Source organism: Bradyrhizobium manausense, assembly GCF_018129685.1.
GTDB classification, from domain to species: Bacteria; Pseudomonadota; Alphaproteobacteria; order Rhizobiales; family Xanthobacteraceae; genus Bradyrhizobium; species Bradyrhizobium manausense_D.
In genome coordinates, this window is record NZ_JAFCLG010000029.1 from 1 (window position 1) to 57,671 (window position 57,671).

General features: G+C 56.1%; 43 protein-coding genes and 4 pseudogenes (1 of these 47 running past the window's edge). 28 read left to right on the forward strand and 19 right to left on the reverse strand.

The features are described 5' to 3' along the window. Window positions 1-722: 722 nt before the first annotated feature. Both JQ621_RS32885 and JQ621_RS32890 read right to left on the reverse strand, forming a co-directional pair. On the reverse strand, window positions 723-1,205 hold the full coding sequence (locus tag JQ621_RS32885; RefSeq protein ID WP_212241235.1) for a hypothetical protein: 483 nt from the start codon (window positions 1,203-1,205) through the stop codon (window positions 723-725). 4,020 nt (window positions 1,206-5,225) lie between these two features. Next, a pseudogene (locus tag JQ621_RS32890) lies at window positions 5,226-6,192 on the reverse strand (IS481 family transposase). A 343-nt stretch (window positions 6,193-6,535) separates the two neighbouring features. Between JQ621_RS32890 and JQ621_RS32895 the strand changes: the two are divergent. The 13 genes and pseudogenes from JQ621_RS32895 to JQ621_RS36085 all read left to right on the forward strand — a co-directional run bounded on the left by JQ621_RS32895 (window position 6,536) and on the right by JQ621_RS36085 (window position 15,843). Then, window positions 6,536-7,678 (forward strand): hypothetical protein, encoded by a 1,143-nt coding sequence (locus JQ621_RS32895; protein WP_212241180.1) that lies wholly within the window; start codon window positions 6,536-6,538, stop codon window positions 7,676-7,678. A 260-nt stretch (window positions 7,679-7,938) separates the two neighbouring features. After that, window positions 7,939-8,127 (forward strand): annotated as a pseudogene (locus tag JQ621_RS36075) (transposase); the annotation flags it as partial. Between the two features lie 171 nt (window positions 8,128-8,298). Further along, window positions 8,299-8,446 (forward strand): annotated as a pseudogene (locus JQ621_RS36080) (transposase domain-containing protein); the annotation flags it as partial. Window positions 8,447-9,154: 708 nt separating this feature from the next. Then, a complete protein-coding gene (locus JQ621_RS32905; protein ID WP_212241182.1) occupies window positions 9,155-9,877 on the forward strand; it encodes a hypothetical protein in 723 nt (240 codons plus the stop codon). A 342-nt stretch (window positions 9,878-10,219) separates the two neighbouring features. Further along, window positions 10,220-10,621: an IS66-like element accessory protein TnpA gene (gene tnpA, locus JQ621_RS32910; RefSeq protein WP_249125721.1), complete on the forward strand. Its 402-nt coding sequence runs from the start codon at window positions 10,220-10,222 to the stop codon at window positions 10,619-10,621. Next, a complete protein-coding gene (gene tnpB / locus JQ621_RS32915) occupies window positions 10,618-10,965 on the forward strand; it encodes an IS66 family insertion sequence element accessory protein TnpB (protein ID WP_212241184.1) in 348 nt (115 codons plus the stop codon). The genes tnpA and tnpB overlap by 4 nt, the downstream gene beginning before the upstream one ends. Before the next feature lie 70 nt (window positions 10,966-11,035). Continuing rightward, complete coding sequence (locus JQ621_RS35665) at window positions 11,036-11,206, forward strand: hypothetical protein (protein ID WP_249125722.1); 171 nt, start codon at window positions 11,036-11,038, stop codon at window positions 11,204-11,206. Between the two features lie 8 nt (window positions 11,207-11,214). Next, entirely contained in the window at window positions 11,215-11,715 is a 501-nt protein-coding gene (locus tag JQ621_RS35670) for an IS66 family transposase zinc-finger binding domain-containing protein (protein ID WP_312015470.1), read from the forward strand. Between the two features lie 11 nt (window positions 11,716-11,726). Beyond that, window positions 11,727-12,437: pseudogene (locus JQ621_RS35675) on the forward strand (IS66 family transposase); the annotation flags it as partial. A 99-nt stretch (window positions 12,438-12,536) separates the two neighbouring features. Further along, window positions 12,537-12,671: a transposase domain-containing protein gene (locus tag JQ621_RS35680; protein ID WP_249125725.1), complete on the forward strand. Its 135-nt coding sequence runs from the start codon at window positions 12,537-12,539 to the stop codon at window positions 12,669-12,671. Next, complete coding sequence (locus JQ621_RS32925; protein WP_212241185.1) at window positions 12,668-12,907, forward strand: hypothetical protein; 240 nt, start codon at window positions 12,668-12,670, stop codon at window positions 12,905-12,907. Before JQ621_RS35680 ends, JQ621_RS32925 begins: the two co-directional genes overlap by 4 nt. An 816-nt stretch (window positions 12,908-13,723) precedes the next feature. Further along, complete coding sequence (locus JQ621_RS32930) at window positions 13,724-14,734, forward strand: M23 family metallopeptidase (RefSeq protein WP_212241186.1); 1,011 nt, start codon at window positions 13,724-13,726, stop codon at window positions 14,732-14,734. 485 nt (window positions 14,735-15,219) lie between these two features. After that, on the forward strand, window positions 15,220-15,843 hold the full coding sequence (locus tag JQ621_RS36085; protein ID WP_409334263.1) for a class I SAM-dependent methyltransferase: 624 nt from the start codon (window positions 15,220-15,222) through the stop codon (window positions 15,841-15,843). Here JQ621_RS36085 and JQ621_RS32940 read toward each other — a convergent pair. Further along, window positions 15,815-16,978 (reverse strand): glycosyltransferase, encoded by a 1,164-nt coding sequence (locus tag JQ621_RS32940; RefSeq protein ID WP_212241189.1) that lies wholly within the window; start codon window positions 16,976-16,978, stop codon window positions 15,815-15,817. The genes JQ621_RS36085 and JQ621_RS32940 overlap by 29 nt on opposite strands. A gap of 91 nt (window positions 16,979-17,069) precedes the next feature. On the opposite strand from JQ621_RS32940, the gene JQ621_RS32945 reads away from it, so the two are divergent. The 4 genes from JQ621_RS32945 to JQ621_RS32960 are packed head-to-tail and all read left to right on the forward strand — an operon-like array spanning window position 17,070 to window position 21,010. After that, window positions 17,070-17,684: an SIS domain-containing protein gene (locus JQ621_RS32945; protein ID WP_212241191.1), complete on the forward strand. Its 615-nt coding sequence runs from the start codon at window positions 17,070-17,072 to the stop codon at window positions 17,682-17,684. After that, a complete protein-coding gene (locus tag JQ621_RS32950) occupies window positions 17,681-18,664 on the forward strand; it encodes an NAD-dependent epimerase/dehydratase family protein (protein ID WP_212241192.1) in 984 nt (327 codons plus the stop codon). The genes JQ621_RS32945 and JQ621_RS32950 overlap by 4 nt, the downstream gene beginning before the upstream one ends. Before the next feature lies 1 nt (window position 18,665). Beyond that, a complete protein-coding gene (locus tag JQ621_RS32955) occupies window positions 18,666-19,967 on the forward strand; it encodes an HAD-IIIA family hydrolase (RefSeq protein WP_212241193.1) in 1,302 nt (433 codons plus the stop codon). A 53-nt stretch (window positions 19,968-20,020) separates the two neighbouring features. Further along, entirely contained in the window at window positions 20,021-21,010 is a 990-nt protein-coding gene (locus JQ621_RS32960; protein ID WP_212241194.1) for a GHMP family kinase ATP-binding protein, read from the forward strand. A gap of 96 nt (window positions 21,011-21,106) precedes the next feature. Here JQ621_RS32960 and JQ621_RS32965 read toward each other — a convergent pair whose 3' ends face one another. Genes JQ621_RS32965 through JQ621_RS32975 form a run of 3 tightly spaced genes read right to left on the reverse strand, consistent with a single transcriptional unit; the run spans window position 21,107 to window position 25,880 of the window. Next, window positions 21,107-23,497 (reverse strand): glycosyltransferase, encoded by a 2,391-nt coding sequence (locus JQ621_RS32965; RefSeq protein WP_312015471.1) that lies wholly within the window; start codon window positions 23,495-23,497, stop codon window positions 21,107-21,109. Continuing rightward, window positions 23,386-24,420 carry a glycosyltransferase family 2 protein gene (locus JQ621_RS32970; RefSeq protein ID WP_249125723.1) on the reverse strand — a complete coding sequence of 345 codons (1,035 nt, stop codon included), beginning with the start codon at window positions 24,418-24,420 and terminating at the stop codon, window positions 23,386-23,388. The genes JQ621_RS32965 and JQ621_RS32970 overlap by 112 nt, the downstream gene beginning before the upstream one ends. Continuing rightward, a complete protein-coding gene (locus JQ621_RS32975) occupies window positions 24,417-25,880 on the reverse strand; it encodes an oligosaccharide flippase family protein (RefSeq protein ID WP_212241196.1) in 1,464 nt (487 codons plus the stop codon). Before JQ621_RS32975 ends, JQ621_RS32970 begins: the two co-directional genes overlap by 4 nt. 296 nt (window positions 25,881-26,176) lie before the next feature. Here JQ621_RS32975 and JQ621_RS32980 point away from each other — a divergent pair, with 296 nt between their 5' ends. Then, on the forward strand, window positions 26,177-27,379 hold the full coding sequence (locus JQ621_RS32980; protein ID WP_212241197.1) for a glycoside hydrolase family 16 protein: 1,203 nt from the start codon (window positions 26,177-26,179) through the stop codon (window positions 27,377-27,379). A 1-nt stretch (window position 27,380) separates the two neighbouring features. Here JQ621_RS32980 and JQ621_RS32985 read toward each other — a convergent pair whose 3' ends face one another. Beyond that, window positions 27,381-28,634: an O-antigen ligase family protein gene (locus JQ621_RS32985; protein ID WP_212241198.1), complete on the reverse strand. Its 1,254-nt coding sequence runs from the start codon at window positions 28,632-28,634 to the stop codon at window positions 27,381-27,383. An 8-nt stretch (window positions 28,635-28,642) separates the two neighbouring features. Further along, window positions 28,643-29,617 carry a polysaccharide pyruvyl transferase family protein gene (locus JQ621_RS32990; RefSeq protein WP_212241199.1) on the reverse strand — a complete coding sequence of 325 codons (975 nt, stop codon included), beginning with the start codon at window positions 29,615-29,617 and terminating at the stop codon, window positions 28,643-28,645. Between the two features lie 62 nt (window positions 29,618-29,679). On the opposite strand from JQ621_RS32990, the gene JQ621_RS32995 reads away from it, so the two are divergent. After that, a complete protein-coding gene (locus JQ621_RS32995; protein WP_212241200.1) occupies window positions 29,680-30,573 on the forward strand; it encodes an FkbM family methyltransferase in 894 nt (297 codons plus the stop codon). A gap of 103 nt (window positions 30,574-30,676) precedes the next feature. Here JQ621_RS32995 and JQ621_RS33000 read toward each other — a convergent pair whose 3' ends face one another. The 3 genes from JQ621_RS33000 to JQ621_RS33010 all read right to left on the reverse strand — a co-directional run bounded on the left by JQ621_RS33000 (window position 30,677) and on the right by JQ621_RS33010 (window position 35,564). Next, window positions 30,677-32,956, reverse strand: coding sequence for a family 16 glycosylhydrolase (locus JQ621_RS33000; protein ID WP_212241201.1), 2,280 nt, complete (start codon window positions 32,954-32,956; stop codon window positions 30,677-30,679). A 413-nt stretch (window positions 32,957-33,369) separates the two neighbouring features. Further along, on the reverse strand, window positions 33,370-34,428 hold the full coding sequence (locus JQ621_RS33005; protein ID WP_212241203.1) for an acyltransferase family protein: 1,059 nt from the start codon (window positions 34,426-34,428) through the stop codon (window positions 33,370-33,372). A 143-nt stretch (window positions 34,429-34,571) separates the two neighbouring features. Continuing rightward, window positions 34,572-35,564, reverse strand: coding sequence for an NAD-dependent epimerase/dehydratase family protein (locus JQ621_RS33010; RefSeq protein ID WP_212241205.1), 993 nt, complete (start codon window positions 35,562-35,564; stop codon window positions 34,572-34,574). Between the two features lie 279 nt (window positions 35,565-35,843). On the opposite strand from JQ621_RS33010, the gene JQ621_RS33015 reads away from it, so the two are divergent. The 4 genes from JQ621_RS33015 (at window position 35,844) to JQ621_RS33030 (ending at window position 41,022) form a co-directional block, all read left to right on the forward strand. After that, window positions 35,844-36,965: an acyltransferase family protein gene (locus tag JQ621_RS33015; protein ID WP_212241207.1), complete on the forward strand. Its 1,122-nt coding sequence runs from the start codon at window positions 35,844-35,846 to the stop codon at window positions 36,963-36,965. A 204-nt stretch (window positions 36,966-37,169) separates the two neighbouring features. Further along, the gene (locus JQ621_RS35830; RefSeq protein ID WP_212241209.1) at window positions 37,170-37,730 is read left to right on the forward strand and encodes a calcium-binding protein; all 561 of its coding nucleotides are present in this window, start codon (window positions 37,170-37,172) and stop codon (window positions 37,728-37,730) included. Between the two features lie 198 nt (window positions 37,731-37,928). Further along, a complete protein-coding gene (locus JQ621_RS33025; protein ID WP_212241211.1) occupies window positions 37,929-39,677 on the forward strand; it encodes a type I secretion system permease/ATPase in 1,749 nt (582 codons plus the stop codon). Window positions 39,678-39,723: 46 nt separating this feature from the next. Further along, entirely contained in the window at window positions 39,724-41,022 is a 1,299-nt protein-coding gene (locus JQ621_RS33030; protein WP_212241213.1) for an HlyD family type I secretion periplasmic adaptor subunit, read from the forward strand. Here JQ621_RS33030 and JQ621_RS33035 read toward each other — a convergent pair. Continuing rightward, window positions 41,009-42,898, reverse strand: a complete 1,890-nt coding sequence (locus JQ621_RS33035) for an acyltransferase family protein (RefSeq protein WP_212241215.1) — start codon at window positions 42,896-42,898, stop codon at window positions 41,009-41,011. The two genes, JQ621_RS33030 and JQ621_RS33035, sit on opposite strands and share 14 nt — an antisense overlap. A gap of 678 nt (window positions 42,899-43,576) precedes the next feature. Here JQ621_RS33035 and JQ621_RS33040 point away from each other — a divergent pair. Next, entirely contained in the window at window positions 43,577-44,608 is a 1,032-nt protein-coding gene (locus JQ621_RS33040; RefSeq protein WP_212241217.1) for an ABC transporter substrate-binding protein, read from the forward strand. A 294-nt stretch (window positions 44,609-44,902) separates the two neighbouring features. Here the strand turns inward: JQ621_RS33040 and JQ621_RS33045 are convergent, their stop codons facing one another. The 6 genes from JQ621_RS33045 to JQ621_RS33070 form a co-directional block, all read right to left on the reverse strand. Next, a complete protein-coding gene (locus JQ621_RS33045; RefSeq protein WP_212241219.1) occupies window positions 44,903-45,583 on the reverse strand; it encodes a hypothetical protein in 681 nt (226 codons plus the stop codon). A 71-nt stretch (window positions 45,584-45,654) separates the two neighbouring features. Beyond that, the gene (locus tag JQ621_RS33050; protein ID WP_212241221.1) at window positions 45,655-48,015 is read right to left on the reverse strand and encodes a Wzz/FepE/Etk N-terminal domain-containing protein; all 2,361 of its coding nucleotides are present in this window, start codon (window positions 48,013-48,015) and stop codon (window positions 45,655-45,657) included. 70 nt (window positions 48,016-48,085) lie between these two features. Continuing rightward, entirely contained in the window at window positions 48,086-48,739 is a 654-nt protein-coding gene (locus tag JQ621_RS33055) for a hypothetical protein (protein ID WP_212241223.1), read from the reverse strand. A gap of 136 nt (window positions 48,740-48,875) precedes the next feature. Next, complete coding sequence (locus tag JQ621_RS33060; protein WP_212241224.1) at window positions 48,876-50,285, reverse strand: O-antigen ligase family protein; 1,410 nt, start codon at window positions 50,283-50,285, stop codon at window positions 48,876-48,878. Beyond that, a complete protein-coding gene (locus JQ621_RS33065; RefSeq protein WP_212241225.1) occupies window positions 50,282-51,385 on the reverse strand; it encodes a polysaccharide biosynthesis/export family protein in 1,104 nt (367 codons plus the stop codon). Before JQ621_RS33065 ends, JQ621_RS33060 begins: the two co-directional genes overlap by 4 nt. A 260-nt stretch (window positions 51,386-51,645) precedes the next feature. Beyond that, window positions 51,646-53,307, reverse strand: a complete 1,662-nt coding sequence (locus JQ621_RS33070; RefSeq protein WP_212241226.1) for an undecaprenyl-phosphate glucose phosphotransferase — start codon at window positions 53,305-53,307, stop codon at window positions 51,646-51,648. A 702-nt stretch (window positions 53,308-54,009) separates the two neighbouring features. Between JQ621_RS33070 and JQ621_RS33075 the strand changes: the two genes are divergently transcribed. Both JQ621_RS33075 and JQ621_RS33080 read left to right on the forward strand, forming a co-directional pair. Further along, window positions 54,010-54,291, forward strand: coding sequence for a hypothetical protein (locus JQ621_RS33075; RefSeq protein WP_212241227.1), 282 nt, complete (start codon window positions 54,010-54,012; stop codon window positions 54,289-54,291). 141 nt (window positions 54,292-54,432) lie between these two features. After that, window positions 54,433-55,707 carry a hypothetical protein gene (locus JQ621_RS33080; protein ID WP_212241228.1) on the forward strand — a complete coding sequence of 425 codons (1,275 nt, stop codon included), beginning with the start codon at window positions 54,433-54,435 and terminating at the stop codon, window positions 55,705-55,707. On the opposite strand, the gene JQ621_RS33085 is transcribed toward JQ621_RS33080, so the two are convergent. Further along, window positions 55,704-56,315: a transglutaminase-like cysteine peptidase gene (locus JQ621_RS33085; protein WP_212241229.1), complete on the reverse strand. Its 612-nt coding sequence runs from the start codon at window positions 56,313-56,315 to the stop codon at window positions 55,704-55,706. The genes JQ621_RS33080 and JQ621_RS33085 overlap by 4 nt on opposite strands. A 188-nt stretch (window positions 56,316-56,503) precedes the next feature. Here JQ621_RS33085 and JQ621_RS33090 point away from each other — a divergent pair, with 188 nt between their 5' ends. Together JQ621_RS33090 and JQ621_RS33095 are read left to right on the forward strand one after the other, a co-directional pair. Beyond that, window positions 56,504-57,244 carry a metallophosphoesterase family protein gene (locus JQ621_RS33090; protein ID WP_212241230.1) on the forward strand — a complete coding sequence of 247 codons (741 nt, stop codon included), beginning with the start codon at window positions 56,504-56,506 and terminating at the stop codon, window positions 57,242-57,244. Window positions 57,245-57,246: 2 nt separating this feature from the next. Beyond that, window positions 57,247-57,671 carry the 5' portion of a hypothetical protein gene (locus tag JQ621_RS33095; protein ID WP_212241231.1) on the forward strand. 151 nt of this gene lie beyond the right edge of the window, so 425 of the gene's 576 nt are visible here — the first part of the coding sequence; the start codon lies at window positions 57,247-57,249; the stop codon falls past the right edge of the window.

Sequence of the window (57,671 nt, forward strand, 5' to 3'; positions counted from 1 at the left end):
TTCCGCATCGCTGAGCCAGTAGACCTGCTTTGCCATTCAAGCCTCCCTTCCGTTGAGAAGCTTGAATCACAATCTAATTTCAGATGGAATCCCTATTGAGTACAGACCCTAGTGAAAATTTATCATACCAAGCCCCAGGACGGGACCATGGGAGACATACGCGGCTTGTGCTTCGGGCAGGGATTTCCGCCTGCAAGCCAGGCCCGGCGGCGCTCTCGCTCACTCTCATTAAGCAATCGGCGAAGTGCGAAGCGGATCATATCGCACTGCGAGATCGGCGCGATAGGATCATGTTTACCGGGGCTGGCTGCATTCCACTTAGAACTTTTCACCCGGAATTTTTGATAAGCGCGGGCTGCGACGAGCACCATCGCTGCGGCCTTCGTGCGTTTAGGTCGGTCAGCACGAATTAGCGTCACGCCCGGGCCGCGCTCGATAACGCCTCGGTGAACGAAACCATCTGCAGCATATGGCGAAGCATGCCAGAAACAGACGGAGCCTAAAGTCATTCCCGTCCTCAAAGAGGGGATTTCAAAATGATTGCACTCAAAGTAATTGCAGCTGCTCTCGGCATAGGATTTCTGTTTTCCACGTATTCGGGCGACCTCGGCGCGGACGTCGTCCTGGCTATCATTTCCTGCTTTTCATAGGGCCATGACGGAGAACCCGCTAGCTTCATCAGCCCGGAGTAACCGTGAGACCGCCGTTAGGCGGTCTTGCGTTCACTTCCCGATCTCTGGGCCAGAACATCGCCTGCTCTCTAACTTAAACGGATCCTGGATGGACGGCGCCGACTGCCTGATGCGGCGCACGCTCACCGGCGTGCCGTCGGAGACGAACAGCAGCTCGTATCGGCGGCCTTCACGGTCGGTAGCCGAACAGGTGACATCAGTGACCTTCCTCGCAGCGAAATTGCCGGTTTGGCGGCAGGTACCCGTTGATGGCTGCTCGGCCGGCACCGGCAGTCCGTCCACCTTGGGCCGATCCTTGGAATTGAGCAGCATGCGATCGATCGGCAGCTCGTAGGAATTGTCATCAGCCCGCCTGCCGTTCGCGCCGGAGAACGACACTACGTGGCTCTCATCGTCGGGATCGTCGACGGCAACCGCGAAATTCACCCGCCCCTTGTCGCCGTGGGCGTACGCCACCGTCTTGCAAGCGAAGCTGCGCCCGGCAACGTTCAGCGTCTTGCACTGCCCCGACATCAACGCCAGAAGGTCGATAAACGCATTCGGTCCGGCGCCCGATGAAGAGCTTAGAGACTCTTCCTCCTGAAAAGATTAAGCAAAGCTTGGTGCAAAAGAAAACAGGAAAACGAGCGCTACGGCAGTCGAATAGTTCGGCATTTGGTCACTTCTTACACGAGTTATGCACGAGCCAGACCACATCCGGATGCAAAGTGCAGCGGTCTCGGAAGCAAACCATGTTCGGGAATCACTCTGACCTTTACATAACAAGTGACGGTGGAGGACGCTATTCCATAGACCGCCTGACAGACCCGATCTTATACCCACCGCGATCCCCGAGACCACGACTTCAATTTTCGGTATGGGCCGCCAGCAATACTGCCTCCAAGTCTGGCGGCCCTTTTTGGACTGCGGAGCGATGCCGTTCGAAAGCCTCTCCGTCTACTTCATCATCCACATATGTGAGAGCACCGAAAAGAGGTGTTTGCCAAAGGACCTCCGGCGTTCGCCCTGCTCTGCGAACCGCAAGAGAGCGGGCGGAGAGCTGAGACGGGGGGCGAGCGCCGCGGCCTGCACTGCAGGTCAATCGAATGGCCGCCAAGCGTTAGCCCGAAACAACCCTTGACCGCGCTACCGCCGCGTTTCTCGCCGCGACCTCGTCAACGAACCGAAACAATGATGTGAGATACATCACATTCAGCGCGCAGCACGCTTGATAGAGCGAGAAAAACTTGCCAGGTGGATAAGATGGCGACGGAAGAAGCCTCATCAGACCAGCGGCAGCGCTCCGACCGCACTCTCGCGATCGGTTTCCTGTTGGTAGTCGCAGCCGCTATGATCGGTTGGGTTTACGGCATCATTCGCGGGGCGATCGCCGTTACAGTTTGGCTATTGGGCTAAAAAGCCTACAGCCCAGATGGCTGCCCTTGATGGCGGCGCAGATGATCATTCCCCAAAGCGCAAAGTTGATTTGCAAAGCCATCGCCATTGGTCCGTCCCCAGTAAGCCAGCAGTTGCATTCTCATTTGATGCAATCTGCCCAGCTCGATAATTCTTGATTTCAGAATTCTATTCCAGCCTAAATTGGCGCCACACGTTGTGCATCGCGACTGTCGCGGTGCACCACATGCTCTCAACCTGAAGCTTGACGGTCCGATCCGCCGTGCGGCCGCCGAGGGCGATAGGTTCTGGAACCTATACTCTGGTCTTTCGTGTAGCCCGACAGCCAGGCCTCGGCTGTCCGTGTTGGAAAGCTCGACGTTGTCGCGACAATGCCCAGAGCAGCTCGAAATTTGAGCTTATGATGGTGTCAATATCCAGCCGCCAGCTCCAATCGAGATCAAAATCGACGATCTCGGTCGCCTTGAACCGCCAGTATGGCATCCGGCAATCGGGCGATGTCCGACTCCGCCATCGTGCTGCCGGACGCCCCACAAGCACGCTAGATGCCGTAAAGAGCATTTCCCGTTGTTACGGAGCCCAAAGTGCTAGAAGCGCGCATTAACTATTCTTTAATCACGCTAGCCAAGCATCGGTTGTTAGTCCCATTTGAGTCGCTGAAGCGTTCTTTCGCGTGTTGCCGCAAATTGCACCGATTTCTACGAGGTGTCGCTTATGCCTCCCGCTTCACCCCTAAATCAGTTCCGCTGGTTATCCCCAGAACACCGCTCCTGGCAGCCCGGCAGCTTTGCCGCTGGTCAGCTAGTCATTGTTCAAGAAACAGCGGGCCCCCGGCTCGGTGGCAAGCGAGGCAAGGTTCTTGGAATCGGCGCGACTCGCAGCAGAATAAGGGTTCAATTGGATTGCTCCAAAGGCCCGATAACCCTGCACGCAAGATTTTTGGAGCGGGCTCCCGTCGTCGCAGAAATCTCCGCCGCCAGGCGGAGTTGATGAATCCCGAGAAGACCATCATAGCGGTCGTCCGATCTGGGCTAGCACCAACCTGCCTATGAAGAACACATTCCAAGAATCAGACGCGCGGGTTCTTGAAGCTGCTTACATTAAAACTCAACGAGGCCGACTTGCTCGAGCAACGGCGGAACACATCTGTCAACGAGCCTCGTAATTCCGCGCCTACGTCGGGGTCGAGATAGTTGGCTATGCTGGTCATGAAGAGTGATCGGCCGAACTAGCCTTCCAAGAGAGGCACCCGCGAAGGCGCAGCAAAGCACACCTTGCCTTCGTCCGTGGTCAAGCTTGTCTCGTCCGTAAGAAAAGCCCTGCCGATGCGCACCACCTAAAGTTCGCGCAACCGCAAGCGTTGGGACGCAAGGTCAGCAATGGGTTACCGTCCCGGTATGCAGTTCGCACCACCGAACTCGTAATCGGCAAGGAAACGAGAGAGCATGGTGGGCGAACTTGCAGATTTCTCGGTTGCCGATAGTCAGTCGCCCTGACAACGTTCTCGAAGCTGCCATGACGGCTACTCGGGTGACATCCGAGCAGGGCCGCAAGCAGCGCAACGCCCATTCTTCGAGCGAGATACAGATGCTCGACCAAATCGGGAGCGCGAATCAGCCGTATTTTTGTTCTTTTGGAGCGGCCCGCGAAGCGTGATTGCCTCGTTCTGCTGCTGCCCGCAAAAGAAACGTCGGCACTTGTCGGGACGGCGGACGCAGGTACGGCTTGTATCTGAGATATGTCGAGCGACGACGTCGCGAAATGATCTCACGAAGCCCGTATCCGGCCCCAAATGAAATCACAGAAACCGCAACAAGGAAGATCAATCCCAGCAAGTTACTTACGCTCCGCGACAGAACGCTGCCTTTTGCAAATCCAATCCACCCGTGTCAATAGATCTCCGGAACGATCTGATTAAATTGGATTATTCCGCGTGCGAAGGTGGAGGTTTCGACTTGCAATAAGGTCGGCGACAGTCTGACAGGCTTAGCCCCGGCGGCTTGAGAACATCGGCATCGCCGCTCCAAACTGCTCACTATTGATAGGCCTTGCCGAAGCCGCCGGAGAAGCGCGTTACTAATTGGATTGCGAGGAGCGACAAGGGCTCGTGGGCTCGATCCAGAGCAGCCGGTTGGCAAATGATGCGCAGGCCCTGCTGTTCGCGGACCATAGCGACCAGATTCGAGGCAATTGAACCTTCAACGGCTGCGACGAGTTTCGCGCTACTGGATTTGACTGTCGAAGCATCGCTTTTGACACAACGATGTAGGGCCGCTCTCGACCTCGCCACCTAGAGCGCGCATGGAGCGACATTTATGGGCATGTAGAGCACGGCAATTATGCAGCGCGCAAACTCCAGCGACCGAATAAAGATAACGCTTGAACTTGGTACTCAGTTGCCGCGACATCACCATACTCTAGTCACACCGAAGTTAAGTTCGCCTGATGAAGTGCACGCAAGAGGCGTACAAGCTACAAACAGCGTCCTATCCGATCATTTGAAACGCAATGACAGAAGACGGACGACTAGAATGAATTCGATGACCTCGAAAGAAGCTTTTGGACCTGGCGAACCCGAACGCGGTCAAACAAAAAGCTCGCTGCGCTTCTTGGAAATCGTCTTCCTAGCACCGGGATTTCTAGCAACCGTAGGATCTGTACGCTCGCGATGGCCGCGATCGCGTTAGTTTGAATAGGAAAGCCGTACATTGCTGGTCGTGCTCTTCATACCTATTCTATGTATCGCCAGCTTTGGCTTGGGCTACGTTGCGCGCGATCGCATATCAAAGCAGCGACGTCGAGAATTTAGGAAGTGGGAGCCTTATATGCGTCCACGCAATTCTCTTCCGGCCTTTTTGATCAGGCAATCATCCGGCTCCGTCGCTCCGATTGATGGGCGCGCAGGTAGGGGCCAGCGCGGCTAGATATCCAACGACGTTAGATGGCTGAAGCGCCATTCTCTTAGATTTGCAAAACTATCGATTTTTCTTGGCTGCGGCCCAGCCCTTCTAAATTCAAAAGCTCCGAGTGATCATGGATTCGCGCGGACATCCGGCCTGCTTCGGAGTCAGGCACTCACGGGTGACTCTTCGTAATTCCAAAATCATTGTTTCCGGCCAATAAAGAAAGCACGGAGCGCTAGATGTGGAGCCTCAACAGGTTGTTCCTAGTTAGAGCGAGTCTGCTGATGGGTGGCATTGAGCCGATACTGCCATGCGGCCGGTGCCAATTGTAGCGGTGAAGCCATCTCGGCAACTCGGCAGCTCGTTCTTTTGAAGTGTTGTAGGCGCGGGCATAGGCCCATTCGCGCAGGCTGGTCTGGATAAAGCGCTCGGCCTTGCCGTTGGTCTTCGGCGTGTAGGGCTTGGTGCGGATATGCTTGAGGCCGAGGCGCTTGCAGGCTTTGCGGAAAGCAAAGGATTTGTAGCAGGATCCGTTGTCGGTCATGACCCGCTCGACCTTGATGCCGAGGCTTGAGTAGTAGGCGATCGCAGCCTTGAGGAAGGCCACGGCGCAGCTCTGTCGCTCGCTCTTCATCACTTTGCTGAAGGCAATGCGGGAGGCATCGTCGATGCAGACGTGGACGTATTCCCAGCCTGGCCCTTCGCCGCGAGCCCGCAGGCTGCTCTGGCCCGTTCGATCGCCGGTGATGCGATGGTATACGGTTGAACTTGCCGAGCTTTTTGATGTCGATGTGGATCAGCTCGCCGGGATGTTCACGCTCATAGCGCCGCACCGGCTCAGCCGGTTCCAGGTCGCGCAATCGGTTCAATCCCAACCGCCGCAGGATACGGCTGACGGTCGCCGGCGAGATGCCGACCTCGGCTGCGATTTGCTTGCCTGTGTGGCGCTGCCGGCGCAACGCCTCGACTTCGGCGCATGTGGCAGGCAGGGTTTGGCTCGGCGATGAAAGGGGTCTCGAGGAGCGATCACGCAACCCATCCACGCCTTCCTCGCGGAAACGCTTGACCCACTTGGCGACGGTCTTCGCCGAGATATTGAATTGCGGTGCGGCTGCAGCCTTCGTCAGGTCGCCTTCGATCACGCTCCGCACCATGGCCTCTCGACCTTTTGGCGTCAGAGGCGCATTCTTATGGGTGTCCATTCGGTCCTCCGGGGATTGGCTAAAGCTTCGACAACTTCAGCTTCCTCGTTCAGGACCGGATGGACAACCTCCTGAAAGCTCACAGCTAGAGCAGCACTTGCACGGTTCTCTTCGCGCGACGCCCGCGCGTCAGCGGATGACGCGCACGCTTCAAAGCAAAATCCACATCTTTTGCAATGCAACAAAGAGACAGCTGGCTAGCTTCCAGATCTGAGGTTGGCGCAAGGCAACGACCCGCACGCTTGTCTACGCGGTGGTATGGAGACGCTTCCGGCCAACACCCGTCTTTCCTCTTTTCAAACGTTAGGCTAGGACGAGATGTATATTGGAACAACTCCAAGCTATGAATTCCAAGGATCTAGTTCCCGAAGAGCATGTCGAAAACGGTTTGGCTTCGAGTGAAGTCCAATTCGCGCTTGTCATTTCTCGCATGCTCGACACTGTCGGCGATGATCCGGAATTAAGACGTCAAATGGTGTACGAGTTAGCTCGTTATAAGCTGTCTGAGCAGTTTACCCACGCAGATGCGAAAAACGCTGGAGAAATCAAAAAGTCACTAGAGAATGCAATTCGAGAGGTTGAACGGTTCGCGCAAGAGCAACCCCGCATCGAGCGAACCGCTTCGCGGCAACTCGTCTCCCCGCCGCCGATCGCCAACTACGATGATGCACCGCAAGCTGAAGTTGCGGACACTCTAATTCGTCAGACGCGTACTCGACCGCATCTGCGCATACAACAGACACTGCCGGTATTAGTGCGTACAACTGCGATTTTAGTTGCGGTGGGATTCATTGTTCTCCTTGTTACACAAAGAGAGCGTCTCGCTAGCGTTCGCCAACTGCTTACATCGCGACAAAATGAGCTCGCAATAAGGTCTCCGCCGCCAGAGCCGAAGGCACCTGAACCACCACCAGCTACTGTATCTACTGCAGCAAAGCCCACAGCCGCGAGGCGCCCGCTTCCCGAGGCTTATGGCGTCTATGCCGACATCGGTGATGGACCATTTATAGATTTGCAAGCACTCTCCATGAGGCCTCCGGACCCTCGCATAGCGATCTCAGCTGCATTCAAAAGGCCGGATCAAGCCCCTCTGCCAGACGGACACGCGAAATTTATTGTGTATCGCAGAGATGCTATCAGCTCTATTCCCGACAGACCGGAGGTTCGATTGGTCGCAAAGATCTCACGCGACTTCTCGGGAAATGCAGCTGGCAAAGCTCTGACTGACGTGGACGAAGCCTTGGTAATCCGCAACATCTCCTATCCATTTCGATCCTCACCCGTGCCAGGAAACCCCGAGATGTACGAGGTTCGCAGCGAAAATCCCGACCTTAACCTCTCGCCCGGGCACTATGTTTTGATCCTGAAGATGCAGGCTTATTATTTCCAAGTTAGCGGAGACAGTGTCGACCCACGTCAATGCCTCGAACGCGTAATTTCCACGAGCGGAACTTTTTACTCGCCTTGCATGACGCCACGACGCTAAGGCTAGATTCTAACCGCAACGTTGAAGGAAAGCGTGGCTTGTCGCTCCATTCGTCGGAAGAGAGCAGCAAGAAACCGGCAAAAATAGGATTCTCTTGTCGCGCGCCCGCGGGCGAATCAGTTGAGCCTTCCTAAGACGCAACAACCCCTTCCCATTTTCAGGAGCAGGAAGCGACGATTGCGTGGCGTGCCGAGGGCTGCGAGGCGATCGATCCGCAGTATCGCTCCGGTGAGGGCCGCCTTGCGCGCTGAAGACGGAGGATGAAGACAGAGGCGTATGACCATACGCCTATTTCGAAGGTCTCCCGATTGGAAGTTGTTTCGCCTGGCGCTCGACGCCGTTGGACATTGGACGAGAAGCGGCGGATCGTTGCTGAGAGTTATGACGGTTCCCGGCTGGCGACGGCGCGGCGCAACGGGTTGTCCACGAGCCAGTTGTTCACGTGGCGACGGTTGTCGCGCGAGGGCCAGCTGGGCGGGGATGCCGCGCCAGTACTTGTTCCTGTGGAGATCACTTCGACGCCAATTCCGGAATCGACCGTGGCTGCGCAGCCACGGCCATCGCCGGCTAGAGAGCGGGCGAAGGTAGGCCTAATCGAGACCGAGCTTGGCGGCTGGCGGGTCACCGCCAAAATGAACGGTGTCGATCCGTTGGTTTGCCTCACCGACATCCTCGTTCGTATAGCCGCCCACCCAGCCCACCGGCTTGACGAGTTTCTGCCGTGGAATTTGGACCTCACCGGCGGCGGTCTCTGCTCAAGCTGCATGACCAATACGCCGACAGGGTCCATCAGCTCACCCAATCAAATCCGCCTGCGGCCTACGCCGGACGCGTACGATCCGCAGCCAGGTTCGAAAGGCCTTCAATGCTCAATGCTCACTAACTTGGCGGGCATCAGGCTCGTAACCGCTGCTTCCACAATCGATGCCCCCCGCTCATGGCGGTTCTTGCCAACGACGAGGAGTGAAAACTTATCTGAGCCCGAAAACTTGGGGTCAGAAAAATAGCGAAATCCCGGTCCCACCAGAACGAGCTGTCCGCTCGACGGCTTTTACACGACCGAAACGTCAAAGATCTGCATTGTCGACCATCGCAGGCCTTGGATACAATCCGTCCCAGGCGCGATCGTCATCGACCAGGCGATGGTATCCCCGGCAAGCTTGTAAGGCGTTTGATTTCGCAGGCAAGGCGATGACGCTTGTGCCGGCAACCCAGACAAAAACACCAGCGCACAGATCACCATCAAAGACTTAGAAAATCTTGACATACTTCGGTTCCCTGCATACGCCTACTCGGCTTTTTACATCTGGGTGAAGGTAACTTGATCCGATTGATCAGCCCTTAAGTCTACTCATCTCTCTCGGAATTGTTTAGTAAATCTGAAGTAAGTCAGTCTTGGAAGGAGTTAGATTTTGCTTAAGCCTGCCAAGTGGGTTGTGCGGGAAATTCTCCGCTCCAAGATTGCCTAATACTGCCATGAGATGGCATCCTTGGCCGGGAACGGCAGACCATCTGCTTTTGATTGCTCTGACTGGAGATTGGCTCGAACTTTTTCGAAGACTTTCGTTTTATCGGCTCGACAATTGGGCTGTCATCGGTGCGGCTGGTATCATAGCGTTAGGCATTGTCGGCGCTGCTGTACTTATCTCTAATCGCATGCTTCGAAGGCATCGCATCAGCACTTTGCTTCGCGAAGAGGTGCGCCTCGAACAGGAGCTTCCGGCGTGGAGAGACGCCCACGACTTCTTAGCGCGCTTTAAACGTACCAACGAAGCGACAGAAGTTACAACGGCTGAAACCTTCATCGAGAACGGGTTTGGCGGCGCGGCAGCAAGCCAGCAAGTTGACCTTGCGGGGATACTACCGAGCTTAAATGGTGCAATACGGGCGCGTCTCGGGACGCTGCTGCGCGAGGCTTTTGAGGCTGCTCAAAAACGAGACCAAACGTCCCGACTGATCTCTCGAATTGAGCGTCTCGAAGCACCGGAAGAGTGGGCGCCCGGCGAGTATGCATTGGCTTTAGCCAACATCGAGACCGCACGTGCAGATCTTCCTAAACTAACGCGCGAACTGACTAGGGCTATGGATGCCATTGAACGTGAAACGAAGAGTCTTCGTCGCGACATCGCCTCGAAAGAGGAACGACTCGTCCTTATTCAAAGGCAGCTCGGTGAATTTTTATCGCACGGCCAACGCTGAAGGTGCATCGACGTAAGCTTCAACCGGGCGGCAGGTGGCTTCCGCGTCAGCGAGTAGGTAAACAGTCCATCGGACTGACTGTTTTCAAACGTTCAAACGGTTCATTGTGGACCTACAGAGCAAAAGAAATCGTCCCCCGGTTTCCCAGCTTGTTTTCGTGAGATTGAGCACGGCTGTTGCTCCGCCGGGAGTAGTTTGATGCGGCGGAGGGTTATAAACTTTGCCGCGGACGGCCCCGTCCGGCTTTCGCTGTCATGCGAGCCGTTTCGAAGTATCCCTCCGGGGGCGACCGCCTTGCCGAGTGAGGTGGCAAGGTGAAGACATAGGCGTATGACTAACCATATGCCTATGCCGAAGGTTTCCCGACTTCAAGTCGTCTCGACGGGCGCACGGCGCCATTGGACTTTGGAGGAGAAGCAGCGGATCGTTGCCGAGAGCTATAGCGGGCCACGATTGGTGTCGGTAACGGCACGTCGCAACGGATTGTCGACGAGCCAATTGTTCACGTGGCGCCGGCTGGCGCGCGACGGCCGGCTGACGGAGGATGCCGCGCCTGCGCTGGTATCCGTCGAGATCACCTCAGCTTCGGCATCGACGTGCGCGCAGCAGCCGTCTTCTCCGCCTGCGCAGCGCGCAATGATTGGAGTCATCGAGATCGAGCTTGGTGGTTGCCGCGTGCGAGTGGATCGTGACGTGGACACTGAGGCGTTGCAGCGGGTCCTTGAGCTTCTGCGACGACAATGATCCCAATTCCGAGCGGCGTCAGGGTCTGGATCGCCACTGGCCACACCGACATGCGCCGCGGCATGCAAAGCCTGGCGCTTGCGGTGCAGGAGAGTCTGAAGCGCGCTCCTCATGCCGGCGATCTCCACATCTTCCGGGGCCGCCGCGGCGATCTGGTCAAGATCCTCTGGCATGACGGGTTGGGCATGTCGCTCTATGCCAAGCGTCTGGATCGCGGCAAGTTCATCTGGCCGTCGGCGTCGGCCGGCGCGGTATCGATCTCAGCGGCGCAGATGGCCTATATGCTCGAGGGCATCGACTGGCGGAATCCGCAACTGAGTTGGCGGTCGCAGAGCGCAGGCTGAGTGAAGAAATCTGCGGTCGCTGCAATTTTGGGGAGTCACATCGCGTCCAATCTGTGATTCACTGCGTCGTATGGATACCGGCCGCGACGCTGTTCCGGATGATTTTGCCGCCCTGAAGGAGGCGCTGGCAGTCGAGCGCGCGAAGGGTTTGGAGATCGCCGCCGAGCTCGCGATCGCCCGCGCGAAAGCGTCGGAAGACGAGGCGCTGATGCACAGCAGAAGCTGCAGATCGCCAAGCTAAGGCATCAGATCTACGGACCACGGTCGGAGCGCTCGGCGCGGCTGGTCGAGCAGTTGGCGCTGACGTTCGAAGAGCTGGAAGCTGACGCCACCGAGGACGAGCTGGCGGCGGAACGGGCCGTGGGCAAGACGACCACGGTGCGTGGATTTACCCGCAAGCGCGCCGAGCGTCAGACCTTCCCCGAACACCTTCCCCGCGAGCGTGCGGTGATCGATGGGCCCGCGGCTTGTGAATGCTGCGGCAGCAACCGCCTGCGCAAGCTCGGCGAGGATGTGACACGCACGCTGGAAGTGGTGCCGCGCCAGTGGAAGGTGATCGAGACGGTCCGGGAGAAGTTCTCCTGCCGCGACTGCGAGAAGATCAGCCAGGCGCCGGCGCCGTTCCATGCCGTCGCCCGGGGGTGGGCCGGCCCAAGCCTCCTCTTGGCCGTGATCATGTTCGAGAAGTTCGGCCAGCATCAGCCCTTGAACCGCCAGCCGAGCGCTATGCTCTGGAAGGCGTGCCAATAGCCTTGTCGACCATGGCCGATGCCGTGGGATCGGTCCGTAGGGCGCTTCAGCCCCTGCTGAGCCTGGTGGAAGCCCATGTCATGGCGGCCGAGCGCCTTCACGCCGATGATACTACCGTGCCGGTGCTGGCCAAGGGCAAGACTGACACGGGACGATGCTGGATCTACGTCCCGGACGACCGGCCCTTTGGGGGCGCGGGGCCGCGGGCGGCGATGTTCTATTACTCGACCGCAAGGGCGAACATCCCCAGGCGCATCTGGCCCGGTATGCCGACATCCTGCAGGCCGACGCCTATGACGGGTACAACCAGCTCTAGCAAGCCAGGGCCAATCCGGGAAGCCGCCTGCTGGTCGCATGGACGGCGTCCGTTCTACGCCATGGCGGACATTGAAGAGAATGCCCGGCGCACGGCTGCCGGCAAGAAGGAAATCCCGCTCTCGCCGATCGCGATCGAGGTCGCGCGGCGGATCGATGGGCTGTTCGAGATCGAACGGTCCATCAACGGCAAGAGTGCCGAGGAGCGCCTTCAGGTGCGGCAGACGCTGAGCCGGCCCCTGGTCGAGGACCTCTAGGTCTATATGCGGGAGCAGCTTGCCAAGCTGTCTCGGGGGCACGACCTGGCTAAGGCGTTCAACTACATCCTGAAGCGTTGGACGAGCTTCACCCTGTTCCTCGAGGACGGGCGAGTTTGCCTCTCGAACAACGCCGCCGAAGGAGGCTTGCGAGGCATAGCACTTGGCCGGAAGTCCTGGCTGTTCTGTGGATCGGATCGCGGTGGACGGCGCGCTGCTTCCATGTACAGCCTGATCGTCACAGCTAAAATGAACGGCGTCGATCCGCAAGCGTGGCTGGCCGATGTCCTTGCTCGCATCGCTACTCATCCGGCTCATCGGCTCGACGAACTTCTGCCCTGGAATTGGACGCTAGCATCAGCGCTCACCGCTCGAGCCGCATGACCACCCCCGTCAACAGGGTCCATCACATCACCACCATCACCAAGGTCGCCAAAGACCTGGGCGAAGACGAAGATTGGCTGTGGGACATCGCCTCCGAGATGGAGATCGAGGATGGCGTCATCTGGGTCTATGGCGTCGGAGAAGACGGCGTTCAGGCGTTCACCGACTTCGGCATCGATTGCCTCATCGAGCTGATCAGGTTCTACAAAGAGAACCCTGGACTACTCAGGCGGTAACCCTGCGGCCTACGCCGAATGGATACGTTTCGAACACTGCCGTTGCAGTCAAAACGGGTAAAAAGGTTCTCGTAGGGAACAGTTAGGCATCAGTTAACCATAATTGGGTACAAGGAGATGCAGCAGGATATGTGCTTGCTCATTGCACCCGTTGGACTGCTTGCATGAAGCCGTCACCCGTTATATTTTTGTGTGTTCTCATATTGAGCGGATGCGCGTCCCGCCCACCGCCGCAATTTGGTCAACTTGTAGCTTGGGATGGCTTGGGGCAAGACCCGAATAGACATTTGAGGCCTTCCACGACGACCCGCACGCACTTAATTCGCTCTTCGGATTCTGTTGTAAAGGACCAAACCAATCAACTAAGCCAACTACGTCCATTCACTCAAGAGTGGTGGAAATTGCATGATGAAATTGAACGCACGCAGGACACCGAGTTGGCGCGCAAACTTGTAATCTGTCTACGCTGCGGCATCGAACCGGCCGATTTCACTGCCTCGATCAAGCACTAGCGATGTCAATGAAGTTCTCGCCTGCACCCTGCAGAACCGGTGAGGCGCGGTTGCGCAAATCCACCCAGGGCGCACGGTCGGCGCGGACGCAAGCCCAATGAGCGCGTCAGACCCACCCTAGCGCAGGCAACAAGCGTTTAGCCTCTTCCGCTTCTGGCTGCCTGTATCAGCTAGACAACAGAAGCCTTGAGGGACCCAAAGGTGAACGCTTCTGAGGTAGCACGCTATTCAGCGTATCCCAACTGCTTTGCTACGTCTCACAACGCAACTAGAATGTTTGCGCGGCACAAAGAGGATTCTGAATATGCGAAATTCCTATATGGCGAGGAGGAGGATCTCGGTCGCCCTGACTGCCCTTCTGTTTATCGTTTATACAATTCAATCAACGATCGCCGAAGAGCATTTTACGCTTACTTGGCCGCTGGAATGTAAGCTCCACGAGACGTGCTTCATTCAGAACTACGTTGACCACGATCCATCTGACCAAATCCTAGACTTTCATTGTGGCCGTCGGACTTATGACGGTCACGATGGTACCGATATCCGGTTACCCGATCTCGAAGCTGAAAAGAAAGGAGTGAGAGTTTTCGCCGTTGCCTCCGGAACGATCGTTCGTTCGCGGGATGACATGGATGACGTGTCTGTCAAGACAGCTGACAGGTCTGCGGTCGTTGGTCGAGAGTGCGGCAACGGCGTTATCATCGACCATGGCAATGGTTGGAGCAGTCAGTACTGTCACATGACCAAGAATAGCATCGCCTTGAAGCCAGGCGCCTCCGTCGTTTCAGGGCAAGCAATAGGGTTCGCTGGCCTATCGGGAGATACTGAGTTCGCTCACCTACACATAACAATACGACACAACGGAACCGTCGTTGATCCATTTTCAGAGGGGGCGGCGCAGAACCAATGCAACGCCGGCCGCTCGCTTTGGTCCTCGGAACTATCTTATGAACCGACGGAAATAATCAATGTTGGCTTCGCTGATCAAGCGATGACCATGGAGCAGATTGAGCTTGGAGAATTGAACCATTTCCTGCCCACATCCCACTCCGCGGCCATGGTCGCGTATGTGCGCGCGATTGGCCTTCAAACAGGTGACGAACAGTTTATCGAACTCAGCTCTCCTAACGGCACTATCTTGTCGGGGTACAACGCGCCGAAGCTGGCGAGAGATCAAGCGCAGTACTTCATGACGACTGGAAAGAAGCTTGATGGCTCCGAATGGCCCAGCGGTACATATGCTGCAACGTTCATTGTGCGTAGAAATGGCGGCGAAATTTTACGCAGGACGTTTGAAGCCAAGATAACAAATTAGCCTATTGTCTCAGGAAGCACGTGGCTTCCGATTCGATCGGGCGTCGTGTTGCGCAAATTCTGTCAACCTTTCGAACCCAATAGCCTATGATGGACGACGACCAAGTCTTGGAGGTTTTCGAATGTTGGACGCCCGAAGGTTAGCCTAGCTAATTTTTGACTCGTATATTTGGAGCGAAGCAAACGAGCTGCCCAGCGTCACGACGTCGCCGTGAACTGCTCGTGCCTGGTCATGTGAGACCTTCGAAGGCATCCGCTGCAGCACCACCGTCGGGAACCTTTCCACGCGATCTACTTACTTCTCTCGCCAATATGAATTAACGTAAACAAGCGGGCGAGTTGCGGTTTCGCCGCGAACCGGGCATACGAACAGCTACCGGGAAGCTCGGCGTCGAAAAACTAACTTCCGAATTCGAGGCAACCTTGAGCAGTATTCAGCACCGATTTCAGGCTTCACTTCGTCGCTACGTCAATCCACTCGGACATGTGGCCTTTTTGCAGGCCCTCCGCCCCTCGGCCCGCGTGCTCGATGTCGGATGCGGGAACGCCTCTCCCGCTCGAGCAAAACGCTATCGACCCGATATCCACTACACGGGCGTGGACGTTGCAGACCACAATCAAACTTCTGCGTCGCTGGCGCTTGCGGACCGTTACATCCTTTTGAAGCCAGAGGATTTCGCGTCGGGAATCGCGGCGCTGGAGTCTGGCAACTTCGATGCGGTGATAAGCCGACATAATCTGGAGCACTGCAGTGAGCCGGACAAGGTGCTTGAGGCCATGAGCGCTACGCTCGCCCCCGGAGGATTGCTGTATCTGGTGTTTCCCTGTGAAGCATCTGTTGACTTCCCAAGGCGCCAAGGCACTTTGAATTTCTGGGATGACCCAACGCATGTCCGTCCCCCGAATTGGGCTAACGTCCTCTCGTCCCTCAAACAGAACGGACTGAATGTCTTGCACTCTGCCGCACGGTATCGACCGCCCATCCTCGCAACGATAGGCGCAGTGACGGAGCCAGCATCTATCTTGACGGGGCGCATAGGCCCTTATGGAGGCACTTGGGCCCTTTACGGGTTCGAAAGCGTCATTTGGGCTCAAAAACCGGCGTACTGACGCGCTCGATGGTGTTGCGATCTGCCAGACTCTCGACCAGACGCCGACATTCCTCGTCCTCGATCACCAGCTCGGACTCAGGAATACGACGAAGCGATGCCTCGAGTTCAACATACCGCTCTTGAGTCAGGCCTTGAAGGGCCAGCCTGAGGGAATCCGGGTCAGCGCTATCCATCCTCAAGCCGACGCCGTGACGGGTTAGCCACTTGCCTGTTTCAACTGTCGAAAGCGCGATTGGAACTGCATCATAATAGATCGAGCGGTACAGCCGGTTTGGCAGCAGCCAGTCGGAATTGGCGCCCTCCTCGTAGAAATCCATCGCCCAGGCGAAGTGAACCGATCTGAACAGCTGGGCCAACTCGTCTTCATCGGCGAACCCCCCGACATAGTTGATACCGGGCAAATTTGAGAAGGCGGACTTGACGTCGGGAAAGACGCCACTGGCTGGCCGGCCAGCAACGATCACCTCGATCAAGCCCGGCGCATCTGCCGCGACTCGCGCAAGAAGGGCAAGGCTGCGTGCGCAGCGTATCACGCCGAACCAGCCAATTCGCCACGGCGGCCCAGGCGCATGAGAACCGCGCTTCGGGCGACCACCGGATGACGCAGGGAAAATCTTATTTTCAAGTATGATCGTGCGCGGCAAACTGCCGTATGTTCGGGCAAAATAGTTTTCTACAAATCCGGGCGAGCTTGAGACGAGCGCCTGACTCTGCCTGAGAAGGACCCCCTCGATTCGCCGAAGCAACCTTCCAAGCCATCCAGAACCTGTCATGAGGCGATGTATATCAAGGCATTCATAAGTGAGCGGAACGTTCCTGCGACACAGTTTTCTCGCAAGAGCCGCCAACAGGAGCATCTCCAGATTTCGCGCCATGATGGCGTCAGCGTCGAGCAGATACTTTCTGTGCTTCAGCAGAGCGATTGCGCCTTTCAGCACAGCACTAGAACGCTGCGCAAACCGAGTGTTGAAAGTTTGTCCGAGACCGAGAACAACATCCGCTATATTTGGATCGAACTCTGCCTTCCGATGGAACCCGATCATTACTACTTCCGCACCGGCCCGCTTCAAAACTTCAACACGCCGCGCAGTATCCGCATGGTTTAAGTCATGGACGAAATAGACGATCTTCATGAGAAATCATTGTCAGTTGCTGCGCGGCTCAGATACTGTATAGCTGATTATCGCGCGTTAAGCTTGGGTTTATAACTTTGGAGCGCCAGGAATGACAAGGTACGCCCGGGATTATTTTGCCAAACTCAAGGCGACGATCGATCTGATGGACTTCGCCGAGATCGATAATTGCGTTGGCGTCATCGAGCGGGCTTGGCGTGAGGGGCGGCAAATTCTCACCCTTGGCAACGGCGGAAGCGCGATGACCGCCATTCACTACATCACTGATTGGAGCAAGATGATCTCCAACCAAAACGACAAGCCTTTTTATGGACGAACCTTGTTGGACAATATCGGCATGTTGACCGCCTACGCCAACGACGTGTCCTATGCTGACATCTTTTCCGAACAATTGAAGCATACCGCAACCAAGGGAGATGTTGTCATTGCCATCTCCGGAAGCGGCAATTCCGAAAATGTCGTTCGCGCCGTCAGGCTGGCGAACGCGATGGGATGTGAGACTATCGGCTTGTGCGGATTCAACGGTGGCCAGCTTCGCCAATTGGCGAAGCACACTATCTGGGTCGACATCGATGACATGCAGATATGCGAGGATCTCCATGCGATCTTCGGTCACATCGTCATGCAACGGTTGTGTGGAGGCATTACCGATACCATGCCCGGCTGCAGACGGTCACTGAGCGGCGCGTCAACGGAAGCGAAATGACAACCGACGCTGTCGATCTCCGGGCCTCTTTTCATGTGGTCACAGGAGGGGCCGGCTTCATCGGGACCAATCTCGCACGGGCCTTGAGCGGAGCCGGAGCCGAAGTCCTGATTCTGGACGACCTCAGTCTCGGTCAACGCGGATATCTCCCGCCGGGTAAGGCCATTCGGTTTGCTCAGGTCGATGTTGCAGACCGCGAGGCACTTTCCGCAGCGCTTTCGCAGGCGTCCGGCTATCCGTCAGTGGAAGTTTGGCATTTCTGCGCGAATTCAGATATCCAGGCCGGCGCTCACGATCCAAAGCTCGACCTGCGTTCTACATTCCAGACCACTTTCGCGCTTCTTGAAGAGATGCGCGTCCGCGGCTGGACGACGATCAACTTCGCTTCGACGTCCGCCGTATACGGCGACCAGGGCGATACCCCGCTAAACGAGACCGCGACGCTACTGCCCATTTCGAACTACGGCGCGATGAAGGTTGCTTCGGAAGCTGTCATCAGGGCTTCTTGTGAAAGCTTCCTCACGACGGCGCGGATTTTCCGGTTCCCGAACGTGGTCGGGATGCCCGCCACGCACGGCGTCATTTTCGATTTCGTCCGACGATTGATCGCAGACCCGATTTGTCTATCGGTGCTCGGCAATGGCGAGCAACAGAAGCCTTATCTCCATGTCGGCGAACTGATCGAAGCGATGCTCTTCATAAGGTGCCGCACCGCGGCCGGCCACCACATCTTCAACATCGGGCCGCTTGATGCTGGTACCCGAGTGAACCAAATCGCGCAATTGGTCTGTCAGGCCATCGCTCCCAGAGCCGCCATCGCCTACGGGGTCGACCCCCGTGGTTGGATTGGAGATGTTCCTCGCTTCCGATACGACGTTTCGCGCTTGCTGCGGCTAGGCTGGAAACCGTCCAAGACGTCCAGCCAAGCGGTCGAAAAGGCCATTTCGGAGATCGTCGATCATGAGCTGCGCGGGAGATGATATGCAGGCGGTGATTTTGGCAGGCGGCAAGGGCACCCGCTTGCAATCGAGGCTTGGTGGTCTACCCAAACCTCTGGTCGACGTTGATGGCACGCCGTTGCTCCAGCGGCAAATTGAGTGCTTGCGAACACAGCAAATCACCGATGTCGTCGTATTGGTGAGCTACCGGGCCGACGCCATTCGCGCATTCTGCGCCGCCCACGACAATTTCGGAATCAAGGTTACAATCATCGACGAAGGGGAACCTCTAGGAACAGCTGGTGCCGTGCTGGCGGTGCTCGACCAACTGCAAGAAAAGTTCCTCGTGATTTACGGAGATCTCCTGGTCGATGCCGATTTCGCTCCCATGATAGCGGCTCACAAACAGAACAAGGCGGATGGAACGCTCTTTCTCCATCCAAACGATCACCCGTTCGACTCGGACCTCGTCGAACTCGACTCCGGCGGGCGGGTCATACGATTTCTTCCTTATCCTCGGCCACCGGAAGAGTTTCATCGCAACCTCGTAAACGCTGCGGTCTACCTTCTCGAGCGCGATGCCCTTAGAGACTTCGTAGACATTCAGAAGCCGAGCGACTTCGGCAAGAACTTGTTTGCCGAAATGATCCGGGCCGGCAAGAGATTGCTCGGTTATGTTTCCTTCGAATATATCAAGGATATCGGGACTCCAGATCGTCTCGACAAGGCCGTAAGGGATCTTCGTTCCGGCCGCGTCGAACGCGGTAGGTTGTCTTCTCTGCAACAAGTTGTGTTCCTGGACCGAGACGGTACTTTGAATGAGGAAGTCGATCATCTTCACGATCACCGACTCTTGTCGCTGCTGCCGGGCGCCGGTGCAGCCATTCGTCGACTCAACGAAGCACAATATCGATGCATCGTGATTACCAATCAACCAGTGCTGGCAAGGGGAGAATGCTCTCTGCATGAAATGGACCTAATTCATGCCAAGCTGGAAAGCGATCTCGGCAGGGACCGTGCCTTTCTGGATCGTATCTTCATGTGTCCGCATCACCCTGATTCAGGATTTGCGGGCGAAATCCCGGAGCTGAAGCGCGCCTGCAATTGCAGAAAACCCGAACTCGGCCTGATCGAGGACGCCGAGAAAATCATGCGGATTGATCGCAAGAATTCATGGTTCGTTGGCGACAGCACGACGGACATCGAGACCGCTCGCAGGGCGGGATTGAGGTCAATCCTCCTTCGAACCGGCAAGGGCGGGATGGACGGCAAATTTGACGTCAGAGCCGACTTCACTGCGGAGGGATTGCCCCAGGCCGTTGACATCATCGTTTCAAATTTCTGAGCAAATACTGGGACTGAGTGGAAGCGGCTGTCAGCTGCGGTTTCGAGGTTATCATGATCATCAGTCGTACACCGCTACGCATGAGTTTCGTCGGCGGAGGAAGCGATATACCAGCGTTCTACAGAGAGTACGGCGGCGCCGTGCTCAGCACCGCAATCGACAAATACGTCTATGTGAACATTAATCGGAAATTCGACGGCGGGATCCGTTTAGCGTACTCGAAAACCGAAGAAGTCGACGACCGTGCAAAGATCGAGCATAGGCTGGTCCGAGCAACCTTCGAGCTGCTGGATATCGCAGGGGGCCTCGAGATCACCACTATCGCCGACATCCCGTCCCGAGGGACAGGATTGGGATCATCGAGCAGCTTCACCGTCGGCCTAATCAACGCGATATCCGCCTATATTGGACGTTACGTATCGCCGGCAGAATTGGGAGAGCAAAGTTGCAAGGTGGAGATCGAACTTTGCGGTGAGCCGATCGGCAAACAGGATCAGTATGCTGCCGCCTTCGGCGGATTTAACCTGATCCGCTTCAATCCTGACGAAAGCGTTCAGGTGTCTCCTGTAATTATGCGCCACGAGTTGCGGGCACAGCTTCAGCGCAACATCTTGCTATTCTACACCGGCATTACAAGGAGCGCCTCTAGCATTCTGCAGTCACAGTCCGATGCGATGAAGAGCGACAGGATCAAGCGGGAAACCCAGCAGCGCATGGTGCAGCTGACTTTCGAGTTGCAACGGGAATTGCAGGCGGGAAACCTCGAGAACTTCGGAGCTATCCTCGACGAGAACTGGCGCCTCAAGAAATCGCTGGCGACGGACATCAGCAATCAGAATATCGACGACTGGTATGAATGTGCACGGAAGGCTGGGGCGCGGGGCGGGAAGATATTGGGTGCCGGCTCCGGTGGATTTTTGCTATTTTACGCCGAGGAGGAACACCATCTGGCAATCGAAAAGGCGCTTCAGCTGCGGCGGGTGAACTTCTCGTTTGAGCCACTAGGGAGCCAAATCATATTCTACAATCCGACAAGCACCTAAGGTGCGATGAGGCTAAGATGAATCTCATCGCGCTTTAGTTTGTTGCTTGAGCGTGATCTCTTCGAGAAACAGCTACGCCCTCTTCCGGATCACGCCCTAGAAGACGGATACGGAGCGCGCACCGGCTTGAGGGGACTGCCAGGACGGCTCGCGGCCGCCGCCCGAGGTGAGCGCTTTAAGCATTGCTCCGTAACAAGCTTCTTCCGAAAAGTGCGCACGCGCGACACCAAGGGCCCTCTGCCCGAGCCATAGGCGAGTTTCCTCGCTCGATAGCAGCAGGTCAATCTCTCTGGCAAAGCCCGAGGCATCATCCGCGATCCTAATCGCATCGACAACGATCGCTTCGACACCTTGCGCAGTCACACTCGTAGCGACGATAGCCTTGCCCTGCCCCATCGCTTCGACGAGTTTTATCTTTAGGCCCGACCCCGCTCTCAAGGGCGAGACGACAACGCCCGCATCCTCGTAGAACTGAGCTATGTCCTCGACGATACCGTGAAGCCGGATACCCGCGGGCATCCGCGCCATCTCGTTGCAGACAGAGCCCACAACATCCAACTGCACGGTCGGCCTGCACTTCGCGATTTTGGGCCAGACCTCGTCTATGAACCATCGCAAGCCGTCAACGTTTGCTGCGGTCTTGCTTCCGACAAACAAAAGCCGATCGGAATTCCCCGACTTTGGACCCACAACTACACGCGTTGCCATTGGAGCCAGCAGAACGGGCTTACGAACTCCAGCTCGATGCAGCGTTTCGGCCTCGTTCGCCTGAATCGCGAGTATGTAATCACTCGCCTGCAGCATTCGCATTTCCGTTGCCAAATCGAGTTCGGGAATCGAATCCTCGACCTGGTTCTTGCCAAAGTGATCGTTTCTTGCCGAGAGTAGGTCGTGCATCACGACCAAAGCGGGGGCCTCAGGAACCAGCATATACGGACGCGCCGCCGTCAAGAATGCGTAGTCGAAAATGACGTGAGTGCAGACCTTACGTACTTCCTTTGCCAGAAACAGTTCGTCATGTCGAGTCAGCGGCGCGGCCACCGCGTACGGCAAGACAGCCGAGCGAGTCGGCAAGCCGAGCCGAGCGCCGACCTTTTGCAATATGGCTACCATAGCGCGCATTGCGACACGCGGGTCGTTCGCGATGATGAGATTTCCGATCCTCCGTGAACCGCGGATCGTGATGGAATCGAAAGCCGCCATCTCGGGCTTGAGCCAGAGAAAGGGCCATCGACCAAAAGTCGCTGGCGATGGCGAGAGATAATGCAGCCGGAATCCCTTCGACTTCAGGAAGTTGGCCATGCTCAGGATATACGCGGAGCTCCCGTTCGTCGCCCCCACAATCCGCTGCCGCGAGATGATGCAAACACCGGGAACAATGCGAGAGGAACCTCGTCCGAGCGTCGAGCGCTTCAGCCGACCGAGAAAACTTCTTAGAGGATGCTTGAGCAGTAACACCGGTGACGGATTCGAGAAGCATGCCCTGACGATGGCTCGCAAAGATCGTGCCTTGATCGACGCAATCAGTCGCTCGAGATTATACGCCCGGCGAATCGAGACCGCTCTTAGCTGCGATGCTGCAAGAGCCTCGCCGCCAATTTCAGGCCTTCGCGAGAAGTTCGATTCGGAATCCTCCATCGCGCGGCACTGTTCATACGACAGACGGTGTGAAATCGACGATGCGTGTTTTCGATAGAAGTATAGAAGTTGAGGATAGACGCGCAGCCTGGCACCTCTCACCAATAGCTCACGCAACAGAGCATAGTCCTCCCCATTCTTTAGTGCTTCGTCATATCTGAGGGAGTCCAGCAACTCACGCCGGACCAAAGGTTTGGAATAGCCGAGCGGCGGCAGCTCGCCGTAGAGAACGTTGGATCGGATGAATGTGGCAGCATCGACCCAAAACGGCGCCTTTGCCCATTGTCCGAACAGCAACGTCCGGCTAGAGCAGGACAGGTTGCTCTCAAAAATCAGCAGATCGTCGGCCACGATGTCTGCACCATCGGCCCGGGCCAAGCCGAGCAGTATCTGCATGCGGTCTGGGTGAATGATGTCATCACTGTCGACGACGGCGATCCATTCCCCCGAGCAGCACTCAAGCGCCCGATTTCGCGCCGCGGCAGGCCCCCGGTTCATCTCCGACTTGAGGAGCACGATGCGGGAATCCAACTCCGCAAAAGATTCAACGATTCGAATGCTTTCGTCAGATGAGGCGTCGTCCGCGACGATCAGCTCAAGATCCTCGATAGACTGCGCGAGCACCGATCGAATCGCGTCAGCGATGAAACGCGCGCCATTATAGTTGGCCATGACGATCGATATCGCAGGCGCGGTCGCGAGTTCCCCCTTCGTACCTCGCTGGCTCGATCTGACTGTCATTGGACGTTGCGAACTTGTAGCGGCCTGAAGGCCCGATCCAGCGCCGCAGAGCCGAAGCTGCGGAGAAAGCCGCAGGACCATCCGAGATGCATCACCATCGCAGCGCATCCGGAGAGGCCGGCGCACCATTGCCGTTCTCGTAGTCCAAGCAGAAGGCCGACGCCGAGACATGACGCGATCCAGCCCGCGGCTGGCAGCATCATCAACGGGAGAAAGACGCCGAAGGGAAGCAACGCGACGGCCGGCACAACTGCGAGCGGGAGAAGCTGGCGCACCTTGAGCGATTGACGATGCTTTAGCGCATTCTTTGCGCGTCCAGCCCCATATGAGAAATACTGGCGAAACAACCCTGCTACAGTCAGTCGAGGATAGTAGATCATCGAGGTCAGGCCGGTCAGCCAAATCCGGAATCCCGCCTGTCGCAAGCGCACATCGAATTCAGCGTCTTCGTTATGGCTGAAGTCGGTGTCGTACCCACCGATCGCGCGGAAACTCGCGATTCGGACAAGCGCATGGTGTCCATGATCGATCCACCGTCCCGCGGCCTCGTTCCTATGTGCAGATCCGCCGTTGCCCAGAATGGAGTTCTGCGCACTCGCTGCCGCCTTCTGAAAGCAAGTCCTTCCCTCGCTTCTCATTGACACGACGACCGCGTCGGCGCCGAGGTTTTCTGCCTCCGACAAGAGAGCCGAGCAATATCCCCCCGGATATTGGCCATGTGCATCGAGGCGCAACAGGTAGTCAAAACCCGAGCCAAACTGGTCAACTGCCAGGTTGAGCGAACTGCTCTGAAATCGGCGCGGATTGTGGATTAGATGCACGCCGCGCCCCTGATCGGACAACCGTTGTACAATTTCCACGGTCCGATCGGTGCTGCCTCCGTCGACAACAACGATCTGCGCCTGCAGTTCACCAAGGTCGGCGACTAGGTAATCGATCAAATCCTCGATGTGCCGTTCTTCGTTCAGGCAAGGTACCACCACCAATACCCTTGGATGAACTTGATTTGAGAATTCAGCTTGCGCCCTCAATTGCGAACACCTCCCAGGTCGACTCTAAAAACTAAGCTTAAGAACAGCAATATTCCGGAGCCGGCGACGGCCATAGCGATGAGCAGCTGGATAGCCGGCTGAACGACAGACGCGCCCGCTCCCTCAAACGAACACCAAGCAATACCAAACATCACAATCAGTGGCATCAGAACTCTCTTAAGATAAAGCGAAGCCAATGGGGTTTCACCATCTCGAGCGAGATACGCCGCATATGCTGTAAACATGCAATTCTTGAGCAGGAGCATCTCTGCGAGCAGAGTGGCGTTGATGCCTGCGAGTAAAAGCACCAGCGCCAGCCCAACGCTTCCGGAACCCAGAGCATACTGAAAAACGAGACGATTCTTGAAAGTCACTGACAGTAGCGAGGCATGAATGCTGCCATAGACCCGGGCAAGCCCAGACAACACCATAATGGCCGCAAGCGGTGCACTTCCGCTCCACTGGGCACCAAGGACCTGATTTATGATGACGAGATTTCCCGCGACGAAGATCATGATCGGCGCCCCGAACAGCACGGTCACGCTAAGCAAACATGCTTCGATCGCTCCGGAGCGATCCACCCTCTCGCCGGCCGAAGCAAATATCGGCTGGAACATAATCGAGGAGAACGACGTTTGAGCGGAAAATATGGTCGTCTCGAAGCGTTTGGCTAGATTGTAGAATGCTATCCCGACAGTCGGAAGAAACGCAGACGCCAGTAGCGGTTCAAAGTAGTTGTTGACCGCTCCAACCGTACGAACTCCGGAAGCGTAAGCAGCTTCGCCAAGAAGTGGAACTAGCAATGACTTCTTCAGGCGCGGCATTCGAACCGCATTCGATCGCACGCACAAAACGAGAAAGCCGACAACCGACTGGCAGACGTAGTACGACGCAATCGCCGCGAGGGGCATATTGAGCACGATGAGCACGAGCGAGAGAACTCCCGCTGCGCCCGCCCCTATGATGCCCCGGACGGCTACTCTTCTGACCTGAAGAAGCCTTGCGAGCCGCGCTTGAGGCTGCAGCGCGAGAATGTCGAAGAGGATTTTCGCTGCGATTGGAGCCAGGAAGGGAAACATGCTCTCCAAATCGGGAGCCCGCTTCACGAAGATTACTAGGCCAAGAGTGTAGACAAGCCCAGCAGCGATTGCGCTGAGTAGCAAGAGACCAGCTGCCGCGCCCTCGGTCTCCTCGTCGACTTGGCGTGCAACGAGAACCTCGTACAATCCTTGCGGGCAAAGCGCCTTCAACGCCTCGGCAGCCGTCACCGCGACCGTGATGACGCCCACCTGCCAGGGAGGAACGACACGCGCAAAGACCAGAAAGATTGCGAACGGAAGCACCACAGTGACCGTCGCGTTGGCTGCAGACCAAAGCGCCGCAAAGATCTTGGTCCGATCAACGCTCGATTTGCTCTTGTTCTGTGCTGTCACGTCTGTTGTATTCCAGTTGGCGATCACCAGGAGGAACTCACTATACTCGGCTCAGGATATGCAAAAAAGACGGCCATTCAACCAATTGTACCGAATTCGACAGAGACAACGTACTGCCGGCTAACGGGGAGACGCCAGGACACTACGATTGCAATGACACAACAATTGCAATGACTGTGCCGTCTCTTGGCCGCAATTAACCTTGATCTGAGCGATGGTCATGCGTCCATGAATCAACTGTACCGTCCCCCTGAGCGATGAGCGTTCGTCTGCGGTCGGCTCAAAGCGCCTCGTTCAACTTCTTCGCTTTTGGAGCATCGTGCATGAGACTGTCAGCTCGATTGGTCGCCGCGGCTGGCATTGCCTTCAACCTGCCGGCAGGCGCGCTCGCGCAAGATGTCCCGATGGTTCAATCGAGTTGCAAGCCCGCGACCGCCCGGATCGTTGATCAGCCCAAGCCGACGGGCGGAAGCGCTATACCCGTCACGCCGGATGGGACCCATGCCATGCATCTTACTCTCGACGAGGAATTCAAGCAGCTCGATCGCAAGGTCTGGACGACAGCCGTCAGGCCGGCGAATGCGGGCGAACAGCAGGTCTACCTGGATAGCGAAGTGGAACTTGGACCGAAGGGGGGCCTTCGGTTGAGAGCGCGCCGCGAGCAGGCGTTTGGCAAGAGGTTCGTCGCCGGCGCAATTTCGAGCGTCATGGGGTTTGCACAATTATACGGCCATTTCGAGATCAAGGCGAAGTTGCCCAAGGGCGCGGGCCTCTGGCCGGCGTTCTGGCTCCTCCCCCTCGATCAGACTTGGCCTCCCGAAATAGACGTCTTCGAATTTCTCGGAAGACAACCGAGGTCGTTGTACCAAAGCTTTCACTGGAGAACACCGGCAGGCAACGGTCAAAAGGTCTTCGACAGCGGCCCTCTTCACAACATCGACTTTTCCGACAGCTATCATGTGTTCGCCGTCGATTGGCGACCAGAGTTCATGGTGTTCTCGATCGATGGCAAAGAGAGTTGGCGGGCGACGGAGAAGATTCCCGACAAGGCGATGTATCTGATTGCGAACCTTGCCCTCGGCGGAGGCTGGGCCGGTTCACCGCCCGACGATCTGGGCTTTCCAGTTTATCTGGATATCGCGTACATTCGAGCGTTCCAATATGATGATCTAGCCGATCGAGAGCCGGCGATAATGGAGTTCGGCCCAACGGAGATCCAGATGCCAGGCCCAGAATCGGCGAACGCAAAATTCGTGGGAGTCTTGCGCACCGGCCGCCAAGACCTCGATCAAGCAACCGTACATCTTTGGGTGCAGGATGCTGCAGGAGAGCACATTTTCTATCATTCCTACACTCGCTTGTCTCATCTTGGCGGATCTGGAGCGTATGCCTATTGCATCAACATACCGACGGCGAACCTCGCCGCCGACACTTACGGCATCAAGCTCGCCGCATTTACGCAAAACAAGAAGATCTTTCTTGCTTTGGCCAACCGCTTGGTGGTCGCCGGTCAAGACAAAAAATAGATCAGGCGTGTCCCTGCAACACGGCTCTGCGCCCATAGTAGAACGCAACCAAATAGAGCGCATACCACGGGCTGAAAACCTGAAACAAATTGACGTCCTGGAACTGGACGACACAAAGCGAGATGATCAGGCCCAGATAATAACCCGCCGCATTGCTGGATCGCAGCCACGTCCATTTCGCGACGACCCAGATCATCGGAGGCATCACGATGAGAGCACTGCACGCCCCTATCCAACCAAGCTCGACGAGCATTTCAAAGAAAAGGTTGTGAAAGTGAAACCCCGAACGTGCGGTCAATCGAAATCTGTCCCACAAGAACTCTGCCGCGGAATGCCCGGGCACCCAGAATGCCTGATAACCCGTTCCAAATATGGGATGTTCGTCCGAAAACCGAGCGGCCCAATACCAAAGCTCGGTTCTGCCCGTCAGAGTGCTGTCTTTACCGACAAGCCGCAGCAAATCGTCGCCGGCGAACATCAGAAGCAACGGAATAACGGCCACCAGAACGATTCCAACAAGGCAAGCGCAGAGGATATACACGCGCTGCTGCCTAGCCGGAACCAGTTGGATGAAGAGATATCCGGCGATGATTGCACCGCCGATCATTGACGCCACCAACTGGCCCACCGATCGGGCCGCCACCGAGGTGACAAGCCCAACCGCGCAACTGGCTATCGAGACCAACCGAACGGGTGAGTTCGTTCCCCTTGAAAGAGCTATGAAGAGGGACGCCAAGAACATCTGTGCCCCGCAGGCGCCCAGCGTGTTCTTATTGGTGTAAATGCCGGCTAGCGAGACAACCCCTGTCAAGCCATCGACTTGCCGGTGACGAACGACCAAACTCAACAACACCGCTAGGCCAGTAACTAGCCCGGCTGTCCCGACGAAAGCCCGAGGCGTAGTGGCCTGTGCCGCAACTAGCACCAACCCGGTGGTCAGGCAGAGCTCGACGCTCATGCGGAGGGTCAGATCCGGCTCAGAGGACCAGACGACAGACGCGAGCGCGAGGAGCGGAACGAACCACGGGAGCCAACCGGCGATTGCGATGGCCTCTTTCAGGTTCGCGAAGCTCCTGAGGCAGTATACGAGCGAGCAGCCAAGTGCGCCGAAAATGATGACCGGCCCAATAGCTTCGTTGAACACCAAACCGGCAAAGGTAAGAAGTCCGCACCACCATCCCAGCGTAAGAAATGGCACCTTGGATGCGGCTCGGAATTCTCCGATTGCGTCTTCGCTGCTCGCTGCGTGTGCCAAGTGCTCTTCTACGACCCGTGATACCGTTTCAGATCCTCAAGTCTCCTTAACATACGGTCCTGATTGCGCGCCAGCAGCGCTCGATCGCTCAACCTCGCCGACTGCTGGGCGAGAGTTACGAGCGCTTCCGCGGTCAAATTAGGTGAGTAGTCGCTCCCGGCCAGCTTTCGCGCTCCCGGAACCGCTTTGACTGCTTTTTTAACCCACATCTTCAGGGTCGAATGTCTTGCTTGGGTCCGGCGGCCAAATTCCGCAAGACCGTCTTCCAGCGAAAATTTGACGGTGGTTCCGAACGGCTCTTGGCGCTTCCCGAATGTCACCACCGGTCCCTCGCTCGGCGGTGGAACTAAGGTAACCTCCAAGGGAACGTCGATGGATGACGTCCAGTCGACCCACTTCGCTACCGAAAAATTCTTTGACGTCGCAAAGCTGCGCCAAGGCACGTCGTAGCTATCGGCAATGATGGCTCCGTGGAGAGATTCAGCCAGAACCAGCTTCGATTGCGCGATTTTCTCGATAACCTTAAGGGGAGTATCTCGTGGATCGATCACGTCGAACCCGGTCAACTTTGCTACATCCTCCCATCCGCCATAATCTAGAGTTTGCCAATGAGGAACGATCGATATGCGACCTTGCGCTCTTCCCAATTGGGGCGGCCAAATGAGCGGAACAAGAATTGCGCCGTCGCTTATTGCCGCATCCTCGTCCAGACCAAGCGAATGTGCGGAGAGCGGACCTCGCACACACCAGTAGCGGACTTGGCGATCGGCCCAGGAATCTACAGGGCAATCGCCAACGCCGCTCGAGAAGACATTGAGCTTCTTGAAAGGGAACGACGGAATTCCGATAATCGTGCCAATCCCGACGAACGCCTCGTCAGACCGTCGGTCGTCAAGCACATCAGGAGCCAATTTGGTCCAAATTTCAGGGTTCAGATCGTCACCAAAATTGGGCAATCTGGATTGGTAGTATGCCAATTGCATCGATAATGCTCGGTTGCGCAGCCGCCTTGCTTTAAACAAGTGAACAGAATGGATCAACAAAAATGGCGAAAAATATGAACTTGGGCTACATTTACAATCGGCTGCTGACTGAGGTCTCGCTGGCGGTGGAGCCTCGCTTTCAGACATTGGTCAATGGACGCACACTTTCTATTGTCGGCCGGGAGAGAGCGGTCGCTCATCTTGCATCGGATTGGCGGCCCAAATGGAAAGCACAACTCCTGCAACGTATCCTGAAGTTGCGCGAAGGCGCCTTCGTGGATATTGGCGCCAATCTCGGTCAGACCCTTCTCGATTTCATGTCGAGCGCCAGTTCCCGCCGCTACGTGGGCTTTGAGCCGAATCTCAAATGTGTTGAGGTTCTCACGGGAATTGTCGCTAGGAACGGCCTGACCAACGCCGAAATCGTGCCGGCCGGTCTGTCGTCCTCGACGCGTCTTCAGAAGCTCTTCATTGGTGACGACTCAAGAACCGATGAGGCTGCAACGATGGTTCGCGACCTGCGACCAGGCAGGCGAACAACGGTTCAGTGGGTGCCTTGCTTCAAGTTCGACGATTTGACCGATCAGCTCAATTTGACGCAAATCGCAGCGATCAAGATCGATGTGGAGGGCTTCGAAGCCGAGGTGATCTCCGGAATGGCGGAGTCACTGAAACGGTTTCAGCCATGGATCATTTGCGAGGTTCTACTACGGGACAAGGAAGCCGATGCAAACTTCTACTCTGAGCGGTCAAGCAGGTTGATCAAACTGATCAACGAGACTAACTATCGGGTTTTCCGTATCCTTAAAACGGCTGATGCGATGAGCGCGATCCGGCTGGAGCACGTGACGGAGTTTCCGAACGAAATTTGGACGCCCGAGCGATCCGAGCAGTGCGACTATTTGTTCGCGCCTCGCGTCGCGTCCGAGTCCGAACTTGAAAAATTGTTCCGCTAGACCCAGCGCCGCTCGCCAACACTGGGAAAAGCACCGACCTAGAGAAGACATTCCGTACTTATGCAGACCTTTACCAAGGGGGCATCAGTACGGGAGTCGTTGCCTACACGAACATGTAGTCCGAATGCGCGAGCAGGTGGTACGTGCCATCGTGATTTGCCTGGACTGCAACGTTCAAGGTCCCTTCAACGTGGCCAGCGGCATCCACGACGTTATAGCTTTGCGTCTGGTGGGAGGCCGCGCTGACATATCCCTTGAAGGCCAGATCAGATCCAGCCGCAAAATTCTTGAACTTGAGCAGGTCGTGGCTGTTTGAGCCATCTGTGCCCTGGAAATAGAGAATGGTGTCGACCTGTCCACCCACACTGCCCTTGGGCATCCTGCCGCCGTCGAAGATAAACGTGTCCTGGCCGGATCCCGCCGAAACGTTTGAGATGCCAGATCCAAATGTGACGACGTCTGTGCCACTTCCGAGATGAATCTTGTTGTTCCCGGATCCGGAATCGATCGCCACGTTCCCGTTTCCAGTATCGATGGTTTTATCGCCGCTCCCGGCGGAATAGACCAGCCCGGTCGCAACGTTGTTAGGCGCGAGGTTTACCGCACCCTTCACGCCATCGCCGGACACAGTCGCGGCGACCGCGATATTCACCGTGGTGGCCGCCGACTGGCTGAATTGGTCGTACGCAATGTAGGTGAAGCTGTCGGTTCCGGCGAAACCATCCTTGGCGGTATACAGGAAAGAGCCATCAGCGTTCAGCTGGACGACACCGTGAGAGGCCGCGGAGCCCAATTTTGCCGAGAGAGCGACCCCATTCAGGTCCTTGTCGTTCGCCAACACCCCGTGCGCGGCATCTTCCGCCAGCTTGCTGCCGGTCGCCGAGTAGAGGTCAGCCATCGTTGAGGGCGCCTTGTGACCAGCGCTCCCGGTCTGGACGCTCGCATCAGTCGAATAGGTTGAAGCCGACACCGCCGCCGAAGTTGCGTATGTGCTGTCCGCCGAAGCGTAAGCCTTGACGTAGTCGATCTTCATGCTCGCACTGGAATGGCCGTCTGCAGCCCCCGGCCAACTGCCGTTCGCGCCAACCGCGAGGTTGAGCAGCATGTACATGGGCTTGTTCATGTCGGCTGGAGTCGTGATCTTGCCGACAGCCACCCCGTCCACATAGTAGGTGACGAAGTCCTTCTCCCAATCCACGCCGTAGGTGTGGTATTCAGTAGTGGTGTTCGCCACATCGGCGACAACGGTATTGACGACGTTCGGACCACCAACCTTTGAGTGGGTGGACAGATATAGCGTCGACGCCTGCTGTCCGAGTTGTTCAAAAACATCCAACTCCGGCGGCCAGCTGCCGTCAGCGGGCAACAACCAAAACGCTGGCCAGAAGCCCGCGCCGGACGGGAGCTCCACCTTGGCCTCGAAGTAGCCGTAGAGTTGCGCGAAGGAATGCGCCGTCGTGATGACTCCGGAAGTGTAGGTCAGCCCGGAGCCGGCCGGCACGGATCCTGCTGCCGCAGGCGCAGCCGTAATGGACAGAACTCCCCCGCTGTCCTTGAACGGATTAACGCCTACGGAAGCATCTGAATAATACTCCGCCTCGTGGTTTGCAGAGATCGTTCGGGCGCTCACGTACTTCGTTTGCCAGACGGTGCCATTGCCGTCGGCCGATGCACTGAACGTATTGAACTCATCATCGAAGGTGAGTTTCATCTTCGACAAATCAATCGGAAATTCGAAATTCTTGGCGCTCAGTTGCGTCTCATTGACGTTACGCAAAATGACTGAGTCAGTAGCGCCGAGCTTGATCACCACGTCATTGCCGACCTGACTCATGTCGGCTTTGAGTGATTTGAAATCAAACGCTTGGAATCCCGAGATTCTGACCTGATCCTTGGTCGTGTCGAAATTGTAGATGACTTCGCTGCCGTACCCCTTCGACATGACGAATGTGTCAGGTCCTGCTCCTCCGACTAGCACGTCATTTCCCCCCATCCCGTCCAAGGTGATGGCGCCAGGACCATTGGCAACCATAAGGTTCTGCAAACCGTTTCCATAACCGGTTGCATTTGTGCCGGTTATCGTAAGGTTCTCTACGTTCTCGGGCAGAGTGTAGGAGGCCGAATTAACTGTTGCAACGACCGTATCGATACCCCCGCCTGGAAGTTCTACGACCTTGTCGGATGACGAATATACGTAATATGTGTCATCCCCATTTCCCCCCACGAGCGTATCGTGGCCGTTACCACGGATGATGTTACCACCTGACTTTCCCACGATGACCTGGGTCTGGGCGGTTGCCATGAAATGATTGGCACTCGGAACGTCCGAGCTCAACAGAGCCAACTGATCCTGAAAATCATGAAACGCCGACGCCTTAGCCATTTTTCTCCACCTGCACGAACTTTTTTCTGGCCTCATTCGTACAGGCGTCGAATTAAGTTCAAGTTTCGGAGAAGCCGCAGTTTGGTCCACGATGTTAATCACCTCGAAACTGCCTCCCGTATTCCAACGGACAAAAGGGCGGCAATTTGCGGATCGTACCGTTTGTCAACCAAACCAATTAGCCTGAAGGCAACCAAATCGGCGCGTTTGCCGCGCACCGAAGTTCGGAGCTCGATGGCATAGACAGCTTGCGGGCCTACGAGGCTGGAGAGGCGGCGTACCCATGACATCGGGCAAAGGACACGACTGTCGCTTCGTCTGCGCCGAACAAGAGCGGCCACCCCGGCTCGACGAGCATCAGCAGTCGGCTCCGCAGTGCGGCGTCAAGACACCGCCGCTCAGCGCGGATCGGCTCAATTTCGAGCGCCTGACTTGATCCGATTGGACTCCAGGAGGCGCCTCGCTCTGGTCGAAAGAGGCCGCTCAATGAAGCGATAAATCGCAATACCCGCGATTATAGAGAGGCCGTAGGCCAAGATAATCAAGATCGCTGAAGCCAGCGACGACGCCAATAAACCCGAAGAGGCGGCCAGCTTACTTACGCCTTGCGTAACAAACGGGTGGCTCAAGTAGAGCGAATAGCTGGCTGCTCCGATCAGTTGCAAGCTATCGCCTGTTGCACTAACGCCGGCGCGTTCCAACACCAGCGCAGCGACCATCAATCCAGTGGCCGGTATAGCCGTCAGCGGCCAGACTGAGTTGTTTAGATGGGCGGCGAGTATTAAAGCGATGAAACCGCAGGGCAAAGCAACCATGGCGAGACGGGTGGCGCGCTGCGAGTTTGGTAACCTCGGATAGATCAGCCCCAAGATCATTCCAGGAATGAATTCGAGAATGATGGGACGAGTAATGAACCGGAGAGGGGCCGAGAGGTATTCTCGAAATACGACGCCGAAGGTGACCATCGCGACGATCAGGCTCGCAACAGCAACCAATCGAGGCACCGGTTCGCGAACGAACAATCCCAGCGCGAACAGCACGTAAAAGAACATCTCGTAGTTCAGTGTCCAGCCCAGGAAGAGCACCGGACGCATCGTGCCATCGCCCCTAGTGTAAGGGATGAAGAGCAGCGATTTCACAAAACCAGAAAGAGATGCCGTGGTATGAGCGAGCACGGATGGAAGGATCAACGCCAAAACGAACGTACACAAGGTAAGGAGCCAATAGAGCGGGACGATTCTCGCGATGCGATGCGCGAAAAAGGCAACCGGCCCAGAGTGCTTGAGGCCGGTCGTATACACCATGATGAAACCGCTAATGATGAAAAAGAGATCCACACCCGAGCCGAAGGCCTCGCGAACGTCACCCACGAATGGCCAAACCTGCCGAATTGAAGGAATAAGAAGCTCACAGTGGACATACACAACCATGAGCGCCGCAAGGGCACGGAGCGCTTGAACGTTTGCAAGCATGCAAGCACTTTCCAATGCTGAGCAGTGATAAGACCTAGTTAGTCAATTGTGACAACACGACGCTCCAACGGGAAGCCGCATGGAGGGCGGACCTGGAATGACTAGAGTCCGCCCTCCTCCGCCAGTTCTTAGCAAGCAGAGCGCTAGGTGAAATCGGACGCTCCAGCAGAACTCGATTCGGCTTTCCAATCAGCTAGGGAGGCAGGGAGGTCGAACTTGTAGGAATATCCCCATTCGCGCAATCTTTTTGCGACGATGTTCGTCGAGTTCATAAGCTTCATCACACGCTCGCGATTGATATCCGTTCGCCACCCCAGCTTGCCTATGAGCTCAAATGCCCAGGCGGCGATCATCATGAGCGAAATGGGCACGACGATGCTGGGCCGCGTATAACCTGCCGTGCTGCAGAAAGCTTCGCAGATATCTTTACTCGTGGTTCGTTGGGGCTGAGCGAAGTTGTAAATGGCGACACCTCGTCGCAAGTCCGACACGTAAAGCAGGGACCCGACGAGATCCTTTACATAACCGCAAGCCTTTACGGTATCGCTGCGACCTGGATAGAAAAAACGCCGACCTGCCAACAGCTTGGCGAGGCGCGTAAAATTGCCTCGCTCGGTGAAACCGTAGATCACTGCTGGCCTTGCAACGATTAGCTGGCGCGACTCCGCATCTTCTTGCTGCCACAGTACGTGTATTCTTTCAGCTTGAAACTTAGAGCGGCCGTAGGCACTGACCGGCTCTAGAGCAGAATCTTCGTCCTTCGGCTCTTCGCTCGGCCCGTACACTGCGATCGAGCTTGTAAAGAAAATCCGGCGAGTTCCCCTTATTGCAGCAAATTCGCAGACGTTGACCGCCCCAAGTACATTGGTCCAGTAGTATTCCCAATCCTCATGGCCCGGGGTTGTATGGACCGCCGCCAGGTTGAATATGTCGAGGTCACCGGGCGGCACGAGATTCGGGGGGACGGAAGAACGAACGTCGTGCGTGATGTAAACGACGCCCGGAACTCGAAACCGCGGCTCTGCAATGTCGATACTATACAACGCCTGGTGGGTTCCTTGCTCGCTAAGGTGCCGCAGCAAGTGCGAACCGATAAATCCTGCACCACCAAAAACTGCCGCATCTGCCGTGCTCATTAAGCCACCATCAATTGCCGCATTCACCAGTATAAACAACGCTGGCCGCAGCGATGTTCGACAAAGCAGGGCAACTCCTAGCCCGTAGAAGGTGAGCGATCAACTCGGTCGCGACAAATCGTGGCGATTAAGCCTACTCAGGCCACGCGTAGCTCGGTACAACTTCGTACTGAATAGCTGTCGGGACAAGGAGCAGGCTGCAGGCAACCTCCTCGCGCTGGCAATTGGCGGCAACTTCGCTTTATATGATGGTAAATTCTCGGACAGAATCTAAACTCAATGACGCATATCAAGGAATTCGATGCTCTAAGAGGCGTTTTGTCGTTGTGGGTGATGCTCGGACATTGGGCAACAGCCGTAGGCCTCAGCTTTAGCCCGGTCCGTCCGGATTTGTACAATGTACTTGCCGTCGACGTGTTTTTCATTCTGAGCGGCTTTGTTATCTGTTCGCTTTGTTTGCGGACGAACGAGAATTATTCCGCCTATCTTTTGCGACGCGCCTTCCGCATTTTTCCGGCGTATCTCGTCGTGCTTGTTGGGTCGTGGGCATCGCTCGACAAATGCCTGGATATCCTGCGGCTCGCCCCTCCTACACCGACAAACCTGGAGCGAGTCCACTTCATTCAATCAGCCTTGGAACGCCCTCTTACCCACGTCGGAACACACCTGCTTCTTCTGCAGGGCGCCTTTCCTACAAGCTTCGACGCCACCCTCCCCTACACCATTGTTGGCCAGGCATGGAGCATCTCGGTCGAGTGGCAGTACTACATAATCGCACCAGCGCTGGTCGCATTGGTCTTCGGCAAATTTAGCTTGAAGCGGCTCGTGCTGTTGGGCCTGCTGGTCACTGCTTTTCGTTTCTACGGCCGCTTTGCCGGAGCAGCGTTTGTCGGCTCCCAGCTTCACCTGTTCGCGCTTGGCTTTCTGAGCCTCGCAGTCTGGACCAAGGCCAGTTCGAAGGAACACGTGTCCTTAGCGCAACTGCGTGCGGGCAGTTCATTGGCAGGCCTGTTTTTCAGCATATCATTCCCGCATGCACTACCGATCCTTGTTTGGATTGCAGCCCTTCATATCGCAATCGTTGGCGCCCGAAACGAAGTGGGTACGATAGAATGGATCATCTGCAGCGCGATGCGCCGGCCGACCCTGCAGTTTCTGGGCCGCATTTCCTATTCGCTTTACATCAGCCACATGCTCGTCTTGATGTTCTGCATGTCGGTCGCTGAAACCTTCGCACGCCCCCCCCTAGCTTTTGCCGTATTGCTCCTGGTTCTGTTTGTTCCTCTTACCATTGCCGTTTCCGCAGTGTTTTTTAACCTGATTGAGCTGCCAGCCATGAACCTCGCTCGCCGTCTGACCCGAGGATCCAAGGCTCGCACCCGCCCGATTGGCGCGTCGTAAACATTTCGCGATCGGAATTCAGTCCATTTGCGGTTCTGAGAAATCCAATTCTAGCGTCACGTTCGGGACCGGAGCCGGGCGTTTTTCACGCAGGGGGATGGGCAATAAGGGGATTGACCAAGCATAAAAGCTCTAATAAAGTTTTACTCAAGGGGGGTATTCCCCTTGTGAGCGCGCCCAGTTCTCTATTAAAGGAAATTAGCCATGACCGTCGGTCCTCCGCAGACAATTGATACAAATGGAAATTATAATGCGAGCACGGCGACACAGCCGATCGTTCCGTCATCGGTTACGATCAACGGTGGGCCTGCGGCGCAGAGCTTGACCGGTACGCCGGGCAATGACACCATTCACGGTGGCGGCGGCAATGATGCTCTGCATGGCGCCGCTGGCAACGATACCCTGGATGGCGGAACCGGCGTCAATTCGCTGTACGGCGGTGCCGGAAGCGATCACTTCGTCATCAAGGCATCTGATTTGCTTGCGAACGCCAATGCCGGCATCACCGGAACCCAAGATGCGATTTACGACTTTTCGAACGCTGGCCATTGGTCGGCAACGGATAACGATTTCGTCGCCCTGAGCGGATTTGGCGCAGGCTCGACGATGACGTTCGCGCACTATGCGGGTAACGGTTCGGATCCCACCGCGCAGTACTATACCATTCACGACACGACCTCGGGGAATGATTATACGATCTACATTCATTCGCTTGATGGACAGCAGCTTTCAAAGGCCGCAGGCGATTTCCAGTTCTACGCCTAAGCAGCGCGGGCTCTGGATTTAACTACATTGTTTGGTCCCCGCGCTACGAATCGCGTAGCGCGGGGATTTTTTGTTATGATACTTAGAGTCGGTTTCGACCCTCTGCGGTTCTTTGAGATTTTGGGTGCCAACATTCGTGTATTTTGAGCCTAGAAAGAAGTGCTGGTCGTTTAATATCAGCTGACTTAGAGTTTAATTATGCAATCAAATAAGGGGTCGACGGAAATCTTGGAGGCGGTTAGGGCCTGTCGCGCGGCCTTTGTGGCGGTTGGACTCCTAAGCGCATGCATCAACGTTCTGTATCTGACCGGCTCATTTTTTATGTTGCAGGTCTATGACCGCGTCCTGACGAGTCAGAATGTTCCAACGCTGATCGGCCTCTGCGTCATTGCAGCATTTCTCTATGTCTTTCAGGGGGTACTCGACCTTTTGAGATCTCGCGTTCTGACGCGAATTGGGCGTTCAGTCGATGACGCCCTGGCCGGCCGCGTTTGCGAAGCGTTGATGCGATTGCCATTGTTTGCGCAGATCAAAACTGAATCGCTTCAGCCCCTTCGCGACCTGGACCACTTGCGGACTTTCTTGGCCGGCGCCGGGCCGTCCGCGCTGTGCGACGTCCCTTGGATGCCGATGTATTTGCTGATCTGCTTCGTCTTCCATTTTTGGATCGGCATAGCGGCATGCGTCGGCGGTATTATTCTTTTGGCGCTCACTATTGCTGCGCAGTACGCCTCCCGCAATCCTGCTAAACGCGTAGGCCAACTCTCCGTTTCACGCAGCCTAATTGCCGAGAGGGGTCTTCGCAATGCGGAGGCTCTGGAGGCTATGGGGATGGGCCGGAGCATTCGCGAAATCTGGGAGCAAGCTAATCTAAAGTTCATGGATGCCAATCAGCAAATCACCGACATCACTAGCGGGCTTGGCGCTTTGACCCGGGCATGGCGCGCCGCGTTGCAGTCGGGCATCCTTGCAATCGGCGCATATCTTGTAATCCATCAGGAAGCTAGCGCAGGCATTATCATTGCCAGTTCGATACTGACATCCCGCGCGCTTGCGCCGCTTGAGATGGTCATTGCGCAGTGGAAACAATTCAGCTCGGCTAGAATGGCCTGGACCAGACTAAATGGTCTTCTTACCCAGGTGCCGCCGCTGCCTGACAGATTGCCTCTTTCCCCTCCTAAGGCCAGGCTTTCGGTCGAGGGCCTCGTGCTCTCCCCGCCCGGCATCCCCAAGGTGGTTGTCAGCGACGTCGGCTTCGAACTTTCGGCGGGGCAAGGGCTCGGCATCATTGGCACCAGTGCCTCCGGCAAGTCATCGCTCGTCAGAGCTCTTGTTGGCGTCTGGACGCCTATCCGCGGCAAGGTACGCTTGGACGGCGCGGCGCTGGATCAGTGGTCTCCAATCGAGCGAGGAACGCACATAGGTTACCTGCCGCAAGACGTCGAATTGTTTGACGGCAGCGTTGCTCAGAATATCTCGCGATTTGAACAACACGCCGATCCAAAGATGATTCGGAATGCCGCGGCGGCGGCGGGCGTTCATGATATGATCTTGGGGCTACCCGAGGGGTACTCGACTCAGATCGGCGAGGGTGGTCAAGCCCTGTCGGCAGGACAGCGGCAGCGCCTCGCGTTGGCACGCGCGCTATTTCGCGACCCCTTCCTTGTCGTCCTCGACGAACCAAATTCCAATTTGGATGCCGACGGTGAAGCTGCCCTCACGCGCGCAGTTGAGGGCATTCGTGAGCGCGGTGGCATCGTGATTGTTGTCGCGCATCGCGCAAGTGCTCTAGCCGGTCTCGATAGCTTGCTTTTGATGGCAAACGGAAGGCTTCAGGCATTCGGCGAAAAGAACCAGGTTCTCGCACGTCTTTCGCGCCCGCCGTCCGAGCAAGTCACAGCACCTGCCGCGATACGACGAATTAATACGATCGGCCAGGTGAGCTAAAGCAAACCTATGCCGAGTCTGAAAACTCATTTTTCGTAAGCTGCTCATGTCAACAACTGATACATCGCTAAGACGTCACATCATAGCCACCTTAGTTTCCGTCAGCTTCCTGGTGCTCGGGGCCGGCGGATGGGCGGCAACTGCCAAGCTGTCCGGAGCGGTCATCGCTGAGGGCTCTCTCGTCGTCGATAGTAGCACGAAGAAAGTGCAGCATCCAACCGGCGGCATTGTCGCCCAGCTCAACGTGCAGGAAGGTGACAAAGTAAAAGCCGGCGATGTACTTCTGCGCCTGGACCCGACCCAAACGCAATCGAGCCTGGCGATTGTAGTCCAAAGCCTAAACGAGCTTCGTGCCAGGAAGGCGCGCCTGATAGCCGAGCGCGATGACCAACAATCGATCGCATTTCCGCAAGATCTTAAGAACGAAAGCGCGAAACACCCGGAGGTGGCACAACTCCTCGTGAGCGAACAACGCTTTTTTGAGCTTCGGGCGGCCGCCAGAGCCGGCCAAAAAGCTCAGCTGCGAGAAAAAATTAAGCAGCTTCAGCTGCAGGTGGAGGGGCAGACCCGGCAAGCGACAGCGAAGCAGAAGGAGACCGATCTTGTCACACGCGAGCTAATCGGTGTGCGAGACCTTTATAGTAAGGGCTTGATCCAATTGCCGCGTTTGACGCAGCTTGAAAGAGACGATGCCAGGCTGGAAGGTGAGTATGGTCAACTCATGTCGTCCGTGGCCGAGGCGCGAGGCAAAATGGTCGAGACCGAGCTTCAAATCATCCAAGTCGATCAAGACCTGCGAAGCGAGGATGCCAAGGACCTCCACGAAACGGAATCGAAAATAGCAGAACAGACCGAGAAGCGAATTGCCGCCGAGGATCTGCTTAATCGCATCGACATTCGAGCCCCAGCGGATGGCATTGTCTACCAGCTTACCGCCCACACGGTCGGCGGAACGGTGGACAAGGGGGAGCCGATCATGATGATCGTTCCCGTCAATGACAGGTTGACAGTCGAAGCACGAATTCCCCCCAAGAGCATCGATCAGGTGCACGTTGGACAACGCTCGAACTTGCGGTTCACAGCCTTCAATCAGCGCACAACACCTGAGATTTTTGGATCGGTGAGCCTTGTAGCCGCCGATGCTGCGACTGACCAGAAAAGCGGAGCGTCATACTATACAATCAGAATTGAAATTTCACCCGAGGAATTAGCCAAGCTTGGCGAGGTAAAGCTCGTTCCCGGAATGCCCGTCGAAGCTTTTGTGCAAACCGACGCACGGACGATGGCCTCCTATCTGGTCAAGCCGATCGCGGATCAGCTCACTAGAGCATTCAGGGAACACTAAACCGGCGGCCCTGCGCTTGCGGGAACTTTTTTGGAAAATAAGATTGAACCGCCATACTCGATCCGACCGTGGAGAGGTGTCCAAAATCTGAGAAGAGGTACTGACCTTCTTTTCGATATGGACAGACTTCTTGATCCGCACATAGAGACTGCAGAGGGTCAATGAACGTGGCCTTGCCTTTAACGACCTTCCGCAACTCATCATTGAATCCCGAAGGAACGACTATTCTCCAAGAGTCCGTCGTGTTTGCCGCAAATGCCTGTGCGCGATAGCCGATAACGCGAACGTCTGCGGGAAATTCCGGAGACTGCCCGATTACATAAACGCCGACCTTCATCTTGGAAAGCTCATCTAGCGTGCTCTCCAAAGCTCCTACACCGCCCCTAGCCCGCAGATCGATCCATCGCGCCGACAGGACCACTGCTACCACCCCAAGCTCCTTGATTAATTCAATCGCGTGCCGGTTAAAGTCGGCGCATTGCGGCTGCGCGTAGGAGTAATACGTCAAGACCGGAGGACACCCAGCAGAGGTGTACTGGAAGACGGAAACATCAAAAGAGTTTTCCTGTAATCGGATGCCAGGAACATACTGCGCTGCAAATGAATCGCCCCACAACAGCACCCGTCCAGCCGCACCATGCGTTAACTGACATCGCTCTGTCGACCATCGTCGGTAGTCTTCGTGAGGTTCAAAGAAACAGCTCCCCTCGTTCCAGCGATGCTGGCTCGAGCCTCTAGCCTCATACCTAGGAAACCGTCCTGGGAAACCCTGCTCGACCACCCCCGCAGCCCCTATGCCGAAGAAGACCAGTAGCAAGGCGAGTCCGGCGAACAAAGTCTGAGCATTTGAGCGCCAGAAATGAGGACGACGAAAGGGTTGCTCAACGTACTTCCAAGAGAGAGCTCCTAACAGAATGCTGGCAGTAACCAAAGTAACGCTCTGAGCTAATGTCAGAGGCTCAAGAGTCTCGGAGCGCACGAGAACAGCTAAGGGCCAATGTACGAGATAGACGGAATATGAAATCTTCCCAATCCAAACGACGGGCGCAGAGGACAAGGCGGTCGAGATCCAGGTTCGGGGCGCGGCGGTTCCGGAGAAGATGAGAAGTCCCGCGCCGAAGCACGGAAGGGCGGCGTTGAAACCGGGAAATGGCGTGGATTCGTCAAATGAAAAGACTGCATATGCGATGAAAAGCGCGCCCGTGAGCGCAGCAGCCTCCGCCGAGCGCCGGCCCAGTACGATGCGTTCCGAAAACAGCGCGAGCAGGGTCCCTATGAGCAATTCCCAGGCTCGCGTAGGCAAGAGGTAGAAATTGGCACTGGCGGCATATCGGGTGGCGTAGAGGCTCAATCCAAAGCTTAAGATCGCAGCCAAGCCAAAAGCGATGAGCCAACGCGATCTGATCCAGATGTAAGTGACGTAGACCGCGAGGGGGATGAATACGTAATACTGCTCCTCCACAGACAGAGACCAAGTATGGAGCAACGGACGGGTCGAGGAGTCGGCAGCGAAGTATGATGAACTCTTCCAGAAATAGACATTCGACAGGAACGCGGCGCTCGCCATCATGCTCCGCGAGAGATCAACCATCGCCTCGGGAAGAAGAACGAAGTAGGCAGCAACGAAAGTCGCTAAAATCGTGACAGCTAAGGCGGGAAAAATGCGCCTAATGCGCTTTACGTAAAATCTGAATATCGAGAACCGTCCCGCCTCGAGATCGTCCTTCAAACCCAGCGTGATCACGAAGCCAGAAATTACAAAAAAGATATCCACCCCGACGTAGCCACCGGAGAAGCCGGGAAAGCCTGAGTGGAAGAGCACGACAGGAACCACGGCAGCGGCTCGCAAGCCGTCGATGTCGGCGCGATACTTCATTCACCATGGCCTCGTGACAGGGTTCCCAATGCTTATGCTTGATTGCAAGTCGGCGCCCTAAAGGGGCTGTCTGTCGGTGCCATTGTGCGCCTTCCAGACACGGTCAAACAAAACCCTCTCGGCTCGGTCTGTCGGATTGCAATCTCGCCGTCTGCACTTCAGAATGCCCCGCCACACACACTGGCTGTGTCGATCGTTCCAATCCACCGAGTACCCCCGAAATAGGACGGCTTGGATGCATATGAAGCATCTTCCTTGGTTGCTCGTCTTGATAACGGCCCCTGCTCTTCTCTTCAACACTCAGGGACTTTGCCAAATCGTATCGCCACCAATCGTCGGCGGGACCGGGGGGCTTTCAGTCTCAACCGACAGAGGCCGTTTTGACGCCGCCGGCCCACCGCGCCAACACAAATCCCCAGATAACACGCCATGCATAAAGGTACACGGCCTTTCGCGACGGGAGATTGTCAATCCTACGATCTATGAACATGTGCTGATACTCGAGAATGCTTGCAGCCAACCGATAAAGCTCCGATTGTGCTACTATCCATCGACTGATTGTATCAGCACGACCGTCACTGCATATTCTCGCCGACAGCAAATTCTGGGCATAGCTCCAAATACGCCAGATTTCCGATATGCATATACGGAAGACTTTTGAGAGCGCGCGCCGGCCCCATGGCGAGAGTTGAAAGAATCCGTTTTGCGTGGCCTTATCGCTGGCTTTTTCTGCTGGCCGCTTTTTGTTGTGCGCCTCTGCCATCGTATGCGACCGATGTTGTTTTTCTTAAGCTAGTAGATCAAACTGTTCCCTCTATCGCCGGGCTCCTTCGCGCAGATCAGATGGGGGCATTCCGGGACGAAGCCATCGCATTGAATATTGTCGGCGACGGCTCGGAAAATGATCTGAGGAAAGACATCTCCAGAGTAGAAGTATACTTGTTGCCCGCCGACAAATTTCTGTCGATGCGAGCGAAGGGAATAAAGCTGACCAGTTTTGCGGTTAACGCGGCTGACAGTGCGGTTAGACTGTATTTTCGGAGAGGTTCCGGTGTTCACGCTCTATCCGATCTCACAGGTCGATCGATCGGCTGTCGGTGCACGACGAGCGAAACCATCGTGCTTGAATTACTGCTCGAAAAGAATGGCATTTCAAAATCAGGATTGACGGAGGTCCCGCATAGTGGACCTGATCAACTTCTTACCGGTGGTGTCGATGTGTTGATTGCAAGTGTCGGATTCGATGCCCCACCAGAGCAGGAGGCGAAACTCAATATGCAGGCCTCCGCTAGCGCCCTCTCCGCCGCTCAAATCGACTCGCTGGACCCCAGAAGCTTCGGTGTGCACGTGCCTGGGACCTTCTTCGCGACAAGTGAAGAAACACTGCGGAAAGACCCCTCCGTAATCGTTCGCTTCCTGCGGGCAGTGATAAAGGGTTGGGAGAACGTTTACGAAGATACAAATGCATCTGCGAAGCTTCTCTCCGAGAGAGCACCTCAACTGACCCGAGCCTCCTTGCAGAGTACCCTGGATCTACAGCGTGATTACATACTTCCGGGCGGGCAGCGCTTTGGGGAGACGTCGAGGTCCAAATTGGGGGAACTTTATTCATTCATGCTCCGTCGACGCCTTCTGCCGGCCGCGATCGACCTTCTCGGAGCCATTGATGAGCGACCATTGCTGGATGCCTATCGTCGACCAAGGGAGTGACATATGGTATTGAGGGTAGCGATTTCCGTTTTTGCAAGCGGAGTATTGGCACTATTCGCAAACGACGCGGTAGCCTCCTGTACCTGCAGCTGCAACGATGGCCGAGTGCAGGCAATCTGCACGAGTTCTTTTGATATTCGGCCAATTTGTCCAGCAGTGCCCTGCGCACCTCGCATAGGAGCCAGCCAGGTCACCCCGGTCGGCCCCCCTGGCACGAAAGGCTCTTGCCGGGATGAGCGCGTCTGCGACGCCTTCCAGCGCTGCGAGTGGAAATCGAGCTGCCGGTGACTTTTATCAGTTGACCTGCCAAGGCCTCCATTCCTGCAACTCGATGCCAGGCACACTGACTTCGATTCCCATCTCTCGAAGCCGCTTAGCCAACTGTCGCCTATACTTTTCGCGCGTTTGAGCAGTCGCCAACAGCAGATCGTCGCGAGCAGACCAGCCAGAGCCTACGAGAAGATCCGCCGCATCGTACACAAATCCTGAGCCGACAAGCACCGAAAACTCGGTTCGGACGTTTTCTCGTAAATCGTCGGGCAAGAACGCATAGACCGTCAATGCAACCTTGCAACGTTTCAGCGCTATCCAACCCTCATAGGGACCGAGCTCGTATGATCTTCGCAGCAGCGCTATGTTTTCCGGCTGCAGCCCCCGCTCGAAGTTTTGAAGCCAAAAAAGTACGAACCATAGGAATGAATCCGACGGAGCGCAGGAAAGCGACCTTCGTATGCCTTGCACAGCTCTGTTCCGCTCGAGGTCAAACTCGTCCGGCTCCGAACTATCAAGCGCTACCTGGACCTGCCGACCTCGAATGATCGCGGCGTTATGCAATCCTCTTGGATAGCACTGGCTAACGTCGCTCGTAAGTCTAAGAACCTTGCTACTGGATTCAATATCACTGTAGTCAATATTCTCTCGACGAATAATCTTCGACGCAAGATCATCAAGGCTTGCAACGTGAATTTGAGACAAGCCAAATCCAAGCACCCAAGCCCCGGCTAGGATTGCTATGAAAAGAACGGCACTCCTGACTATCCAGTTCGTCAATCGACGTAACCATACCGATCGTAGTAGCGAGCTTGGTAGTAGTTGCCTCGGAACGAATCATATCTGTTGAGCTGGCCGATATCCGCCTTATTCAACACCGCGCCCAGAATCTTACCTTCGAGCATCGGAGCGTCCTTGAGAGCATGCCCGATGGCTTCTCGATGCGTGCGCCCCCATTCGATTACGAGAAGATAACCGTCGATCAGTTTGACGGTCGTTCGCGCATCGATAATCGGCGACAATGGCGGCAAATCCACGATTACCCATTCATATCTTTCACGCAAAGCGGCCATCAGCTTGCTCATTCCCGACGACGATAGGATTTCAGAAGACTGAGCGACTCGGGAAGTAGAGACCATCGGCAAGAACGCCAAACCGGTCGCAGGATCTTCCAGCAGGACAGCGTCGAGCGGATTGCCCTCTAACACGACTTCCAGCAAGCCAACTTTGGCTGTGGAAGCCATCGTCCTGGTCAGCGATGGGTTGCGGAGGTCCGCATCTACAAGAACCACTCTAGCGCCGCTGAGCGCGACGACCTTTGCGAGCGACGCGGCAATCGTGGTTTTGCCTTCATTTGGCAAGGCCGAGATGACCCCGAGCACTCTTGTCTGCTCGTCCATAAAATGAACGTCTGCGGCGACCTTAATGGAACGGATCGATTCCGTGAAGCGAGAAAACGGCTCCTCCTCGACGAGTCTGATAACACCCGTTTGCTGATCTAGAACCGCATTCTCCTCATGCCTCTGGCCACTACTGCCTGGGGCATTTGCTTGCGACAAAGCCAACGCTGAACGGACTCGCGAAACAATAGGAGCCGATGCTCTATCCGGACCGCGAGCCGACTTCACTGAAGGGACCACGGCAACACAGCTAACGCCAATCAAGGCCTCAACTTGCTGTCCCGTACGGATCACCTGATCAAGCGCATCTCTCAACCACCCCGCGCCAAAACCTAAGAACGCGCCGCCAACGATAGCTCCAGCAATGATGAGCAATGTCTTGGGATCCGACGGCTTGAGTGCCGGAGACGCATCAGTAATCAACCTGGCGTCAGTCATGGGGAACGATTGTTGTTGGACCGAAAGCATATAAAGTTGTAAGAAGTTGTCCGATAGCGCGCGCGCACTTTGCGCGTTGCTTTCAAGATCTCTCAGGATGATTTGGGCTTGGCTAGTATCATTGGACTGGTCAATCGTGGCCTTAAGGCTGGCCTGCACCGAACTCTCGCGCGCCTTGGCGATTTCGAGATCGCTCTTATACGTCTCCCCGATACGCCGAAGTTCGTCCAAGATCGATCTTCGGATTTCTCGCATTTGGTTGCGCAAATTGACCACGGCAAGATGCTGAGCACCGTAGCGTTTCGACCAGTCTGCCTCGCGCGCAGAAAGATCGAGATATTGCTGACGAAGCCGCGTGATCACATCGTTTCGCAGCGAGTCTGCAACCGTCGCGATGTCATTGAAGAAATGACCGGTATCGCCGTCGTCTGACTTAAGAATTTCCGTCAGTCTGTCGTAGCGCGCCTGCGCTTCCGCCGTCTGAGCTCTTGCGATTGTCAGCGCGCTATTCGTCTCCGCAAGTTGCTGCTCGTTCAGCAATCGCCCGCCGGTATCCACAATGTTGTTCTTAGCTTTGTAATCAACCACCGCTCGATCGGCTGAAGACGCCTGCGCCCTCAGTTCCTTCAATCGATCTTGAAGCCAAGTCGCCGCTCGGCGTGATGCCTGATACTTTGCTTCAAGCGCGTCGACGAAATAAGCCTCCGCGATTCCGTTCGCGATTCGCGCGGAAAGGTCCGGATCTCTGGACTTGTAGGAAACGTCGATCACATAACTCAGGCCGCGGCGCTTGACGTTAAGATTTTTAAGAAGGTTCTCGAGAACGTTACGCGTAATGGACTGGCTAGACGCGCTCTCCGGGGCCGACAAGAGAGCGAAAACTGGTCCAATTATACGGCCGATCAATCCCGGCTCCGTGAACTCTGGATTGTGGATGAGATCGAGGTCTTTAATGACAGAAAGCGCCACTTTTTCCGACGTGATAATCTCAACTTGACTATCAACGGTTGCTGAATCGAGCGGCGTATCAACGCCCAAGGGAGAAGACTGTTGCTGCAGCAACTGAGTCTTGCGGCTATCGATGATCAGTGCTGCCGTACTGGTATATTTCTTCGAAGCGGTCAAAACATAAGCGGACGCAAGACCCACGCAAACAAGTAGCGTAAAAATGATGTAGGGCAGCTGCCGCCGTACCAAGCTCTTGATTGCGAGCAGAAGATCCTTGAACGATGCGAGGTCGTTAAACTGTTCGTGCGAATCGGTTTTCGATTTGAAGGTCTGCGGGCCAACCTGAAGCATCAGTCTCTTTCCTCTGACCGCAGTTCTGGTCGAGCAGAACGTTCGGTTTTGACGCGGCCGCGCACAGCCCCTAACGGCTAACGCTATTCGATACGGTGATTGTCGTGGTGCTTGAGTCGGTCACACCGGACGCGCCCGTAACACTGGACGTAAAGTAGTTCGTCCCGATCGTCTGTACTCCAGACGAAGAAAACGGCTGAAACGAGGAGCCTCCACCGAATGACGACGCCGTCGAAGGACCGGTTCCGTTGCCGACACCTCCACCCGAGACACCCCCGCCAGCACCGACGCCTCCGGTTGCTTTACCCGTGACCACGGCGAAATTGGTCTGCGCCAGTTGCGAGTTCGACAGCGACAACTGTATGCCGATGTCGGTCGCAAACGTAGGATCAGGAACGTTGCAGAGGTTTGCGGCCTGACCAAGCCCGCTGCCGATCGCCGTCTGTTGTCCCGGGTTCGCGTTCTTGAGCAACGCAATTACGGCCGGCAACGTCGCGGGATTTGATGCGACCATATCGCGAATCGTGACGATCAGGACACCGCCGCCTTGGGCGTTCTCAGGTCTTGCCAACAGCGCCGACGGATTCGCCAAAAAATCCGAGATCGTTTGTGCAGGCACCTGCTTATCGGGCTGAAGGCAGGATGCGAATGCATCCTGCGAGAAAAATCCACCAATCATCATCAACGAAACATAACCAAACCGGAACTTAACCTTGCTGGCCATCGCCTCGCCTCAACCTTTGTTGTTCATTTCCAAGTGTTTAAAATAAGATTATACCCAATCTCAGGGCTCCGATCTCTGACTGAATTTTACCGCAAGGGCAGATCGAAAGATAGCCACCTTCGCGCTGCAGCAAGGCTCAATTCGGCGTTTGTTTGGAGGTGCTTAATCTAGCCCCCCGCCGGGTCAACGGGGCCGCGAGCCCACATCCGAGCAGAACAAAAAAAACCAAGGCAAAGGCCGGGATTTGCAGCGGAAAATCGACCATCGTATGCAACGAGGCCGCGACGAGCATGCCGAGAGCCACCGCCGAGACGGTAACATCACCTTTTTGCCGCAGCACCTTTCCGACCAGCAGCGCGCCAATGACGATCCAGGCGACCACGATAACGGCGGCCATGGGAACCCCGACCTCAGCCGCTATTTCCAGCAACGTGTTGTGGGCGCGATCCCAGACACCCCAAACCGAGACGTTCGGGCTGCGATAGGCCGGGAACACCCAAGGAAACGACCCAAGGCCCTTACCAAGCCAGGGCGCGGATTGAATGATGTGCCAGGTCGATTGATAAGCGTACCAGCGCCCCTCATCAGACACCCCTTCGACGCCAATGCGCTCCGCAAGGCCGCCGCCGAGAAATTGCACGCCAATGGCGGCGCCAACAACAGAGCCGACCAGTACCGTCAGAATGCCTTTTCTTGAGCGCAGCACGGGGTGGAAATAGCTGGCTCCGACTACCCCCCATCCGATCAGCGATGCGACCGAACCAGCGCGCGAGCGCGTCATGAACATGGCCACCACACAAACCATGAGCGCGGCAAAATTGAAGAGCGTTTGTCGTGAGCGAAGCAGGACTTTTAGCGCAACCCGATCAAGATCAAGCCCCACCCGGCGCTTGATATGTTCGAGCATCAGGGCGAGCCACGCCGCTCCGCAACAGCCAAAATAGATAGCCGCGGTGTTGCGATTGTAAAACGTGGCCGTAAGCTCTCCGACATATTGCTCTTTGGTATAGGTAAGTATTTTGGTCGGATCGACGATATGGGCGATAATCCCATAAATCGCATAGGCTAATCCGCTCCAAGCAAATGCCCTTAAGACCGCTTTGCCGCGCCTTCCGCTGCCCCCGAGGAGCAATCCACACGCGGAGCCAAGGAACACCACAAGCGACGGACCAAGCGCAAGAACCGGTTGCATTTTGACAGTTGAGGGCGATCCCGGGATGTCCTCTCCAAGCAAGCGCGAGGTCTCTTTCCAAATTGGATCGTTGAGCACCCCTCCAAGGAAATTAGGAGGCGCCATTTGAACAGCAATCACGATCGACCAGCACAGCGCTAGTAGAGCCCAACCGAGCAACAGCCTGTTTTGGGACGGACCGATCGGTTGGCTGCAGGCCAGCAGCGCCGCCGCGCTAAGGACTCCGACCCAGAGCGTAATGGCCCCGATACCGACCGAGCCAAATGGAAACGGCGCGCAGCTAATGGAAAAGCATACAAGCCACAAGGAAGCAGCGCCAAACCATCGCTGCAGCCTGTCCGTTAGCAAACTCACAGCTTTGAGTTGATCCTGAGGATTTGAACGTTGTTTGCCGCAACAACCGAGTCGTTCGCCGTAGCGATGATGACGCGCACGTATTGCAAGAATTTAGCAGAATCGACCGTGGCTGCATTAGCCGCAAACAGAACGTCCTTGTCCCGCATATCGAACTTTGTGGCTAGGAAGTACCCCGCCGGATCGCGGAAATCCGCATTGTAGATCACAGGAACGAGCGGACCTACGAATTTAGAGCAATCGACCCCAAGCCGTTCGGCGAGCTCGCGCGGCTCACGGCGATAGACGAACACCCCCGCAGGCTCTGCTTGGGCATCAAGCAATCCACCCGCCTTCGCCATGGCCTGGGCCATGTTGATCTTCCACATGTCGAAATTGAACTGGCCCTGCTGACCGGCGGCGCCAAAAGCCAAGAACACCTGCGGCTCGCGATAAACGTAGATCGTATCTTCTGGATGCACCCAAATGTTGTTGGCGGGCTGATAGACCAACGCGCCAAACGGAACCGTTGCGCGCTTTCCATGACGTTCGAGCGTGACCCAGGTTTCCCACCCCTGCCCCTTGATGCCCCCCGCGCGGGTAATAGCATCGAGCACATGCTCGCCTGCCGCATTAGCGGCAAACCGATTGGGGTTATTCACCTCGCCCAAAACACTGATCAAGGACGTGTTCTGTGTGACCAGGGCAACGACCGCCTGCGGCTCGATTGCTCGGTTTCCGATAGCCTTGACAATATCCTGTTGAATTTCACCAGGCGTCCGACCGGCGGCCTTCACGGCCCCTGCATAGGGCACCGTGATGTTACCAAGCGAATCAACGTTTTGGTTGGGCAATTGGACGAAATTGCCGGGCCGAACACCGGCCTCTGCCGGAATAAACAAACCACCCGCCGCAGCTTCAAAAACAGTGACCGAAACGACGTCGCCAATGCCAAATTTGATGGTCGGGGGCGGTCGGCTGTCCGGGAACGATCCAGCAAGAGCGCCAGGGCCGTACTCCTTCAGGATATCGACCACGCCAGGGGTAAGCTTAACGAGGCCATAGTCGGGCCCCGCCAGGGTCTGACCCGATTTGATCACATGATCCTCGGGCCCCGACATGGGCATGATCGAGCACCCTGCCGCCGAAAGCGCCAGAAACCCCAAAATTCCCCAAAAAGATAGGCTTCTTCGCACCCATAAGCCCCACATTGCAGACCGACGATTGGGCCAAATAGCCCCCTCAGTCAACGCGGATTCGCCGACCGCCGAGAATCCCGGAACGGCTGTTGCGCTACAGTTACAGTTAACGAGCGGAAACCTTAAAACAACCTTACCCCGCCCATCGGGGATGGGCGCAAGCAGCGATCGCAAGCAACTGATTAATAAGCGTTGCGGCTGCGGGGCAACTCAAAGCATGTGAGAACCAGGATCTTCAGATCCAGGTACAAGCTCCAGTTGTTGATGTACCAGATGTCGTGCTCGATGCGAGCCCGCATCTGCTCAACCCGGGCGGTTTCCCCTCGATACCCGTGAATTTGCGCCCAGCCGGTAATACCGGGCTTCACGTGATGCCGGAAAGCATATTCCGAGAGCAGATTTCCATAATGACTATCATGCGCGAGCGCGTGCGGCCTCGGGCCAACAAGAGACATCTCGCCGCGCAACACGTTGATCAGTTGGGGAATTTCGTCGATGCTCGTCCGGCGCAACAGACGCCCCACGCGGGTAACGCGGGCATCATGTCGCTGCGCCTGAACGACATTTGCGCCGTCCTCCATGACGGACATCGTTCTAAACTTGAAAATCGGGAATTGCCTGGAATTGAAGCCATTCCTGCGTTGCCGGAAGAACACCGGCCCAACTGAGTCAAGTTTAATGGCAAGTCCCGTCATGACCATCAGCGGCGTCAGGAGCAAAAGCCCGATCGACGCCCCAACAATATCAAGGGCGCGCTTGCAAAGACGCTCGATAAACGAAAGCGGCGCGCGCTGGATTTCAAGCGATAGCGAATGGCGAAGCCGATATGACGGGTTCTTAGTCAGCGCTCGGATTTGACGATCCGGCAGCAATTGCACCGGCAATGGGGAGATCCGCAACCGATCGCGCAGAAGCTCAAGCTTTCGCTGCTCGTTCCATGGCAGCACGAGAACAACCTCATCCGCGCCGCTCTCCCGCGCGATCCTGACGGCGTCTTCCACCGACGCGGCCTCATCCTCCGTCATGCTAAATCCGTTGCCCTTCCCTTGCGGGAGCGGAACGCGATCGACCTCCGTGATTCCATAGCGCTCAAGAAGCTCATGATTGCCGAGCGCAGCAAGTTCATCCCGCGTGCCCAAGAGAACGGCCCGCTGGCCGCTGACCTGACCATCGGCCACCGCACTGACCGCAAGCCCCTTCACATGATGCCGCGACCAAACGAGAAGGATCAGAGCAAGCAATTCAAACGAGACCACGGAACCGCGCGAAAAATCGGCCCCACTCTTCATCAAAAAGGCCACGAGAGCTAGCAGCAGGCTTACCAGCATCCAATTGGCAAAAATGCGCCCCGCATCCTTCCGGCGGGATAACGTTGAACGGATTTCGTAGAAACCGTTCGATTGCCCCACCAAGACGTATAAAACCGCAGCCGTAAGCCCGACGCCAATCAGTTGCTCCGAATTTTTAAATTTGCCATTGGCAGCGATTTGGTACAGTCCCCCTCCCAAATAACTTGCCGCGACAATCAGAAAGGCATCAAAACTTGCAAGAAGATGCCGCAAAGCAGCAAACGGAATTGTCCAGCTTCGGGCGCGATCGTTCGCCGCAGGTGGTAGAAGGATCGGGAACTTTGAATCTTGATTGGGAGCCGGAAGGGCCTGCGGAGAAGCTGGAACCTTGTCTGACCGCCGCACAGAATGGAACTCGTGGGGTTTCAAGGCGACCTCCAACAAATGCACGTTAAGCAAACGATTCTTGAATAAAATTGCAACGGAATTTTGTTGCGATGCAGCGCGAGGCACGATTAATTTACCGTGAACCGTCTTTGCCAAAATTTTGTTCATTCAGTCAAGTTAATTAGCCGGCCTATGGCGCGTACACTTGTGAGATATCTAGCGATTATCGCAGCTTTCGGGTTTGCTGGGCCGTTTCGAGCCTCGGCCCAGCTTCCCCCATCCTGCTTAACGCCCGGCGGCTCCAACCAATCCGATTGCAGCAACGGCATCGCCAATGCGCTGTCCTCGACGAACCGGTTAACGCCGTTGCAAGACGGGTGGACTTTGGTTCGGACGAAGCTCGAAATCGGGAGCCCAGAACAAATCTCAATCATGCACCAGGCTGATACCGCATCGAACATTGGTCTGGCAGGCATCAGCCTGAGGTGCGCTGCGAACGGCGTCGATGTGATGCTTGTTGTTCTTGAGCCGGTCCCCCCAGGGACGCATCCCTCAATCACGATTGCCGCCAACGGTCAGCAGCGCTCCTTCGATACATCCGTCCTACCCGGACGTCGCTCTCTCCGTCTTCTGCCACAAGCAGAACCCCTCCCCACCCCAGATTGGCTCCAGTCGCACACGTTATCGGTGAAAGTAGAACTAGGACCGAGTTCGGTTCACGGCGTCCTGCCGATCGATGGCATGATAGGCGCCCTTCAAACACTTCGTAGCGCTTGCTCCGCAAGGTAATCGGAGCATTTGCGAGCATTATCGTGATTTGATTCATGTTTTTTTAGCGCGCCCCGGCGATGTTATGGCTGGGGAGCTGCAATGTTGGCCTTTTTGATTTTGCTTTTTTTGACAGGCGCTGTGTTCGCGTGGCGCTTTCGCGTTTTCGCGATTGCCTTCATGTCGGGCTGCGCACTCATCGGCGCGTTAATGACCCTAACGGCCTCCCACGGCATCTTGTCCGCGCTTCTCTCCGCTTCCGTCTTGGCAGCCGCGCCACAGCTTGGATACGCAACGGGATTGGCGACGCGCCTGATTTTAGCATCCCAACGCATGCCGCAGACTGGTGGTCGGCGCGATACAGCAGCTCAGCGAGTGAACTGACTTTTCCTGTGCCCGGCTCTTGACCAGATCGATTAGGGCGTAGGTTAAAATCGCCGCTGCGCCAAGCCACCAAATATGCCATGTATTTCTTGAGCCGCTTCGCTGAAGGAGCGGCCGGCGAGTCTTGGGAAAGCAAACAAGGTGGCGGCGGCGTTCTTTATCATATTGGTTACTATCGCCGCACTTCCGGCACTCGCCGTTGCAACGAGCGACATCGTCAAAGATGCCCTGTTAGTTTTGAGTGGATTCTTGCTAGCGTCGGTTGCATTGGGCGCCAGTTCGTCGCTGAAATCCGGGCTTCCACGAATAGCACCACTTCTCCCCTGCATCGTGTTTCCATGCGCGTGGATGATTTTTCAATCTATCCCGCTACCACTCGTGCCGCTTGCGAACCCGATCTGGTCAACCGCTTCGGACGCGCTCATTGGCGGCACCTCCGGTCATATCAGCGTTGCCCCCGCACTGACGATATGGAGCCTCCTGAACTATCTGAGCATGCTCGCTCTTACAATTTCGGTGGCCATCGTAGCGGGCGATCGCCGGCGCGCAGCAATAGTCCTGTCCGCGCTGACGATCGCAACGATGACACTCTGCGCGGGCTTCTTGATATCAGAGACTTGGCCGCTGACTGTCTTCTCGCTTCCCAAGCCGGCAATGCTCGCGATGTCGTCCTACACAATGATCCTGGTCATCTCGTTTGCAAAGTTGATCAACGAGCGAACATCGAGCCGTACTCAAAAAGCGCCGATCAGCGCTGTTACCCCCTACGGCTTTTGCATTCTAGGCGCCGTCCTCGCCGGCTGGGCAATGGCGCAGGGGCCTCTGGCCAATAGGGCGACCCTGGGTATTGCCTCAGCGTCACTGCTGCTCATGTTGCTAGCGCGCAGGTTGAACGTCCGTCCGTCGCTGGCTTTGTTGTTCGTCTCGGCATTGGTAGGAGGCGCGTCGACCATGATGCTCCTTCATTTCCAAAGGAGTCCCGGACTTGCAGGCTGGGCGGTCGATGCTCCCCAACAATCCATCGTAATCGTCACACGAATGCTGGCAACCACACCCCCGTTCGGGAGTGGCGTTGGAGCCTTTGAATCCCTTTCGCAGGTTTATAGCGAATTGAGTACTGTGCCCACGGGCCCGGTCAGCACCACATCCACGATAGTGATCGAATGGGGCCCGTGGGCTGCGGCCATCGTTACGTTCCTGGTTATTTTGCTTTTTGGATCGCTTACTCTCGCCGCGATGAAGAGAGGCCGTGACGCGTCGTATTCCGCCGCCGCCGCCACCTTGCTCATGGAAGCTAGCCTGCAGAGTTTCCTCGACCCGAGCCTTCTCGCTCCGGTTGTTCAAGTTGCTTTGGCTATCGCGCTCGGCCTGGGTCTAGCTCAACACATCGGTCGAAGCGACTTGCAGTCTAATTAGACCCGGTTGGATGCAATAGTGGCCCAAACTCTGGAATGCTCAGGGCTTTGCATCCGAACCCAGCGATAGGGCGCTGATGACCAAGGCTTGATTTCAGCACTGAGGTTATCAAGTACCAGATCGCCGCCGGTCGTGCGCACCACCAGAACCAGGTGATGTTCACCCGACCTCATTTCGACCTCGCTGAGCAACAGCGCTCGTGCCGGCCACCCCAACTCCAGAAGCTCATGCCGCTTGGTAACAGCATAATCGTTGCAATCCCCGCGCTCCGGAGCCACCAACCAGCGTTCCGCGGTGATCCCAAGATCGTTACGCTCGGGGACAATCTGCCGGTTAACCTGTTGATTGACCTCTTTCAATTCAGCCCAACGCTCCATCGTGAAACGAACAGGGCCCCGACGAAACATATTCTGCTTGTGGCAGTCATTTTGGTAGCGGGCACAAAATTGCAGGTAGGCCATCGGCGGCATGGTCAATCGATCAAATTTAATCCGCTGTGCAGCCTTCTGAAGTCCGATAGGCATGCCAACGAGCCCTGCGTAGCTAGGACTCAAGCCCACGGCGGCTCCGATCAAAATCCCCGCAAGCCAAATGAGCTTCTGTCGCATGTTCGTCCGCCCCTCAATATCCCTATTGGCCCAAGTCATAAGGTCTAAGGCCTTGAAATTTTGCGCGTTTTAGACGACGAATAAGAATCGAATTCGAAAAATCGGGCAAATGACCCGTTAACCATATTGCCCCCTGTTTTCTAAACTGAGAAGTCGAAACTTATCTCTGGGGCTGGGCTGGCGGGCAGATGGTGCGGTGGTCGAAATCAAAACAGAGGACGAAGAGACCATCGCTTCCCGAGGGAATTCGCGTTTATGCAATGACCGATATTCATGGATGCGCCGATCAGCTCGAGCGAATGTTCACCGTGATCGACCGGGATCTTTCGACGGCTAACTCGATCCGGCCCATCCATGTTTTCTTGGGGGACTATATCGATCGCGGTCCAGCATCGCGCGAAACGATCGAGCTATTGGCGCGTAGAAGCCAGCACCACGAAACGATCTTTCTGAAGGGCAACCACGAGGCGTTCCTGCTGGAGGTCTTGAACGACCCTTCACAGTTCTCCAACTGGAAGCAATTCGGCGGAATTCAAACGTTGATTTCGTATGGTTTACGTCCGCCATTGAATCCCGACGCCAAGCAGCAGCTCGAACTGATCGAGGAGTTGCGCGCGAAGATTCCAGCATATCAGTTGGCGTTCCTCAACGCGCTGCGCGCCCGCTTCGTTTGCGGGGATTTTTTCTTCGTTCACGCTGGTGTTCGCCCCGGCGTCGCTTTGGCGCAACAGCAAGAGCAAGATTTGCTCTGGATACGCGAAGAGTTCTTAGTGCACGAAAAGAACTTTGAGAAATACATTGTTCATGGGCACACTCCGGTTCAAACACCTGACATTCGTTCGAACAGAGCCAACATAGATACCGGCGCGTACGCGACAGGAAATTTGACTCTGCTCACGATCCAGGGTGACAGCATGTTGGCGATCTAATTATGCGTTTAACTGGTTTTCGCATCTTACTGTTGGCAGCCGCCGGATTGCTGGGCTTAGCCGGTCTAGTAAACCTCGGCGAACGAATCTTTCCTTCGTCGTTTGGCGGCTTATCCAGCGCGCCCGGCGCCATATCGTCGTACGCGGAAGAGATTTCGAGTAACGCCATCAGGTCGCGCAATATCGAGGAAAACAATCGAGCTCAGGCCGTCATCGAGCACGCGCTGCGCCGTTCCCCCTATGCGGGCAATCTATGGCTGTCCCTGGCGCTGTTAAGGGCACAGCTCAACAATGCTACGCCCCTTGTAGGCTCGGCGCTCAAGCTCAGCTATCTCACAGCCCCCAACGACTTCCGGCTCATGGTGGCCCGGACTATTTTGACAGCAACCACGATAGCCGTGAAAGATCCGGATCTGCAGGAGCTGGC

Excerpts from the sequence above, each read along its gene's own strand:
- JQ621_RS32980 (WP_212241197.1), top strand. The coding sequence starts at position 26,177 with ATGAGACTGTCAGCTCGATTGGTCGCCGCGGCTGGCATTGCCTTCAAC.
- tnpA (WP_249125721.1), top strand. The coding sequence starts at position 10,220 with ATGCCTATGCCGAAGGTTTCCCGACTTCAAGTCGTCTCGACGGGCGCA.
- JQ621_RS33015 (WP_212241207.1), top strand. The coding sequence starts at position 35,844 with ATGACGCATATCAAGGAATTCGATGCTCTAAGAGGCGTTTTGTCGTTG.
- JQ621_RS33025 (WP_212241211.1), top strand. The coding sequence starts at position 37,929 with ATGCAATCAAATAAGGGGTCGACGGAAATCTTGGAGGCGGTTAGGGCC.
- JQ621_RS33090 (WP_212241230.1), top strand. The coding sequence starts at position 56,504 with ATGGTGCGGTGGTCGAAATCAAAACAGAGGACGAAGAGACCATCGCTT.
- JQ621_RS33005 (WP_212241203.1), bottom strand. The coding sequence starts at position 34,428 with ATGCTTGCAAACGTTCAAGCGCTCCGTGCCCTTGCGGCGCTCATGGTT.
- JQ621_RS33000 (WP_212241201.1), bottom strand. The coding sequence starts at position 32,956 with ATGGCTAAGGCGTCGGCGTTTCATGATTTTCAGGATCAGTTGGCTCTG.
- JQ621_RS32950 (WP_212241192.1), top strand. The coding sequence starts at position 17,681 with ATGACAACCGACGCTGTCGATCTCCGGGCCTCTTTTCATGTGGTCACA.
- JQ621_RS32895 (WP_212241180.1), top strand. The coding sequence starts at position 6,536 with ATGAATTCCAAGGATCTAGTTCCCGAAGAGCATGTCGAAAACGGTTTG.
- JQ621_RS33075 (WP_212241227.1), top strand. The coding sequence starts at position 54,010 with ATGTTGGCCTTTTTGATTTTGCTTTTTTTGACAGGCGCTGTGTTCGCG.
- JQ621_RS32925 (WP_212241185.1), top strand. The coding sequence starts at position 12,668 with ATGACCACCCCCGTCAACAGGGTCCATCACATCACCACCATCACCAAG.
- JQ621_RS32930 (WP_212241186.1), top strand. The coding sequence starts at position 13,724 with ATGCGAAATTCCTATATGGCGAGGAGGAGGATCTCGGTCGCCCTGACT.
- JQ621_RS35830 (WP_212241209.1), top strand. The coding sequence starts at position 37,170 with ATGACCGTCGGTCCTCCGCAGACAATTGATACAAATGGAAATTATAAT.
- JQ621_RS35665 (WP_249125722.1), top strand. The coding sequence starts at position 11,036 with ATGGATACCGGCCGCGACGCTGTTCCGGATGATTTTGCCGCCCTGAAG.
- JQ621_RS32905 (WP_212241182.1), top strand. The coding sequence starts at position 9,155 with ATGAGATGGCATCCTTGGCCGGGAACGGCAGACCATCTGCTTTTGATT.
- JQ621_RS33065 (WP_212241225.1), bottom strand. The coding sequence starts at position 51,385 with ATGTCGGGGCCCGAGGATCATGTGATCAAATCGGGTCAGACCCTGGCG.
- JQ621_RS32960 (WP_212241194.1), top strand. The coding sequence starts at position 20,021 with ATGATCATCAGTCGTACACCGCTACGCATGAGTTTCGTCGGCGGAGGA.
- JQ621_RS33040 (WP_212241217.1), top strand. The coding sequence starts at position 43,577 with ATGGCGAGAGTTGAAAGAATCCGTTTTGCGTGGCCTTATCGCTGGCTT.
- JQ621_RS32885 (WP_212241235.1), bottom strand. The coding sequence starts at position 1,205 with ATGTCGGGGCAGTGCAAGACGCTGAACGTTGCCGGGCGCAGCTTCGCT.
- JQ621_RS33030 (WP_212241213.1), top strand. The coding sequence starts at position 39,724 with ATGTCAACAACTGATACATCGCTAAGACGTCACATCATAGCCACCTTA.
- JQ621_RS33010 (WP_212241205.1), bottom strand. The coding sequence starts at position 35,564 with ATGAGCACGGCAGATGCGGCAGTTTTTGGTGGTGCAGGATTTATCGGT.
- JQ621_RS33050 (WP_212241221.1), bottom strand. The coding sequence starts at position 48,015 with ATGCTTCAGGTTGGCCCGCAGACCTTCAAATCGAAAACCGATTCGCAC.
- JQ621_RS35680 (WP_249125725.1), top strand. The coding sequence starts at position 12,537 with ATGAACGGCGTCGATCCGCAAGCGTGGCTGGCCGATGTCCTTGCTCGC.
- JQ621_RS32945 (WP_212241191.1), top strand. The coding sequence starts at position 17,070 with ATGACAAGGTACGCCCGGGATTATTTTGCCAAACTCAAGGCGACGATC.
- JQ621_RS33055 (WP_212241223.1), bottom strand. The coding sequence starts at position 48,739 with ATGGCCAGCAAGGTTAAGTTCCGGTTTGGTTATGTTTCGTTGATGATG.
- JQ621_RS32955 (WP_212241193.1), top strand. The coding sequence starts at position 18,666 with ATGCAGGCGGTGATTTTGGCAGGCGGCAAGGGCACCCGCTTGCAATCG.
- JQ621_RS33085 (WP_212241229.1), bottom strand. The coding sequence starts at position 56,315 with ATGCGACAGAAGCTCATTTGGCTTGCGGGGATTTTGATCGGAGCCGCC.
- JQ621_RS32995 (WP_212241200.1), top strand. The coding sequence starts at position 29,680 with ATGGCGAAAAATATGAACTTGGGCTACATTTACAATCGGCTGCTGACT.
- JQ621_RS33035 (WP_212241215.1), bottom strand. The coding sequence starts at position 42,898 with ATGAAGTATCGCGCCGACATCGACGGCTTGCGAGCCGCTGCCGTGGTT.
- JQ621_RS33070 (WP_212241226.1), bottom strand. The coding sequence starts at position 53,307 with ATGAACAAAATTTTGGCAAAGACGGTTCACGGTAAATTAATCGTGCCT.
- tnpB (WP_212241184.1), top strand. The coding sequence starts at position 10,618 with ATGATCCCAATTCCGAGCGGCGTCAGGGTCTGGATCGCCACTGGCCAC.
- JQ621_RS32965 (WP_312015471.1), bottom strand. The coding sequence starts at position 23,497 with ATGCGCTGCGATGGTGATGCATCTCGGATGGTCCTGCGGCTTTCTCCG.
- JQ621_RS32990 (WP_212241199.1), bottom strand. The coding sequence starts at position 29,617 with ATGCAATTGGCATACTACCAATCCAGATTGCCCAATTTTGGTGACGAT.
- JQ621_RS32940 (WP_212241189.1), bottom strand. The coding sequence starts at position 16,978 with ATGAAGATCGTCTATTTCGTCCATGACTTAAACCATGCGGATACTGCG.